57 protein-coding genes and 1 tRNA gene (2 of these 58 only partly in view) are annotated in these 54,722 nt (G+C 70.2%); 27 read left to right on the top strand and 31 right to left on the bottom strand.

All coding sequences use genetic code 11. The features are described 5' to 3' along the window. Positions 1 to 388, bottom strand: partial view of a MaoC family dehydratase gene (locus AB0K28_RS12155; RefSeq protein WP_345393655.1) — the 5' portion only. It extends 71 nt beyond the left edge of the window; the window shows 388 of its 459 coding nt (coding positions 1–388); its start codon is at positions 386 to 388; its stop codon lies beyond the left edge, outside the window. Positions 389 to 678: 290 nt separating this feature from the next. Here AB0K28_RS12155 and AB0K28_RS12150 point away from each other — a divergent pair, with 290 nt between their 5' ends. Further along, positions 679 to 1,860 (top strand): ATP-binding protein, encoded by a 1,182-nt coding sequence (locus AB0K28_RS12150; RefSeq protein ID WP_355416186.1) that lies wholly within the window; start codon positions 679 to 681, stop codon positions 1,858 to 1,860. 103 nt (positions 1,861 to 1,963) lie between these two features. Here the strand turns inward: AB0K28_RS12150 and AB0K28_RS12145 are convergent, their stop codons facing one another. Together AB0K28_RS12145 and AB0K28_RS12140 are read right to left on the bottom strand one after the other, a co-directional pair. Continuing rightward, positions 1,964 to 2,755 (bottom strand): MauE/DoxX family redox-associated membrane protein, encoded by a 792-nt coding sequence (locus AB0K28_RS12145; protein WP_364368373.1) that lies wholly within the window; start codon positions 2,753 to 2,755, stop codon positions 1,964 to 1,966. Positions 2,756 to 2,760: 5 nt separating this feature from the next. Beyond that, on the bottom strand, positions 2,761 to 3,708 hold the full coding sequence (locus AB0K28_RS12140; protein WP_364368370.1) for a hypothetical protein: 948 nt from the start codon (positions 3,706 to 3,708) through the stop codon (positions 2,761 to 2,763). Between the two features lie 218 nt (positions 3,709 to 3,926). Here AB0K28_RS12140 and AB0K28_RS12135 point away from each other — a divergent pair, with 218 nt between their 5' ends. After that, on the top strand, positions 3,927 to 4,415 hold the full coding sequence (locus AB0K28_RS12135; protein ID WP_364368368.1) for a SigE family RNA polymerase sigma factor: 489 nt from the start codon (positions 3,927 to 3,929) through the stop codon (positions 4,413 to 4,415). Here AB0K28_RS12135 and AB0K28_RS12130 read toward each other — a convergent pair. Continuing rightward, a complete protein-coding gene (locus AB0K28_RS12130; protein ID WP_364368365.1) occupies positions 4,393 to 4,902 on the bottom strand; it encodes a MarR family transcriptional regulator in 510 nt (169 codons plus the stop codon). The two genes, AB0K28_RS12135 and AB0K28_RS12130, sit on opposite strands and share 23 nt — an antisense overlap. Before the next feature lie 107 nt (positions 4,903 to 5,009). Between AB0K28_RS12130 and AB0K28_RS12125 the strand changes: the two genes are divergently transcribed. Further along, positions 5,010 to 5,573 (top strand): YceI family protein, encoded by a 564-nt coding sequence (locus AB0K28_RS12125; RefSeq protein WP_345393670.1) that lies wholly within the window; start codon positions 5,010 to 5,012, stop codon positions 5,571 to 5,573. A gap of 228 nt (positions 5,574 to 5,801) precedes the next feature. Continuing rightward, positions 5,802 to 5,891: transfer RNA gene (locus AB0K28_RS12120), tRNA-Ser, on the top strand. A 582-nt stretch (positions 5,892 to 6,473) separates the two neighbouring features. Here AB0K28_RS12120 and AB0K28_RS12115 read toward each other — a convergent pair. Together AB0K28_RS12115 and AB0K28_RS12110 are read right to left on the bottom strand one after the other, a co-directional pair. Further along, on the bottom strand, positions 6,474 to 6,935 hold the full coding sequence (locus AB0K28_RS12115; RefSeq protein ID WP_345393673.1) for a hypothetical protein: 462 nt from the start codon (positions 6,933 to 6,935) through the stop codon (positions 6,474 to 6,476). A gap of 228 nt (positions 6,936 to 7,163) precedes the next feature. Next, positions 7,164 to 7,559, bottom strand: a complete 396-nt coding sequence (locus AB0K28_RS12110) for a cupin domain-containing protein (RefSeq protein WP_364368361.1) — start codon at positions 7,557 to 7,559, stop codon at positions 7,164 to 7,166. Positions 7,560 to 7,611: 52 nt separating this feature from the next. Here AB0K28_RS12110 and AB0K28_RS12105 point away from each other — a divergent pair, with 52 nt between their 5' ends. The 3 genes from AB0K28_RS12105 (at position 7,612) to AB0K28_RS12095 (ending at position 9,579) form a co-directional block, all read left to right on the top strand. Then, positions 7,612 to 8,649 (top strand): helix-turn-helix domain-containing protein, encoded by a 1,038-nt coding sequence (locus tag AB0K28_RS12105; RefSeq protein WP_364368358.1) that lies wholly within the window; start codon positions 7,612 to 7,614, stop codon positions 8,647 to 8,649. Positions 8,650 to 8,791: 142 nt separating this feature from the next. Beyond that, the gene (locus tag AB0K28_RS12100; protein WP_345393682.1) at positions 8,792 to 9,070 is read left to right on the top strand and encodes a hypothetical protein; all 279 of its coding nucleotides are present in this window, start codon (positions 8,792 to 8,794) and stop codon (positions 9,068 to 9,070) included. A gap of 116 nt (positions 9,071 to 9,186) precedes the next feature. Then, positions 9,187 to 9,579, top strand: coding sequence for a hypothetical protein (locus AB0K28_RS12095; RefSeq protein WP_364368355.1), 393 nt, complete (start codon positions 9,187 to 9,189; stop codon positions 9,577 to 9,579). On the opposite strand, the gene AB0K28_RS12090 is transcribed toward AB0K28_RS12095, so the two are convergent. Next, positions 9,576 to 9,968 (bottom strand): helix-turn-helix domain-containing protein, encoded by a 393-nt coding sequence (locus AB0K28_RS12090; protein WP_364368352.1) that lies wholly within the window; start codon positions 9,966 to 9,968, stop codon positions 9,576 to 9,578. The two genes, AB0K28_RS12095 and AB0K28_RS12090, sit on opposite strands and share 4 nt — an antisense overlap. Before the next feature lie 45 nt (positions 9,969 to 10,013). Here AB0K28_RS12090 and AB0K28_RS12085 point away from each other — a divergent pair, with 45 nt between their 5' ends. Beyond that, entirely contained in the window at positions 10,014 to 10,403 is a 390-nt protein-coding gene (locus AB0K28_RS12085; RefSeq protein WP_364368349.1) for a DUF4440 domain-containing protein, read from the top strand. 1 nt (position 10,404) lies between these two features. Here AB0K28_RS12085 and AB0K28_RS12080 read toward each other — a convergent pair whose 3' ends face one another. From AB0K28_RS12080 to AB0K28_RS12065, 4 genes are read right to left on the bottom strand one after another with little or no spacing between them, the layout of a single operon-like run. Beyond that, positions 10,405 to 10,968 carry a dihydrofolate reductase family protein gene (locus AB0K28_RS12080; RefSeq protein WP_364368346.1) on the bottom strand — a complete coding sequence of 188 codons (564 nt, stop codon included), beginning with the start codon at positions 10,966 to 10,968 and terminating at the stop codon, positions 10,405 to 10,407. Between the two features lie 54 nt (positions 10,969 to 11,022). Further along, positions 11,023 to 11,670 (bottom strand): class I SAM-dependent methyltransferase family protein, encoded by a 648-nt coding sequence (locus AB0K28_RS12075; protein WP_364368343.1) that lies wholly within the window; start codon positions 11,668 to 11,670, stop codon positions 11,023 to 11,025. Between the two features lie 9 nt (positions 11,671 to 11,679). After that, a complete protein-coding gene (locus AB0K28_RS12070; protein ID WP_364368340.1) occupies positions 11,680 to 12,060 on the bottom strand; it encodes a VOC family protein in 381 nt (126 codons plus the stop codon). 22 nt (positions 12,061 to 12,082) lie between these two features. After that, positions 12,083 to 13,396: a hypothetical protein gene (locus tag AB0K28_RS12065; protein ID WP_364368337.1), complete on the bottom strand. Its 1,314-nt coding sequence runs from the start codon at positions 13,394 to 13,396 to the stop codon at positions 12,083 to 12,085. A 128-nt stretch (positions 13,397 to 13,524) separates the two neighbouring features. Here AB0K28_RS12065 and AB0K28_RS12060 point away from each other — a divergent pair, with 128 nt between their 5' ends. Both AB0K28_RS12060 and AB0K28_RS12055 read left to right on the top strand, forming a co-directional pair. Next, the gene (locus AB0K28_RS12060; protein WP_364368334.1) at positions 13,525 to 14,565 is read left to right on the top strand and encodes an ATP-binding protein; all 1,041 of its coding nucleotides are present in this window, start codon (positions 13,525 to 13,527) and stop codon (positions 14,563 to 14,565) included. After that, positions 14,562 to 15,218, top strand: a complete 657-nt coding sequence (locus AB0K28_RS12055) for a response regulator transcription factor (RefSeq protein ID WP_345393709.1) — start codon at positions 14,562 to 14,564, stop codon at positions 15,216 to 15,218. Before AB0K28_RS12060 ends, AB0K28_RS12055 begins: the two co-directional genes overlap by 4 nt. A 56-nt stretch (positions 15,219 to 15,274) precedes the next feature. On the opposite strand, the gene AB0K28_RS12050 is transcribed toward AB0K28_RS12055, so the two are convergent. After that, on the bottom strand, positions 15,275 to 16,402 hold the full coding sequence (locus tag AB0K28_RS12050; protein ID WP_364368331.1) for a S1 family peptidase: 1,128 nt from the start codon (positions 16,400 to 16,402) through the stop codon (positions 15,275 to 15,277). A 183-nt stretch (positions 16,403 to 16,585) separates the two neighbouring features. Between AB0K28_RS12050 and AB0K28_RS12045 the strand changes: the two genes are divergently transcribed. Next, positions 16,586 to 17,023, top strand: a complete 438-nt coding sequence (locus AB0K28_RS12045) for a hypothetical protein (RefSeq protein ID WP_364368328.1) — start codon at positions 16,586 to 16,588, stop codon at positions 17,021 to 17,023. Here AB0K28_RS12045 and AB0K28_RS12040 read toward each other — a convergent pair. From AB0K28_RS12040 to AB0K28_RS12030, 3 genes are all read right to left on the bottom strand, one after another. Beyond that, positions 17,017 to 18,150 (bottom strand): MFS transporter, encoded by a 1,134-nt coding sequence (locus AB0K28_RS12040; protein WP_364368325.1) that lies wholly within the window; start codon positions 18,148 to 18,150, stop codon positions 17,017 to 17,019. The two genes, AB0K28_RS12045 and AB0K28_RS12040, sit on opposite strands and share 7 nt — an antisense overlap. Positions 18,151 to 18,249: 99 nt before the next feature. Then, the gene (locus AB0K28_RS12035) at positions 18,250 to 18,708 is read right to left on the bottom strand and encodes a MarR family transcriptional regulator (protein WP_345393724.1); all 459 of its coding nucleotides are present in this window, start codon (positions 18,706 to 18,708) and stop codon (positions 18,250 to 18,252) included. A gap of 26 nt (positions 18,709 to 18,734) precedes the next feature. Continuing rightward, positions 18,735 to 19,073 carry a helix-turn-helix domain-containing protein gene (locus AB0K28_RS12030; protein ID WP_364368322.1) on the bottom strand — a complete coding sequence of 113 codons (339 nt, stop codon included), beginning with the start codon at positions 19,071 to 19,073 and terminating at the stop codon, positions 18,735 to 18,737. Between the two features lie 82 nt (positions 19,074 to 19,155). Here AB0K28_RS12030 and AB0K28_RS12025 point away from each other — a divergent pair, with 82 nt between their 5' ends. After that, positions 19,156 to 19,737, top strand: a complete 582-nt coding sequence (locus tag AB0K28_RS12025; RefSeq protein WP_364368319.1) for an NAD(P)H-dependent oxidoreductase — start codon at positions 19,156 to 19,158, stop codon at positions 19,735 to 19,737. Positions 19,738 to 19,805: 68 nt separating this feature from the next. Here the strand turns inward: AB0K28_RS12025 and AB0K28_RS12020 are convergent, their stop codons facing one another. Together AB0K28_RS12020 and AB0K28_RS12015 are read right to left on the bottom strand one after the other, a co-directional pair. Continuing rightward, complete coding sequence (locus tag AB0K28_RS12020; RefSeq protein ID WP_364368316.1) at positions 19,806 to 20,069, bottom strand: hypothetical protein; 264 nt, start codon at positions 20,067 to 20,069, stop codon at positions 19,806 to 19,808. Positions 20,070 to 20,114: 45 nt separating this feature from the next. Then, on the bottom strand, positions 20,115 to 20,624 hold the full coding sequence (locus tag AB0K28_RS12015; RefSeq protein ID WP_345393736.1) for a VOC family protein: 510 nt from the start codon (positions 20,622 to 20,624) through the stop codon (positions 20,115 to 20,117). A 63-nt stretch (positions 20,625 to 20,687) separates the two neighbouring features. On the opposite strand from AB0K28_RS12015, the gene AB0K28_RS12010 reads away from it, so the two are divergent. The 7 genes from AB0K28_RS12010 to AB0K28_RS11980 all read left to right on the top strand — a co-directional run bounded on the left by AB0K28_RS12010 (position 20,688) and on the right by AB0K28_RS11980 (position 28,047). Next, complete coding sequence (locus AB0K28_RS12010) at positions 20,688 to 21,137, top strand: MarR family transcriptional regulator (protein WP_345393739.1); 450 nt, start codon at positions 20,688 to 20,690, stop codon at positions 21,135 to 21,137. Between the two features lie 59 nt (positions 21,138 to 21,196). Then, on the top strand, positions 21,197 to 21,385 hold the full coding sequence (locus tag AB0K28_RS12005) for a hypothetical protein (RefSeq protein ID WP_138690643.1): 189 nt from the start codon (positions 21,197 to 21,199) through the stop codon (positions 21,383 to 21,385). Between the two features lie 129 nt (positions 21,386 to 21,514). Further along, complete coding sequence (xylA, locus tag AB0K28_RS12000; RefSeq protein ID WP_364368311.1) at positions 21,515 to 22,660, top strand: xylose isomerase; 1,146 nt, start codon at positions 21,515 to 21,517, stop codon at positions 22,658 to 22,660. Beyond that, entirely contained in the window at positions 22,657 to 24,072 is a 1,416-nt protein-coding gene (locus AB0K28_RS11995; RefSeq protein ID WP_364368308.1) for an FGGY family carbohydrate kinase, read from the top strand. Before xylA ends, AB0K28_RS11995 begins: the two co-directional genes overlap by 4 nt. Before the next feature lie 614 nt (positions 24,073 to 24,686). After that, complete coding sequence (locus AB0K28_RS11990; protein WP_364368305.1) at positions 24,687 to 25,367, top strand: DUF998 domain-containing protein; 681 nt, start codon at positions 24,687 to 24,689, stop codon at positions 25,365 to 25,367. Between the two features lie 56 nt (positions 25,368 to 25,423). Continuing rightward, positions 25,424 to 27,676 (top strand): nitrate- and nitrite sensing domain-containing protein, encoded by a 2,253-nt coding sequence (locus AB0K28_RS11985; protein ID WP_364368302.1) that lies wholly within the window; start codon positions 25,424 to 25,426, stop codon positions 27,674 to 27,676. Continuing rightward, positions 27,673 to 28,047, top strand: coding sequence for a DUF742 domain-containing protein (locus AB0K28_RS11980; RefSeq protein ID WP_345393755.1), 375 nt, complete (start codon positions 27,673 to 27,675; stop codon positions 28,045 to 28,047). Before AB0K28_RS11985 ends, AB0K28_RS11980 begins: the two co-directional genes overlap by 4 nt. Before the next feature lie 18 nt (positions 28,048 to 28,065). On the opposite strand, the gene AB0K28_RS11975 is transcribed toward AB0K28_RS11980, so the two are convergent. From AB0K28_RS11975 to AB0K28_RS11950, 6 genes are all read right to left on the bottom strand, one after another. Next, positions 28,066 to 28,638, bottom strand: a complete 573-nt coding sequence (locus tag AB0K28_RS11975; protein WP_345393758.1) for an ATP/GTP-binding protein — start codon at positions 28,636 to 28,638, stop codon at positions 28,066 to 28,068. Continuing rightward, positions 28,619 to 28,993: a DUF742 domain-containing protein gene (locus tag AB0K28_RS11970; protein WP_345393761.1), complete on the bottom strand. Its 375-nt coding sequence runs from the start codon at positions 28,991 to 28,993 to the stop codon at positions 28,619 to 28,621. The genes AB0K28_RS11975 and AB0K28_RS11970 overlap by 20 nt, the downstream gene beginning before the upstream one ends. Next, complete coding sequence (locus AB0K28_RS11965; protein WP_345393764.1) at positions 28,990 to 29,397, bottom strand: roadblock/LC7 domain-containing protein; 408 nt, start codon at positions 29,395 to 29,397, stop codon at positions 28,990 to 28,992. Before AB0K28_RS11965 ends, AB0K28_RS11970 begins: the two co-directional genes overlap by 4 nt. Continuing rightward, entirely contained in the window at positions 29,394 to 31,505 is a 2,112-nt protein-coding gene (locus AB0K28_RS11960) for a nitrate- and nitrite sensing domain-containing protein (protein WP_364368297.1), read from the bottom strand. The genes AB0K28_RS11965 and AB0K28_RS11960 overlap by 4 nt, the downstream gene beginning before the upstream one ends. Before the next feature lie 164 nt (positions 31,506 to 31,669). After that, entirely contained in the window at positions 31,670 to 32,530 is an 861-nt protein-coding gene (locus AB0K28_RS11955) for a PrsW family glutamic-type intramembrane protease (RefSeq protein WP_345393770.1), read from the bottom strand. Next, positions 32,527 to 34,062: a hypothetical protein gene (locus AB0K28_RS11950; RefSeq protein WP_364368293.1), complete on the bottom strand. Its 1,536-nt coding sequence runs from the start codon at positions 34,060 to 34,062 to the stop codon at positions 32,527 to 32,529. The genes AB0K28_RS11955 and AB0K28_RS11950 overlap by 4 nt, the downstream gene beginning before the upstream one ends. A 247-nt stretch (positions 34,063 to 34,309) precedes the next feature. Between AB0K28_RS11950 and AB0K28_RS11945 the strand changes: the two genes are divergently transcribed. Beyond that, positions 34,310 to 34,987 (top strand): hypothetical protein, encoded by a 678-nt coding sequence (locus AB0K28_RS11945; protein ID WP_364368290.1) that lies wholly within the window; start codon positions 34,310 to 34,312, stop codon positions 34,985 to 34,987. Positions 34,988 to 35,026: 39 nt separating this feature from the next. Here AB0K28_RS11945 and AB0K28_RS11940 read toward each other — a convergent pair whose 3' ends face one another. Both AB0K28_RS11940 and wecB read right to left on the bottom strand, forming a co-directional pair. Beyond that, positions 35,027 to 37,063 carry a glycosyltransferase gene (locus AB0K28_RS11940; RefSeq protein ID WP_364368288.1) on the bottom strand — a complete coding sequence of 679 codons (2,037 nt, stop codon included), beginning with the start codon at positions 37,061 to 37,063 and terminating at the stop codon, positions 35,027 to 35,029. A gap of 54 nt (positions 37,064 to 37,117) precedes the next feature. Beyond that, positions 37,118 to 38,248, bottom strand: a complete 1,131-nt coding sequence (gene wecB / locus AB0K28_RS11935; RefSeq protein ID WP_364368285.1) for a UDP-N-acetylglucosamine 2-epimerase (non-hydrolyzing) — start codon at positions 38,246 to 38,248, stop codon at positions 37,118 to 37,120. Between the two features lie 182 nt (positions 38,249 to 38,430). On the opposite strand from wecB, the gene AB0K28_RS11930 reads away from it, so the two are divergent. From AB0K28_RS11930 to hisC, 6 genes are all read left to right on the top strand, one after another. Then, positions 38,431 to 39,990: a glycosyltransferase family 4 protein gene (locus AB0K28_RS11930; protein WP_364368282.1), complete on the top strand. Its 1,560-nt coding sequence runs from the start codon at positions 38,431 to 38,433 to the stop codon at positions 39,988 to 39,990. Positions 39,991 to 40,114: 124 nt separating this feature from the next. Further along, a complete protein-coding gene (locus AB0K28_RS11925; RefSeq protein WP_345409472.1) occupies positions 40,115 to 41,368 on the top strand; it encodes a nucleotide sugar dehydrogenase in 1,254 nt (417 codons plus the stop codon). 19 nt (positions 41,369 to 41,387) lie between these two features. Further along, positions 41,388 to 42,476, top strand: coding sequence for a glycosyltransferase (locus tag AB0K28_RS11920; RefSeq protein WP_345393787.1), 1,089 nt, complete (start codon positions 41,388 to 41,390; stop codon positions 42,474 to 42,476). Positions 42,477 to 42,516: 40 nt separating this feature from the next. Further along, the gene (locus tag AB0K28_RS11915; RefSeq protein ID WP_364368279.1) at positions 42,517 to 44,310 is read left to right on the top strand and encodes a DUF4434 domain-containing protein; all 1,794 of its coding nucleotides are present in this window, start codon (positions 42,517 to 42,519) and stop codon (positions 44,308 to 44,310) included. Between the two features lie 59 nt (positions 44,311 to 44,369). Continuing rightward, a complete protein-coding gene (locus AB0K28_RS11910) occupies positions 44,370 to 45,035 on the top strand; it encodes an NUDIX domain-containing protein (RefSeq protein ID WP_345393799.1) in 666 nt (221 codons plus the stop codon). Between the two features lie 60 nt (positions 45,036 to 45,095). Then, complete coding sequence (gene hisC, locus AB0K28_RS11905) at positions 45,096 to 46,154, top strand: histidinol-phosphate transaminase (RefSeq protein ID WP_364368276.1); 1,059 nt, start codon at positions 45,096 to 45,098, stop codon at positions 46,152 to 46,154. Here hisC and AB0K28_RS11900 read toward each other — a convergent pair whose 3' ends face one another. The 5 genes from AB0K28_RS11900 to purD all read right to left on the bottom strand — a co-directional run bounded on the left by AB0K28_RS11900 (position 46,155) and on the right by purD (position 52,658). Then, a complete protein-coding gene (locus AB0K28_RS11900) occupies positions 46,155 to 47,111 on the bottom strand; it encodes an EamA family transporter (RefSeq protein WP_364368273.1) in 957 nt (318 codons plus the stop codon). It abuts the gene before it with no gap. A 475-nt stretch (positions 47,112 to 47,586) separates the two neighbouring features. Continuing rightward, positions 47,587 to 48,876, bottom strand: a complete 1,290-nt coding sequence (locus tag AB0K28_RS11895; RefSeq protein WP_345393805.1) for a GTP cyclohydrolase IIa — start codon at positions 48,874 to 48,876, stop codon at positions 47,587 to 47,589. Positions 48,877 to 49,077: 201 nt separating this feature from the next. After that, a complete protein-coding gene (murA, locus tag AB0K28_RS11890; RefSeq protein ID WP_364368270.1) occupies positions 49,078 to 50,343 on the bottom strand; it encodes a UDP-N-acetylglucosamine 1-carboxyvinyltransferase in 1,266 nt (421 codons plus the stop codon). Between the two features lie 78 nt (positions 50,344 to 50,421). Continuing rightward, a complete protein-coding gene (locus AB0K28_RS11885) occupies positions 50,422 to 51,258 on the bottom strand; it encodes a phosphoribosylaminoimidazolesuccinocarboxamide synthase (RefSeq protein WP_364368268.1) in 837 nt (278 codons plus the stop codon). A gap of 179 nt (positions 51,259 to 51,437) precedes the next feature. After that, positions 51,438 to 52,658 carry a phosphoribosylamine--glycine ligase gene (gene purD, locus AB0K28_RS11880; protein WP_364368265.1) on the bottom strand — a complete coding sequence of 407 codons (1,221 nt, stop codon included), beginning with the start codon at positions 52,656 to 52,658 and terminating at the stop codon, positions 51,438 to 51,440. A gap of 465 nt (positions 52,659 to 53,123) precedes the next feature. Here purD and corA point away from each other — a divergent pair, with 465 nt between their 5' ends. Next, positions 53,124 to 54,167 carry a magnesium/cobalt transporter CorA gene (gene corA / locus AB0K28_RS11875; RefSeq protein ID WP_364368262.1) on the top strand — a complete coding sequence of 348 codons (1,044 nt, stop codon included), beginning with the start codon at positions 53,124 to 53,126 and terminating at the stop codon, positions 54,165 to 54,167. Here the strand turns inward: corA and AB0K28_RS11870 are convergent, their stop codons facing one another. Next, positions 54,168 to 54,722: the 3' portion of a glycerophosphodiester phosphodiesterase family protein gene (locus AB0K28_RS11870; RefSeq protein WP_364368259.1), read on the bottom strand. Its footprint extends 351 nt past the window's final position; the window shows 555 of its 906 coding nt (coding positions 352–906); its start codon lies beyond the right edge, outside the window; it ends in the stop codon at positions 54,168 to 54,170. It abuts the gene before it with no gap.

The following is a 54,722-nucleotide window of genomic DNA, read 5'->3' as shown; positions in this document are numbered from 1 at the left end:
TCGTCATCTTCAGGTTGGACAGGTGGCCGGCCGGGGTGCCCTTGACGTCGGTCAGCTCGGCGACCGCGCGCACCCGCGCGCCCACCGGCACCGGCCTGGGGAAGCGCACCTTGTTGAGCCCGAAGTTGACACCCATGGCGATGCCCTCGACCTTGACCAGCGAGAACATGAACGACGGCAGCAGCGACAGCGTCAGGTAGCCGTGGGCGATCGTGCCGCCGAACGGCCCCTCCTTGGCCCGCTCCACGTCGACGTGGATCCACTGGTGGTCGTCGGTGGCGTCGGCGAAGGTGTTGACCTGCTCCTGGGTGATGGTGCGCCACTCGGTGGGGCCGAACGTCTCGCCGACGGCCGCCTTGAGTTCCTGTACGTTCGCGAAGGTCCGCATGGCCACGAACGCTATTGCCAGGGCGGGACGGCTGCCAACTTCTCGCGGGCGCGCGACGCGCCGAGGACGACCGGGGGCTCCTGGTGTTCCCAAGATCTTTACTCGAAACCATCGCATAGGTGTTCGAGTCCGCGCTACAGTTCTAGGTACCGCAATCGAACAGAGGTTCGGCCTGGTGAGAGGGGGTGTGTCCGATGACGGTGCTCGCGCCGGCCCCTGCTCGGACACGCCGTAGCACTTTCTTCCCAAATCTAAGACGGCCGCTATATCCGGCAATAAAGTCCGAGAGCGTGGACCCTGTGCGAAACCCCTATGCTCCCGGCGCCGGGCAGCGCCCGCCGGAGCTCGCCGGGCGCGATCGTGAGCTCCAGCAGTTCGAGGTCGTGCTGGAGCGGGTGGCCCGCGGCCGTCCCGAGCGCAGCATGGTCGTGACCGGCCTGCGGGGAGTGGGCAAGACCGTCCTGCTCAACACGTTCAAGTCCATGGCCATGCAGCGGCTGTGGGGCACGGGCAAGATCGAGGCCCGGCCCGACCAGTCGATCAGGCGGCCGGTGGCCGCCGCCCTCCACATGGCCATCCGCGAGCTGGCTCCGCGTCACCGCGCGCCCGAGCGCATCGAGGAGTTCCTCGGCGTGCTCAAGGCGTTCGCGATGCGCGACCCGTCCGCGGCCAAGGGCACCTCCCACTGGTCGCCCGGCATCGAGGTGCCCGCCAGCCGCGGGCGCGCCGACTCCGGCGACCTGGAGATCGACCTCACCGAGCTTTTCGTCGACGCGGCGAGCGTGGCCACCGACCTGGGGGTGGGCATCGCGCTGTTCATCGATGAGATGCAGGACGTGCAGCCCGCCGACGTCTCCGCGCTCTGCGCGGCCTGCCACGAGCTGTCACAGTCGGGCGGGCCGCTGATCGTGGTGGGCGCCGGGCTGCCGCACCTGCCCAGCGTGCTGTCGGCTAGCAAGAGCTATTCAGAGCGGCTCTTCCGCTACGCGCGCATCGACAAGCTCGACCGCGAGGCGGCCGACCTGGCGCTGATCCTGCCGGCCCGCGAGGAGGAGGTGGAGTTCACCCAGGAGGCGCTCGACGCCCTCTACGAGGCCGCCGACGGTTATCCCTACTTCGTGCAGGCCTACGGCAAGGTCGCCTGGGACCTCGCGCCGCGCAGCCCCATCACCCTCGAAGACGTGAAGGTCTCCGCGCCCGAGGCCGAGGAAGAGCTCGCGGTCGGCTTCTTCGGCAGCCGCTACGAGCGCGCCACCCCGGCCGAGCGCGACTACATGCACGCCATGGCGCAGATCGGCGACGAGCCAGTGGCCACCGCCGAGGTGGCCGACGCGCTCGGGCGCAAGCCGTCCAGCCTCTCGCCGGCCCGCGACAGCCTCATCAAGAAAGGGCTCATCTACAGCGCCGAGCGCGGCCAGATCGCGTTCACGGTGCCGCACTTCGGCAAGTTCCTGCGTGCTCAGCCCATCTGAGCGACGCCCCTAGACCTCTATTGGGCTGTCTAGTGGGGAAGCTAGACAGCCCAATAGAGCTATATCGCCATGCCTGTCGAGCGAAATCTAGTGCTGTCTAGCGTCAGGCCGATACTGGCGTATATTCCGCGAGAGGCTCGCTGTCCTGCGCGCTGACCACGGCCATCCGCACCGCCGGGCGCCGCCCGCTGAGATAGACCGCGAAGACCACGTCGTCGCCGTCGTTGTTGCGGAAGGCGAAGAAGCGCCAGCACAGCTCCCGCCAGCTGTCGTACGGCTGCGCCGACACCAGCTCCGCCCGGCTCGCCCGCCAGACGCCACTCGACCTGAGCCGCGACAGGGTGACCGACTCTGCCGGGCCGCGGCGCTGCTCGCAGGGGGCGCGGAAGCGTACGCGGTCGATCAGCTCCTCCACCTCGGGCGACAGCAGCACGAGCAGGGCCACGCCGGCGGCGGCGTACCACGACAGATGGAACACCGACACCCAGCCGGGCACCGGCGCCCACACCGACAGCACCGCCATGCCGGTCAGCACCACCGTGCGGCCGATCGAGCGCAGCCCGACCGGGGCCGAGCTCACCTCGCCGAAGCAGCCGCAGCCCGCGTCGGGCCGCCGCCTGCGCAGCTCCAGCAGCACGTACGTGGACAGCGCGAAGAACGCCACCGTGCCCCACCGGAACAGCGGATGCGTCGTCACCAGCAGCCCCGTGGCCAGCGCCAGCTCGGCCGCCGCGCACACCAGCAGCGCGGGAGCCTGCATGCGCCCCGGCACCAGCACCGCGGGCCCGAGCCTCGACAGCGAACCCGGCTCACCCCCGGAGGTCACCGTGCCCACCTTCGCCACCGTGCCGAGGGCGAGCATGACGATCAGGAGCGGGAGCTGTGATTCAAGCACGAACGTCACCCCAATCCGATCTGCGCATTGAAGCACCCTTTGATGAGCTCGCCGCCGAGTTCGACGTACGAGGAGGGTGAGAGCTCCGCGATCCGCCCGCGCGGGGAGGTGTCGCACTCGACGCACCGGTCGCAGAACCGCCCCGCCACGCACCCGCACGCCACCACGGGCACGTTGGCCGAGCGGCTCGTGCACACGTTGCGCACCTGCAGCAGCGAGCCGAGCGCGAGGTACGGCAGGCCCGCGCACGACACCCCCGCCTGCGGGCAGCCGGTGTCGGCGCGCTCCAACATGGGGTACGCCGCGCCGCGCTCTTCCTCGTCGAACGTGTCGGACCAGGTGGCCGTGCCCGCGATGCGGGACTGGGCGCCCGCGTACGCCGGCGGCGGAGGCGGCACCGTCCGCGCCGGGTAGGGCGGCTGCGAGGTGGCGGGCAGCAGCGCGAGACCGGCGCCGTCCTGCCGGATGCCGATCGCGTCGAACAGGTAGCCGGGTTCGAACAGCGGATGGCGCACCTGGAGGCGGCCTGAGGCGCGGTAGGGGATGACGACCGTACGATGGCCGCGGTGCGGGCCGCAGTCGAGCTCGACGGTCAGGTCACGGCGGCCCTGAATGGACAGGATCGTTCCGGTGATGCGGGTGGTGTCGGCCCAGATGCGATCGACCACCCGGCCCTCGCGCATGGCCCGCATGAGCACCATGCAGCCCACGGGCAGGTCGGCGGGCGCCACCTCGGAGCCGTGCCACGCGGTGGCCCAGGGCGCGATCACGAGGCGCTCCTCGGCGCCGCCCGGGGTCTCGATGGTGATCAGGTGCGGGCTGACGTCGAGCACCTCGCCGGCCACGGCCCGCAGCGGCTCGCCGGTGCCCGCGTCGGGGCCGGGAACGCCCCCCTCGCGGCCGAGCGCCGCCGCGGCGAGCACCCTGCGACGCTCAACGCTCGGATAGCCCATCCGCCCTCCCTCGCCTCGGGTACTAGGGTCACACGACTCAGAGGCTGATCACGCCGTGGCAGCGGGGATGAGAGCAAAATCCGCATCCCTGGGGAAGTGCCTTCACCTACGGCGTCGTACAAACCGCCACCAACCTTGACCTACCTTTGTCTGCGGTGGGCCGAAACCTGAATTGCGGTTCGGGCACAAATGGGCATCAGGCTGCGATTCTGGCCACGATGCAGACCACCGGCTGGGAAGACGAGTTCCGCGAGTACGTCAGGGCGCGCGGTCCCGCGCTGCTGCGCCAGGCGCATCAGCTCACCGGGCACCCGCTCGACGCGGAGGACCTGTTGCAGAGCGCGCTCACCAAGACGTACCTGGCCTGGCACCGCATCGAGGACCGCGGGGCGCTGGACGGATACGTACGGCGGGCCATGGTCAACATCAACATCTCGCAGTGGCGGCGGCGCAAGGTGGAGGAGTACCCGTCCGACGACCTGCCGGAGGTCGTGCACGACCACCACGAGCCGGTCGGCGAGGTGCACGAGGCGCTCGAACAGGCGCTGCGCGAGCTGCCCGAACGCATGCGCGCCGCGATCGTGCTGCGCTACTACGAGGACATGACCGAGCCCGAGATCGCCAAGACGCTCGGGATCAGCGTGGGAACGGTCAAAAGCACGGTCTCGCGGGCGATGGCCAAGCTCAGGAACGCGCTGGCAGGCTAGGGTCGGCGGCGCCGCCGTCGGCGGCCCCGGCGGCCCCGGCGGTGGCGCAGGGGCGGACCACCTGCCGGATCTTGCGCAGGCTCGCCAGGAACGCCTCCAGCTCGTCCTTTTCGAGCTGGCCGGTGAACAGGTCTTCGATGTCCTGTACGTGCTTGGGCAGCACGAGCTCCAGCCGGTCGTGGCCCTCGACGGTGAGGGCGGCGTAGGAGGCCCTGCGGTCGGCGGAGCAGGCCTCCCTGCGGACCAGGCCCTCGCGTTCGAGCCGGTCGACGACCCTGGTCACCCCGCTGGTGGACAATCCCGTCTGGGCGGCCAGGTCGCTCATGCGCAGGCGACGGCTAGGGGAACGTGCCAAGCGGATGAGCGCCTCGAAATCGACGTCCGACAACCCCGCGGCGTTGAGTGCCGGCGCGAAGCGGTCCATCAAGCCCGCGTGCACCTCGTGCAGGAGTCCGATCGCCGTCACCCGGGGGTCGTCCACGTTCATCACATTCATACCTTAGCCGACGATAGTTGACGGAAGGAATATTCCTCGGGTAGAAAGTTGTTGCCGCAGACATCCACGTAACAACCGTCCTTCCAAGGAGAACCCCGATGTCCACCCGTACCTGGGAGTCCCTGACCATCCCCGCCGCCGGGGCGTACACCATTGACGCAGCGCACACGAACGTCGGCTTCGTCGTCAAGCACATGATGGTCAGCAAGGTCCGCGGCCACTTCGGCACGTTCAGCGGCTCGGTCACGATCGCCGAGAACCCGCTCGAGTCGTCCGCCGAGCTCACCATCGAGACCGCCAGCATCGACACGGGCATGCCCGACCGTGACGGCCACCTGCGCAGCGACGACTTCCTGTCGGCGGAGAAGTTCCCGGCCATCACGTTCAAGAGCACCCGCGTGACCGGCCACTCGGGCGACGAGTTCACCGTCGTCGGCGACCTCACCATCCGCGACGTCACGCGCGAGGTCGAGCTCACGGTCGAGTACGGCGGCGCCGGCACCAACCCGTGGGGTCAGGCCGTGTGGGGCTTCTCGATCACCACGGAGTTCGACCGCGAGGACTTCGGCCTGACCTGGAACCAGGCGCTGGAGACCGGTGGCGTGCTGGTGGGCAAGAAGGTCAAGATCGAGATCGAGGGCGAGGCCAACCCGGCCGCCTGACCCGTCGTTTTGTGGGCCCTGGCATGACCGACAGATCCGGAACGCCTGGGACCTCCTGTGGAAACTCAGTTATCCACAGCCCCTGAAGCCCGCCCCAACTCTGGGCGGGCTTCATCCACAGGCAGTTACCCACAGCCTGTTGATAACTCGCCGAGGCGGCCCACGAACCAATCGCTTTGCCGCCTCGCCAGAAGGCCGGTACGCTGTGCTGAGCCGCACTGGCTCCCAGGAGGATTCGCCTAGTCAGGTCTATGGCGCCGCACTGCTAATGCGGTTTGGTCTTACCGGCCATCCGGGGTTCAAATCCCCGATCCTCCGCAGGTGAGAGGCCCTTCCCCGAGTGATCGGGGAAGGGCCTTTTTGATCTCTGCGGGCATCAGGGTTGCAGTTTGGATCGCGGCGGTGTGCCGGGCGTCGTGGACCCGGACGTTCCTGGCGCCGGCCTGCTTGAGGATGGCCTGCCCGACCTTCCAGTCCTCAGTCCGCGCGATGGGAGGCGAGCCGGTTCAGCCCGTGGCGAGCCAGGAGCGGCACGATCCGAGCTGAACCCCTGGGCAGGTCCGGTGGAAGTCTCAGCGTGGCATTGCCCGAGCGTGCTGCGCCGAAAGGGCCGCCCATCGCTCGACATCGCCTGGCCGACCCCCTGGCGGGCATGCGGATTGCTCGCTCACCTGTACATCCCCGTATGAGGAGGCCGGCGACTCCGTTGGAGGGGTTCCAGAGGACTTGTTCGCCGACCTTGAAATATCGACTCATGTCTTCCTCGTTCCATCACGGTCCGGCTCCCGACGGGGTCCGCGGGTTCTCCCACAGCGACCGCTCTCCTGCGTTCGCCCTCAGATGGCGCGCCACAGCCAATCTAGTGGTTTGTGATTGTCTCAAGGGCGATCCCCAGAGCGTTCAGGTCCAGAATTGGATCTTGTAGAGCTCGATGCGAGCGATTGCGTCAGGGAAGTCGGGCTCGTGTTCGGTCCGAAGGACCTTGGTGGCTACCCGTGTGGACCAGGTGGTATCGCCTTGCCCAAGGTCGAACTCCATATCGTGCGAAGATTCAGCCGCCCAAGCTTCGGCGCCGATCAGTCCGGATGTCAGTGTGAGCCGGCCGGTCCAAAGCTCTTCCCAGTCATCCACAGGGGGCGGCCCATCCCACCGCTCGAACCGGTTGTGGACCATCTCCCAGTAGGGACGGTATGCCGTTCGGATGATGAGCCCGTCGTGCCCGGCTGCGATCCTGCCGGCCGGTGGTTCCCTTTCTCCTTCGACCGCCGAGCCCACTGTTTGGCCGTCGAGGACGCCGGCGACGACGAAGACTCTGAAGTCGGGCGTCACCTCGCCCGTGAGCGCGCTGAGAAGACTGCTCATCGTCACTCCCGTTTTCAGTGCAGGCCGCCGGAGCCAAGCCGATCTCACGGCGAGGAGTCGAGAACTCGGACACAGCATGATCGTATGGTCCTGACCGCCGCCTCGTGGGCTCCCTTTCGATCGCTGTGGGTTCGCCGCAGCCCGTTGAGGGAGTCCCTCATCCTCCGCACGTGAAAGGCCCTCTCCCGTACTTGGAGAAGAGGGCCTTTGTGATCTTGAGGGGCGTCCTCAGGAGTCGAGTGCGTGTCCTGTCGTCGCGTCGATGTGGTCGGGGATCTCGGCGTGGCGGTCGCCGACCGTCGGTGTCCCAGTGGGCTCGAACATGAGGATCGCGGCTCCGGCGGGCGCGGACGGCTTGTGCTCCGTACCACGGGGGACGGTGAAGACCGCGCCCGTGGGGAGCCGGACCGTGCGCTCCCCACCTGGCTCGCGCAAGGAGATGTGCAGTTCTCCATCGAGAACCAGGAAGAACTCGTCAGTGTCGTCATGGACGTGCCAGATGTGCTCGCCCTCGACCTTGGCGACGCGGACGTCGTAGTCGTTGACGCGCGTGACGATGCGCGGGCTCCACAGGGCGTCGAAGGAGGCGAGGGCCTCACTGAGGGCGATGGGTTCGATGCTCACGCATCCATGCTGGTCCAGCGAGCGCGCTCTGCGTGAGTGCTAGGAATAGCACATGACGCAAGGATCCTCGCACGTTGACCATGCCGCCGGGTTGCACCGGGTCGTCGTGATCGTGGACGAGAACTCCAACCCGTTCGAGCTGGGCTGCGCGACCGAGGTCTTCGGCCTGCGCAGGCCCGAGCTCGGACGCGATCTCTACGACTTTCGCCTGTGCTCCCCCGAGCCGCGCACCCTGATGAGGGACGGGTTCTTCACGCTCACGGGCGTCGCCGGCCTGGAGGCGGCCGAATCGGCGGATACGTTGATCGTCCCGAACCGTCCCGACGTCGAGGTGCCCCGCAGAGCCGCCGTGCTCGATGCCATCCGGCGGGCGCATGCCCGCGGCGTTCGCCTGGTCGGCTTCTGCAGCGGTGCTTTCACCCTGGCCGAGGCAGGGGTCCTCGACGGGCGCCAGGCCACCGCACACTGGCAGTGGGCGGACTCCTTCCGGGCCCGCTTCCCTTCCGTCCGGCTCGAAACAGACGTGTTGTTCGTGGACGACGGCGACATCCTCACGGCCGCGGGCAGCGCAGCCGCGCTCGACCTCGGCCTGCACATCGTCCGCCGCGATCACGGCGCGGAAGTCGCCAACTCCGTGAGCCGGCGGCTCGTCTTCGCCGCCCACCGCGACGGCGGGCAACGGCAGTTCGTGGAGCGGCCCGTGCCCAAGGTGCCGGACGAGTCCCTGGCGCCCATCCTCGCCTGGGCCCAGGAGCGTCTGGACGCCCCGCTCACGGTGTCCGACCTCGCGGCGCGCGCCTCGGTCAGTCCGGCCACCCTGCACCGCCGCTTCCACGTACAGATGGGCACCACACCGCTGGCGTGGCTGACCGGCGAGCGACTCGCCCTGGCCTGCCGGTTGATCGAGCGGGGCGAGCCACGCTTCGAGACGGTCGCGCGGCAGAGCGGGCTGGGCACCGCCGCCAATCTGCGTGCGCTGATGCGTCGCAAGATCGGGCTCACTCCGTTGGAGTACCGGCGTCGATTCGGGCCGGGGATCGACCGTGCCAAGATCGGCCAGGAAAAGATGCGCCCGCCAACAGGGGGATGAGAACTGATGGGGTTCTTCGGTGCCTACCTCTACGACGGGGTGCGGTGGGTGGAGTGCGAGCCTCGGCGAGGTCGGTGGGGAGTACGCATTCGTCGCGAGAACCGGGTGATTCTGCCTGTGAGGGCGTGCAAGCATGCGGGCCATGGTGGCGTTACCGACGCGCGCGGAGGTCGAAGCCCATTTCGAAGGGCTGCTCCGGGGCGACATGACTCGGGAGGAAGTGGATCGGTGGGCGGCGCAGTTCGTGGCCGCCGACATGGTCGAGGGGCACGATGAGCCGGTGTGGGAGGCGTTGATGCATCTCTGCGGCGTCGACTTGCGTTCCGGCCCAGATGAGGATTACTTCCACGACGACGAACAGATTGCCGGGTGGCTCGATGAGTTTCGTAGGCGGGCCCGGGTTGAACGCCGCCGCGATTGAACGCTGTGCCTGACCCCGCAAATCTTCTCTTGAGGGCCGCACGGCTGTGTTCCGCCGACGTACGGACTGAGTTCGGCGCTGACGTCGTCGGTTACGTGGCGCACGATGAGTGGGAGATGGCGCTCGTCCTTCTCCAGGAGCTGGGTGATGTGCAGCCGTGCCCGCCTGCGTTCTGGACGCTGCTGGCGGATGTCGCCCGCCTGCTGTGGCTCGAATCTGATGTGGTCTGGTACGAGTGGCGGCGGAGCGAGGCGTCCGCGGGTGCCTTCCTTGCTGAGCTTTCCTTGCACGATGGAGGGCGTGCAAGGAAAGCCATCGCCGGTCTTTGGGTGGAGGGGCGTGTTGCGCTGGAGCCGGGAAGATGTGCGCGGGTGCGGTTGGTCCCGTTGACTCCTGAGTATTGGGGACATCTCGTGCCGGGGGATGTGGTCACGATGCATGAGACGAGGGTGGCCGCTGGGAGTGCGCGCATCGTCCAGGTCGTGCCGCCCGTGCCGATGGCTTCCTAGCCGTCCTCGGGGTGCCTCGTCGGAGCGGTTGAGCCCCAGTCCCAGAGGGCTTGCAGGACGGGGCCGAGGCTGCGGCCGTGGGGGGTGAGGGTGTAGTGGACGCGGGGTGGCCAGCCTGGCTCGCGGTGGCGGGTGAGGATGCCGGCGTTCGTCAGGTGTGCCAAGCGGTCAGAGAGCACCTTGTCCGACAGATCCGGAAGGGCTTCGCGGAGTTCTGAGAAGGTGTGGTCGCCTTTCAGGAATTCCCGGATCACCAGGGTCGTCCAGCGGCCGTGCAGGGCCGCGAGGGTGATCTCCACGGGGCAGGACGGGGTGGGGGCCGGGACGTTGGCCCGCGGGTCGTCGGGCAGGCCCGGCCGGGCCGGGTGACTGACTGTTTGGTGAGTCACGAGGGCGCCTCCTAGCGTTGCCGCGTCTACGGAAAGGACATGGTGATGCTTGCCGAACGTCCCGAGGACGTGCCTCTCGTTTTCGCCGAGTTGTTCAACAGCGGGGATCCGGAGAGGGTGGCTCAAATCTACGAGAGCGGGGCGGTGTTCGTGCCGGAGCCGGGGGCGCCGCTGACCGGGCGGGAGGCGTACGACGCCAACGCCCGGTTCCAGGGGCTCGGGGTGCCGATCACGGTTCGGCCGCGGCACGTCTACGCCACGGGCGACGTCGCGTTGCTGATCGTCGACTGGGTCATCGACGGCACCGACCGTGACGGCCGCCCCGTGCACATCGAGGGGACCGCCACGGACGTCGCCAGGAGGGGGCCCGACGGGAGGTGGCGTTACGTCGTCGACAACCCCTTCGGAGCAGCCCCTGAATCAGTGGCCTCCTGAGTCAGCGGGGGCGGCGGTACCGCAGCTCGACGATCCCGCTGCTGGACGGGGCGCTGGAGATCAGCTCCAGCTCGTACGACTTCGGGACGCCGTCGAAGAGGCGGGTGCCCTCACCGGCGACATACGGGAACATGCTCACGCGCAGCTCGTCGAGCAGGTCCCGCTGCATGAGGGAGTGCCAGAGGCGGACGCCGCCCCAGACGATGATGTAGCCGTCGCCGCCCTGCCGCAGCCTGTCGATCTCCTCTGTGGTGTCGCCGGCGGCGATGGTCGTGTTGGCCCACTCGGCCGTCCGCATCGTCCGGGAGAAGACGACCTTGCGGCCGCTGGTCAGGAGCTCGGAGAAGGGGTGGCCGGGGGAGGACATCATGGCCTCGGACGTGCCCTCGTACGTGGTGCGGCCCATGACGTGGGCGTAGGCGCCGCGCAGGAACTCGAGGTGGGCCGGGTCGTCGGGCCGGCTGTTCTCCGGCAGGCCGAAGCAGAACTTCCAGAAGTCGGTGTCCTGGTCGGCGAGCAGGCCGTCGAGGGAGTAGTTGAAGACCGTCGCTATCAGTTTCCGCATGATCGGGACTCCCGGGGGTCGCGGTTGTCGAGCGACCTTCGTGTCGCTCAGCGCTTAAGACGGCGTTTCCGTCCGGAAGTCATCGGTGAACGTGAACATGCGCCGCCCCGGCACGAGGGGACGGGGGCCGGCTTCGAAGCGGTGGACGCCGACGCCGAAGCCGGCCTCCGGGGGTGACACCCACTCGCGTTCGAAGCCGCGTTCCTCGAACCAGCGGCAGATCAGCGGCACCCGGTCGGGAGCCTGGCGGTGGCGGGTCCAGATGACCACGCCGTCGGTGGTGCACAGCTGGGGGCAGGTGTCGATGGTGCGTTCTATGTCCTCGTCCGTGATGTTGCCGAACACGCCGCAGACGAGGACGATCTCGGCGGGCGTCAGGTCCTGGTAGTGGTCGGTGAGTGCGGCGTCGGCCGTCAGCACCTCGACCTGGTCGAGTCCGTGCGACGCGATCGCCTCCGAGGCGATCGCGGTGTTGTGCGGGTCCAGTTCGACCAGGCGGGCGCGGACGTCGTCGCGGCGCGGGTGCTCGGCGAGCACCTCCAGCACGTCGCGGCCCTGGCCCGAGCAGAGGCTGATGAGCCGCAGCGGGCCGGGCGGGGAGGCGTCGAGTGCGAGGCGGATGCGTTCTTGGACGACGTGTAAGCGCTGCGCCAGGTAGGAGCCGGGGACGTCGTACTGGTCGTGCCAGGTCAGCCAATCCATGGTCGAAGCCTACGAGGACGCCTGGCGGTGTTCCTCGCTCAGTTCGATGATCTGCACGTAGTTGCCGTCCGGGTCGATGGCGGTGGCGAAGAGGCTTCCGTCGCGGTCCTCCAGGTCGGCGAGCCACTGGGTGCCGGCCTGCTCCATGCGGGCGGCGACCGCGCGGGCGTCGGGGACGTCGAAGTTCAGGATGACCCGCCCTGGCTCCGGGTTCTTGTCGGCGATGTCCTGACGGGTGTCGATAAATAGATAAAAATCGCCGAATTTCAGCACCCGGTAACCGTTGACCTCGGTGCTGTCCGACGGGTCGAGGGCGGTGGCGTACCAGGTGCGGAGACGTTCCGGGTCGGTGCTGGACAGGAGGAGACTGCCGAGTACGGGTCGTTGCATGGCGGGAGGTCCTTTCTCTCGGTCATGCAGACCTGTCGGGAGACCGAAACTCATCGCGCCTCAGCATGACGATCAGTGCGTACGCCCCCAGGACGGCCATCCCGGCCCAGCCCGGCAGCGGGTGGTAACCCGTCGAGGGCGCGTAGTGGGCCGTCACCTGCGGATACTCGACCAGCGTCTGCTTGATGGCGAATCCGGCGGCCGGCGTGACCCGCAGCAGCCACTCGGCGACCGGGTCAGGAAGCAGCGGGAACGCCGTCAGGATGGCGGGGAGCGCGATCAGGGCCACCCCTAGGAGCAGACGGAAGCGGCCCAGCCCATGGGCGATGACCGTGCAGAGCGCGAGCGCCAGAGAGCAGCCCACGATCACGCGAAAGGCGGTGAGCAGCGAATCCGGTGATTGCGCCAGGATGACGGTGCCGATCGCCAGCAGGCCGGTGACGAACGTGGCGGTCGCGACGGTCTTCGCGGAGCGGGCGCTCAGCACAACCAGGATGAGGAGGGCGAGGGGCAGCCCCACCAGGGAGCTCTCGATGGCACGGGTGCCCTCCTCGGGCAGCGGCCCGATGTCACCGGTGCCGCTGATCTTGATGGTGCCGTCTTTCGACACGACCCCGGACGCGTTGTGGTGCTTCTCCCAGTCGGTCTCGTTCATGGAACCGACGGAATCGCTGCCCCAGCCGCCGGCGGAGCCTTCGACGGTGACGTGGTCGAAGACGCCGACGGCCTGCGTGAAGCGGACCTCCTCGATCGTCCCGCCGAGCCCGGTCTCGCGCAGGGTGAGATCGCCGGGCGAGGCGGCGAACAGCCCCACCCGTACGGTCTCCGGCAGCCCTTTGAGGGTGGCCGAGGCGGCGCGGTCCCAGCGGGCGCCGTCGGCGGAGGTGTAGCCGGTGATCACGTCGCCGGACCGGGTCAGGCGCAGCCAGCGCGCGGTGCCTGGGACGGCGGCGTCGTGCAGGTAGTCGTGCTGGAACCGGAGGCCGTGCCGCCCGGTCATCATGAGCGCGGCGTACGAGGAGCCCTGGCGCAGCCCGTCCTTGACGATGATCCCGGTCTTGGCCCACGGCACCAGCCCGGACACGATCCGGTCGTGGCGCGGCGGCGGGTAGGTGATCGTCCCGGTCATCGCGGCGAGCCGGACGGTGATGGCGCCCTCGCGGCCCAGCTCCCGGTGGAAGAACCAGAAGCGGTCGCTGACGGCGGTGCCGTCCGCGGCGACGATCGGGTCGGGGCAGAAGCCGGAGCAGGACGCGGGCGACAGGCCGGGCACGATGATGGCGGCGGCCGCGAGGGCCAGGGCGATCAGGCGTCCAGGACGGAGGAGAGGGATCATGGGGTTGGTTCTACGAAGCGGCGCGTAACGCGAGCAGAACCGGTGCTGTCACGCTGCTGTTAGGTTCCGCAGGGCATGCTGGCAGGATGATCGGGCCGCGCAGTGGGACCGTCGGCGCACGGTTCACGATGTTGTACGCCACCGTGTTCCTCCTGTCCGGCGTCGCGCTGCTGACCCTGTCCTTCTTCCTGTCCGGCGGCGTGGAAGTCAGCGTCCCGGCGGGAGGCGTGCCAGGGCAGAGCGCGGACCAGCGCATCAGGGAGTTGGAGGAGCGGCTGGCGGCGGCGTACGACGAGCAGGCGCAGCGGCTGCTGATCGGCTCGATGCTGGCCATGGCGGTGATGGCGGTCGTCTCGGTGCTGGTGGGCCGGATGCTGGCCAAAAGGGTGCTGCGCCCGTTGCGCGACATCACGGCCGCCACCCGCCGCATCTCCTCCGACACCCTGGACCGGCGGCTGGCCGTCACGGGCCCGGCCGACGAGGTCAAGGATCTGGCCGACACCATCGACGGCCTGCTCGAACGGCTGGAGGCGGCGTTCACCGCGCAGCGGCGCTTCGTCGCCAACGCCTCCCACGAGTTGCGCACACCGCTCGCGACCATGCGGGCCTCGCTCGACGTCGCGGTGGCCAAGCCCGACCCCGGCCCCTCGACGGTGGCGCTCGCCGCCCGCCTCAGAAGGCAGCTCGACCGCGTCGATCACCTGGTGAACGGCTTCCTGGCGCTGGCCAGGGCCCAGCACGGGGCGCTGGCGAAGGCCGAGAGCATCGACCTCGCGGACCTCGTACGGGCCGCGCTCGCGGAAAGGGACGTGAAAGACCTGACGGTGACGACCGACGTGCGGACGACAACGACGGGCGACCCCGAGCTGCTGGCCCGGCTGGTGGACAACCTGGTGGACAACGCGGTACGCCACAACGAGGACGGCGGCTTCATCGAGATCACCGGCACCGGGCGAACGCTGGTCGTCGAGACCGGCGGCCCCGTCCTCGACCAGCGGGAGGTGGACAGATTGGCGCGCCCCTTCGAACGCCTCGGCAGGGAACGCACCGGCTCGTCGGGCCTGGGCCTGTCGATCGTGGCCGCCGTCGCCGAGGCCCACGGAGGCCGGCTCGACCTGCTCGCCCGCCCCTCGGGCGGCCTGCGCGCGACGGTGACGCTGCCGGCATGAGGGTCCTGGTGGTCGAGGACGACGACGCGCTCGCCGAGGTCGTCGCAGAAGGGCTGCGCGACCAGGGGATGGCGGTGGACGTCGCGTACGACGGGCTCGCCGCGGCCGCCAAGCTGGACGTCAACGCGTACCACGTCGTGGTCCTCGACCGGGACCTGCCGGGACTGCACGGCGACGTCCTGTGCCAGATGGTCACCGAGCGGTCGGAACGGCCGATGGTGCTGATGCTGACCGCGGCCGGCGAGCCCGACGAGCGGGTCAGCGGCCTCGCGCTGGGCGCGGACGACTACCTCGCCAAGCCCTTCCACTTCCCCGAGCTGATCCTGCGCATCCAGGCGCTGGCCCGCCGCCGCCCGGACGCGCGCCCCCGCACACTGCGGGTGGCGGGCATCGCGCTCGACCCGGTACGCAGGACCGCCGTGCGGGACGGGCGGCGGCTGGAGCTGTCGGTGAAGGAGTTCGCCGTGCTGGAGGCGCTGCTGCGGGCCAGCCCCGGCTTCCTGAGCGCCGAGCTGCTGCTCGAACAGGTATGGGACGAGAACGCCGACAGCTTCACCAACACCGTGATCGTCACCGTGGGCCGGCTGCGCCGCAAGCTCGGCGACCCGCCGATCATCGAGACCGTCCGCGGGGTCGGCTACCGCGTCGCGTGAACGCCGAAGCGGCGCGCCCCGGGAGGGGCACGCCGCGCGGGTCCTGCAAGGAGGGGTCAGCCGGTGCGGAGCGTGAGGCCGTACACGCTCAGCGCCTCGTTGACCGGCTGGTGGTACGTCGTGCCGCCGATGCTGCAGTTGCCCGACCCGCCGGAGGTCATGCCCTGCGCCTGGCTGCCCGAGATGAACGAGCCGCCGGAGTCACCGGGCTGGGCGCACGCGCTGGTCCTGGTCAGGCCGCTGACGGTGCCCTGCGAGTAGCGGACGCTGGCGTTGTGCTGCTGGATGGTGCCGCAGCGCCAGCCGGTGGTGGAGCCGGAGCGGCAGATGGACGAGCCCACGGCCGCCTGGGTAGAGCCGCGCACGGTCACGTTGGCGCCGCCGGAGCCGCGCACGTACGGGGTGACGGTGTTGTTCGGGGCGGCGACCCACGCGTAGTCGTTGCCCGGGAACGACGAGCCCTGGAAGGTGCCGGTGGGCTGCGTCGTGCGGGAGCCGGCCCGGCCGCAGTGGCCCGCGGTGACGAAGCCCGGTGTGCTGCCGCGGGTGACGGCGAAGCCGACGCTGCAGCGGCTGGAGCCGATGTAGTAGGCGGCGCCGCCGATGATGTTGATGTACGGCTTGGGCTGCTCGGCCGTCGCGGACACGGTGACGGCGTTGCGGTCGACGCCCGCGGCGTCGGCGAGTGCCTCGGCGGCCTCGACGGTCGGCGCCTGGACGGAGACGGTGTTGGTCTTGACGTCGACGTACCAGAGTGCCGCGCCGGCCTTGGCCTTCTCCGGGGCCTGGTCGAGCTGCTGCATGATGCCGTTGAGCTGCGCGAGCGAGCGCTTGACCATGACCGGCTGCGCGCCCTGCGCCTCGATGGCGGGGGCGGCGGCGGGGTCGGTGGTGGCGACGTTCAGCTTGCTCGCGTCGTCGTTCAGCCAGGCGCCGCCGAACGTGCCGCCCAGGTCGCTGGACAGGTTCTTCTCGGTGACGGCGGCTCGCTCCTCGTTCTTGAGGCGGGTGACGACCTGTGCTTCCGACAGGCCGAGGTCGCGCTCCAGAGCGTCGATCATCTCGGGGGGTGCGGAGGGGGAGGCGGATTGAGGTGCTGGGTCAGCTAATGCTGGGCTGATGGGGGTGGCCAGGCAGACGGCGAGGATGATGCCGCCCGTCAGCGCGCAGCGCTTACTCAACATGTGCACTCCTCGGGTGGGGGTGCTGTCAAGTTAACGGCTGCGGCGGCCCATGCTCAGATACCAAACGGACACTATTTCGGTGTTATGACGCCTTTTCGGTCATAGGTGGCAAGGGTGAGATTTCTGCCTTAAAGGTGAAGGACCTGCTGGCTGGATAGGGTGCCGTGGCTGGAGGTGTTCTCTGTGCGTAATGGTGTTCGTCACGTGCTCGGCGCCGGCGCAGGACTGCCGGCCACGCCGCTGATCGCGGCGGGCTTTCTCTACTCCGCGAGTCAAGATACTGACTGGCTCGCCACGGGCGCGCTCGTCGCCGCCATGGTGCTGGTGGGCGCGCTCTGCGGGTCGCGGATCTCGCCGCTCGCCTCGCTGGTGCCCGGCCTGGCGTTCGCCGGTACGGCGATCTTCGCCCGTACGCCGTGGGCCGGGCAGGTGCGGGCCGACTACGCGCAGGCGTACCTCGACCTCATCGACCCCTGGTCGCTGCCCGCGGGGGCGGTGCTGCTGGCCGCGTCGATCTTCCCCGCGCGCTGGCGGGGCTCGGAGCGGCCGGAACCGGTCCTCGTCGAGGAGCCGGCTCCGGCGCCGCCGCCGCTGCCCAAGCGCATCCCGTCACGCTACTGACGGGCGCGGGCGGTGAGCAGGGCGATCAGCACGTACGGCAGGGCCAGCAGCGCGAACGTCGTCCCGTTGAGCGCGTACGGCGACAGGGCGCCGTACACGCCATAGAGCCCCAGCGTCACCACGCTCGTGCCGAGCCCGGCGACCGAGGTCACCGTGGCCCGCGCGGGCCCGGTGATGCGCTGCTGCAGCCGCACGTCGGCGAGCACCCCGGCGAGCTGGAACGCCCCGAACGCCAGCGCGATCAGCACGAACCCCGCCACGTGCCGGCTGAGCGCCCCCGCCGCCAGGGCGAGCGCGGCGAGGCCCAGCAGCAGCCCGTACGCCCGGGGCGGCAGCCGCTCGGCCGGCCCGGCCAGCAGGCCGCCCGCGGTGATGCCCAGCGTGACGAGCAGCACCAGCAGCGGCACCGCCGCCTCGGGCACCCCTGTTTCGAGCGCGAGGTAGGGGATGTACTCCTCCAGGCCGCCCCAGAGCGCCGCCACGAAGGCGACCAGCAGCACCGCGTGCGTGACCCGCCGGTCGGCCCTGGTCTGGGCGATGCCCTCGCGCAGCACGGCGAGGTAGGACGGCGCGACCCGGCGTACGCGGTGCTCGGGCAGCGTCAGGGCCGTGGCCGAGCACAGGAGGCAGGTCAGCACGCTGGCCACCGCCACGGCGGGATGCCCGCCCGCCGCGAACACGGGCACCGCCACCGCCATGGCGGCAGCAGTGGCGATCATGCTCGCCGCGGTGGCCCGGCCGATGACGGTGGCGTAGCGGCCGGCCTGGCCACGCCGTTCGAGCTCCTCGTACGCGAGGGCCTCGTAGGAGCCGGAGATCAGCGTCTCGCCCGCGCCCCAGAGCACGAAGCCCACCGCGAACGCCCAATAGGACGGGAACCCCACCCACAGGGCGAAGCCGGCCCCCGTCAGCAGCGGGCCGAGGACGAGCAGCAGGCGGCGCGAGACGGCGTCGGCCCAGGCGCCGGACGGGATCTCCAGCACCAGGCCCGTCAGGGACCAGATGGCGAACAGGCTGGAGACCTGGGCCACGGAGAGACCGGTATCGGTGAACAGCAGCGCGTATACCGGATAAAGCAGGATGAATTCGCTGAGGAACGCGTACGCGTACAACGATGCGACGAGCATGAGACCTTCCACGGGATCGAACGGACACTCCGAGCGCTCGTCGCCTCGGAGGACCGCGCGCCCCGCGCGGGTCTCGGGTTATGCATCAATGTCGCCAGGTCATGTGAACGATTCTAGGTCACCGATCCGCTCGCGGAAGGGCCTGCGTTCGAGAGCCTTCAACGTGGCCGCCATGACCTGGGCGAGCGGGGCCGGCAGCTCGGCGTCGAGTTCGGCCATGGCGCGCGTGGTCGCCGCCCACTCGGCCTCGATCAGCGGCAGCGCGGCGCGGGCCTTCTCGGTCAGGTGGACGATGCGGTGGCGGGCGTCGGAGCCCTTCTCCAGCGTGACGAACCCGGCCCGCCGCATCTGCACCACGGTCTGGCTGGCCGCCGAGTGGCTGACGCCGATCGCCTTCGACAGCGCGCCGATGGTCATCGGGCCGTCGGCGACCAGCGTGCGGACGACGGGGGAGAAGCGCGGGCGGTAGTCGGGCAGGCCGTGGCCGGCGTAGATCTCCGCGATGGCGCCGTCCATCAGCTCGTGCACGTGCCGCATCAGGGTGCCCAATCCGCTCACGGTCGGCAAGGTAACAGGATCTCGCCTCAGGCGGACGCGGCCTCGTCCTCGGGCAGCGGGATCCACTTGTGCGCCCACGTGATCAGCTCGTCCACGACCGGGCGCAGCTCCTTGCCCCTTTCGGTCAGGTGGTATTCGACGCGTACGGGGGAGGTGGGCAGCACCCGGCGCTCGATCAGCCCGGCGGACTCCAGCTCGCGCAGCCGCCTGGCCAGCATCGTGTCGTTGATGCCGGGGATGGCCGCCTTGAGGTCGGCGTACCGGTGGGCGCCCTTGAAGATCATGTGAATCACCGCGCCCGACCAGCGGGCGCCGATCAACTCCAGGGCGATGTGAAAGCGCGTGCACACCGACGAGGGACTCATGGGTCCAGTGTACCGTTTGCTAAGAAATATGTAGCTGCTCAATAATGTTGAGCAGTCATCCTCCGCCTCACCAGGAGTCATCATGGAAGTCAACCCCGTCCTTCAGGTCATCGTCGGCAGCACCCGCCCAGGTCGGGCCGGTCGTCCCGTGGCCGACTGGTTCCGCGACACGGCCGCCGGCTCGGGCCTGTTCGACGTGGAGCTGGTCGATCTGGCGGAGGTCGGGCTGCCGTTCATGGACGAGCCCCACCACCCCCGCCTGCGCCAATACGTCAACGCCCACACCAAGGAGTGGAGCGCCACCGTGGAGCGGGCCGACGCGTACGTCTTCGTGACCCCCGAGTACAACCACAGCTTCCCCGCCACGATCAAGAACGCCCTCGACTACCTCCACCACGAGTGGCAGCACAAGCCGGCCGGCTTCGTCAGCTACGGCGGCGTCTCCGGCGGCACCCGCGCCGTCACCGGCCTGCGCCACGTCGTCAGCACGATGAAGATGGTGCCGGTGCTGGAAGGCGTGATCATCCCGTTCGTGCCGCAGCACCTCACCGAGGACGGCACGCTGCGGCCCAGCGCCGAGATGGAGGCGGGGGCCGACGCCATGCTGGCCGAGCTGGCCAAGCTCAGCGGCCCGCTGCGGGCGATGCGGCAGGCCCACGCCTGAGCCACGCTGCCGGACGTGGCGCTGGCAGTCTGTGCGGTGGTCCGACTGTAGGTGGTCCGATATCGGGGTCAGTCGTCGCGGTGGTCGGGGCCAGGGAGGCGATCGGCCTGTTCCTCCAGGGACGTCAGCACGCGCTCGAAGGCGTCGCCGAGCGGGCGCAGCGCGGTGGTGAAGGCGTTGACGAGCGGCCCGAAGATCTCGCCCACCTCGGTCATGAGGTCGGGGCTCTTGCTCTCGGGCGGCGCCCAGCGCATCGCGTCGGCGCTCAGCGTCTCCCACTCCTCGACGACGCCGTCGATGGCGTCGACCACATGGTCAGGATCGCTTGGCATGGCCGGTTCTCCGTGGGACCAGAGGGCTTATACCTCCACGGTACGTCAGGCGGGGATCGACACGCCCACGCCGCCCCTGGTCTGAGCGCCGTACCGCTGCTTGTCGGCGTCCAGGTCGAGGGGGCGGACCCGGGTGCGCCCGGCCAGCGTCTCCTCGGTGAGCAGCGCGGCGGGCACCAGCCACGACACCTCGAACTCGAGCCCGTCGGGGTCGCGCGCGTAGAGGGCCTTGGTGGTGCTGTGGTCGGACGCGCCGACCAGCGCGCCCAGCTCCGCCAGCTTGGCCCTGACGCGTTCGAGCTCCTCCAGCGTGTCGACCTCCCAGGCCAGGTGGTAGAGGCCGACGGAGGTGCGCCCGGCGGGTGAGGGTGCGGCGTCCGCGCCGATCTGGAACAGGCCCAGGTCGTGGTCGTTGGACGAGCCGGGCGCCTGGAGGAACGCGGCGCCGCGCATGCTCATGACGACGTCGAAACCGAGCGCCTCGCGGTAGAAGGCGACGCTCTCCTCCACGTCGCGCACGTAGAGGACGGCGTGGTTGAGCCGCTGGACCGGCATGGTTCGCCCCTTTCGACGGAGTCCCGATCATCAAGTATATGAGAGTTCAACTAAATTGGGAGCGTGACCCGATGGCTGGATGAGGACGAGCAACGCGCCTGGCGCAACTTCCTGGCCGCGACCCAGCTCGTCAACGAGGCGCTCGACCGGCAGCTCCAGCGCGACGCGGGCATGCCGCACGCCTACTACGTGATCCTCGTGGCGCTCTCCGAGGCGCCCGGGCGGGCGATGCGCATGAGCGAGCTGGCGGCCAGGGCCCAGAGCTCGCAGAGCCGCCTGTCGCACGCCGTACGGCGGCTGGAGGAGCGCGGGTGGGTGCGCCGCGAGCCGTGCCCGTCCGACCGCCGCAGCAGCTTCGCCGTGCTCACCGACGAGGGGTACGCCGTGCTGGCCGCCGCCGCCCCTGGCCACGTCGAGGAGGTGCGCCGCAGCCTGTTCGACGCGCTGACGCCCGAGCAGGTGCGCCGGCTGGACGAGATTTGCGCCACGGTCCGGAACACGCTGGAGTCTTAGGGCGCGAAGTGTCGGACGGAGGCCGTAGCGTTGCCGGGTACCCGACCGAGGAGAGGCCGATGCACGACACCGAAGAGGCGCTGTTCAGGGCGGTTCATGGGATCGCCGGCCGGTTCGCCGGCCAGCCTGTCCCCGTGGTGATGGACGCTTTGCTGCGCCACCTGCCCAAGGCTCCCGGCCTCGAGGTGACGGAGATCCGCAAGATCGCCGAGGAGATCAGCGTGGGGCGCGATCCCTCCGGTCTCTGAGGGTCCCTGAGGGTCTCTGAAGGGCTCTGAGGGTCTCAGGGGCGGCGGGGCGTCCGGTGGCGGGCCCGAGATCGTGCGATTGTGCCCGGCATGGTTGTGCACAACTGATCACCGGGGGAGCATCGAACCATGTACGAGCCAACCCCTGACGATCGATTCACGTTCGGTCTGTGGACGGTCGGCTGGCAGGCGCGCGATCCGTTCGGGGACGCCGTACGGGCGCCCCTCGATCCCGTCGAGAGCGTGCATCGCCTGGCCGAGCTGGGGGCCTACGGCGTCACCTTCCACGACGACGACCTGCTCGCCGTCGATCCCGATCGCGAACGGGCGATCGCGGCCTTCCGGAAAGCGCTTGCCGAAACCGGCATGAAAGTGCCCATGGCCACCACCAACCTGTTCACCCACCCCGTCTTCCGCGACGGCGCCTTCACCAGCAACGACCGCGACGTACGGCGTTACGCCCTGCGCAAGGTCACCAGGAACATCGACCTGGCCGCCTCGCTCGGCGCCACCACGTACGTGTGCTGGGGCGGGCGCGAAGGCGCCGAGTCCGACGCCACGAAAGACGTGCGCGCGGCGCTCGGGCGCTACAAGGAGGCCCTCGACCTGCTGTGCGGCTACGTCCGCGAGCGCGGCTACGACCTGCGCTTCGCGATCGAGCCCAAGCCCAACGAGCCCAGGGGCGACATCCTCCTCCCGACCATCGGGCACGCGCTGGGGTTCATCTCCCAGCTGGAGCACCCGGAGATGGTGGGGCTCAACCCGGAGGTGGGCCACGAGCAGATGGCCGGCCTCAACTTCGTCCACGGCGTCGCCCAGGCGCTGTGGCAGGGCAAGCTGTTCCACATCGACCTCAACGGGCAGCACGGGCCCCGCTTCGACCAGGACCTGGTCTTCGGGCACGGCGCCGTGATGAGCGCGTTCTTCCTGGTCGACCTGCTCGAACACGGCGGCTACGACGGTCCGCGGCACTTCGACTACAAGCCGCTGCGTACGGAGGACCACGCTGACGTCTGGGCCTCGGCCGCCGCTAATATGCGGACATACCTCATACTTCGGGAGAAAGCACGGAACTTCAGGGCTGATCCGGAGGTGCGGGAGGCGATGCGCGCATCTCGTGTCGACGAGCTCGGCCTGCCCACGCTCAACCGCGGCGAGACGCTGGCCGATCTCGCGGACGACGACTTCGATCCCGAGGCGGCCGCCGCCCGCGGATACCATTTCACGCATCTCAACCAGCTTGCGCTGGAGCACTTGTTAGGAGTTCGTGGGTGACGCTGGTCGCAGGGGTCGATTCCTCCACGCAGAGTTGCAAGGTCGTCATTCGAGACGCGGAGACCGGTGAGCTGGTGCGGCAGGGCCGCGCACCCCACCCCACCGGCACGGAAGTACACCCGTCCCACTGGTGGACGGCGCTGTTGCAGGCCATCGAGGAGGCCGGCGGGCTGGACGGCGTGGCCGCCATCAGCGTGGGCGGTCAACAGCACGGCATGGTCTGCCTCGACGAGTCCGGCGAGGTCGTACGCGAGGCCCTGCTGTGGAACGACACCCGCTCCGCGCAGGCCGCCACCGACCTGATCACCGAGCAGGGCGGGCCGCAGGCGTGGGCCGACGCCGTCGGATCCGTGCCGGTGGCCTCGTTCACCGTCACCAAGCTGCGCTGGCTCGCCGAGAACGAGCCCGCCAACGTGGCCCGCACCGCCGCTGTGTGCCTGCCGCACGACTGGCTCACCTGGCGGCTGCTCGGGGCGCTCGAAAGCGGGCCGTTCTCCGTCGCGGCCTGGGCCGACGCGCCCACCCCTCCGCTCGACCGGCTCGTCACCGACCGGGGTGACGCCTCCGGCACCGGCTACTGGTCGCCCGCGTCCGGCTCCTACCGTACGGACCTGCTCAAGGCGGCGCTCGGCACCGTGCCGCTGCTGCCGCGCGTGCTCGGGCCCGTCGAGCCCGCCAACGACGGGCCCATCCTGGTCGGGCCCGGCACCGGCGACAACATGGCGGCGGCGCTCGGCGTCGGCGCCCGGTCCGGTGACGTCGTCGTCTCGCTCGGCACCTCCGGCACCGTGTTCGCGGTCGCCGAGACGCCCAGCGCCGACCCCGCGGGGCTCGTCGCCGGGTTCGCCGACGCCACCGGGCGGTTCCTGCCGCTCGTCTGCACGCTCAACGCCGCCCGCGTCATGGACGCCGCCGCCCGCATCGCCGGCGTCGGGCTCGACGAGCTCAGCGCGCTCGCCCTCCAGGCGCCTCCCGGGGCCGACGGGCTGACGCTGGTGCCGTATCTGGAGGGTGAGCGGACGCCCAACCGGCCCACCGCCACCGGGTCCGTCCACGGGCTCACGCTCGCCACCTCCACTCCCGCCCACCTCGCGCGGGCCGCCATCGAGGGCATGCTGTGCGGGCTCGCCGACGCGCTCGACGCGCTGTCGATGCAGGCCGAACGGGTGCTGCTCATCGGCGGCGCGGCCCGCTCAGAAGCCGTCCGCCGCATCGCCCCCACCGTCTTCGGGCTCCCGATCAGCGTCCCGCCGCCCGCCGAGTACGTCGCCGACGGCGCCGCGTACCAGGCGGCCACGCTGGTCACCACGTCGCCGGACTGGCGCTCGGGGGACGCGGAGACGTACACGGGGGACCCGCTCCCCTCCCTCCGCGCCCGCTACCACCGCGCCACCACCCACATCCTCGACTAGGGGACTCACCCCCAGCACCCCCGGCCTCGGCCCTTCCCCACCGCCGGGGGTGCCGTCCTTTCTGCGGGAGGGGCGAGGCACCCTTCCCCGGCATCACCTTTCCCGCCGCCGGGGGTGCCGTCCGTTCGAAGGAAGAGCTCGGCCGCGGCACAAGCCCCCAGCACCCCTCACAAGAACAGCACCCCGGGCGGAGGGCAAGGGCGCCGAAGACGAGCCTCCTGCCCTCCCCTCTCAGGACGGCACTCCGGGCGGCGAGCAAGGGTGGCGAAGACGGGCCCCCGGCCCTTTCCCTCAAGGGACTCCGGGCGGCGGGCAAGGGTGGCGAGGACGGGCCGCCTGCCTGTCCCCTCAAAGGACGGCACCCCCAACGGCGGGGAGGTTTGCGTGGGCGGGGTTGGGTCCCCTAGGGGGATTGTGGGGTGGAGTGACCTGGTTGCCCCCCCCGGGGGAGGTCGGGTGTTCCTGCCCTCTGAGGGTGTCTTCGCAGCATGGAGGGTCGGGGCCCTACCGACGTCGGACGAAGGCGGTAGGGGCGGGGTCTCGGGGTCGGGTCAGGGGTGGGTCGGGGGTGTAGCCGGATGTGGGTCCGCACCCCGTCGCGGGAGAGTTCTGGCATGACCGCAGCAGTGAAGAGGCTGGCGCCCTGGATCGCCTGTGCATCGATCCTGTTCTCGGTGGTGGCCGTGGTGGTGGGGCAGCTCGTCCCCGATCCGCAGCTCGACCCCTTGAACGTCACCATCAGCGAGTACGCCGTGTCCGACCGCGGGGGCGTCACGGAGGTCGCGATGGCGGTGCTGGGCATCGGGTCGCTGGCGCTGCTGCTGGGCCTGCGGGCGTCGGGGGCGCCCGTGCGGGGGTGGCCCGAGCGGTTGCTGATGGTGTGGTCGGGAGCCCTGATGGTGGCCGCGGTCATCCCGACCACACCCATCGGCCAGGACCTCGACCTGGCGGCGCAGATCCACCGCTACGTGTCCGTGGCGGCCTTCGTGAGCCTCCCGGCGGCGGGCGCGCTGCTGGTGCCCAGGCTGGGCCAGGACGCCGCCTGGAAGCCCGTGGCGCGGGCCGTGGAGTGGGTGTCGCTGGCCGGGGGCTTCGGGCTGCTGGCGATCACGTACGTGGCGCTGCCGGGCGAGCGGGTGATGATCGGTCTGGTGGAGCGGCTGCTGCTGGGCGCGGAGGTGGCGCTGCTCGCGGTGCTGGCGGGCTGGCTGGTGCGGCTGGCGTGGCAGCGCGGCCCCAGCCGCAAGGCCATAAATTTCCCGACATATCACAGATTTATCGCTAGTCGATCTTAAAACCATCTGTTTCGATGCTATTCTCTCCCGCGATCTTCTATCCGGGAGCAGGTGTCATGGCATCGGGCAGATCCATCAGATTCAAGATCTCGACGCTGCTCGTCATCCCTTTGGTCTCCCTGGTCGCGCTCTGGGGCTTCGCCGCGAGCACCACGTCGGGAGAGGCGCTCAACCTGCTCAAGGTCGAGACGATCTGGACGGGTGTGATCAACAACGCCGACCGGCTGGTCTCCGAGCTCCAGACGGAACGGCTCGCCTCTGCCGAGCGCCTCGCCGGCACGGGCGGCGACGAGGACACCATCGCCCAGGCCCGCGCCAAGGTGGACGAGGCCGGCAAGCTTCTGCGCCAGGCGGCCATGTCGGAGGACACGCAGTCGGCGCTGACGCAGGACATGAAGACCCAGCTCGGCACCGTCTTCGAGACGATCGACCGGCTGCCGGAGATCCGCCGCAAGCTGGACGAGCGCCGGCTCACCTCGAGCACCCTGGTCACCGAGTACGCCAGGATCTCCGACGAGATCCACCTGCTGTACTCCCGCCTCACGGTCAGCACCGACCTGCAGCTCGCCCTGCAGGCCCAGGGCCTGATCGCCGCCGACCAGGCCCGCGAGCTGCTGTCCAGGGAGAACGCCCTGGTCATCGCCTCGAAGGGCAAGGCGAGCATGATGGACGTGCACATCCTGGCGGGCATCGACGGGGCCAGGACGTACGAGTTCCCGAAGGCCCTGGCCAACCTCGACACCGAGCTGCGCGCCCCGTTCGAGAAGCTGTACTACAGCTCCCGCTACGTCACCATGGAGAACCTCCTGGAGGCGTACATCAACGGCCAGCCCATGGACCTCGACCTGTGGCGCGGCATCTCCGAGCAGGTGCAGAGGGAATACCGCGAGGCGATCTCGCGCACCGGCGACAAGCTGCTGTCCAGGATGGAGCCGGCCGGCGTCGCGGTCGTGACCAGGGCCGCGGTCGCGGGCGCGCTGGGCCTGATCGCGGTGGTGTTCTCGATCGTCATCTCGGTGAAGGTCGGCCGCCGGCTCACCCGGGAGCTGGGCGCGCTGCGGCGTACGGCGCTGGACCTTGCGGAGATCAGGCTGCCTGACGTGGTCACCAAGCTCCGCAAGGGCGACCAGGTGGACATCGCGACCGAGGCGCCGCCGATCACGGTCAGCGAGAAGGCGACCAGCGAGGTCAGGGACCTCGCGGCGGCGTTCGACAGCGTGCAGAGCACCGCGGTGGACGCCGCGGTCGAGCAGGCCAGGATGCGCGAGGGCGTCGCCGAGGCGCTGCGCAACCTCGCCCGGCGCAGCCAGTCGCTGCTGCAGCGCCAGCTCAGGCTGCTGGACGACATGCAGCGCCAGACGGAGGAGCCGGAGGCGCTGGAGCGGCTGTTCAGGCTCGACCACCTCACCACCCGCATGCGTCGCCACGCCGAGGGCCTGGTGCTGCTGTCGGGCGGCGCGGCGGGCCGCAGGTGGCGCGGCGTCATCCCGATGGAGGACGTGCTCAGCGGCGCCGCCGCCCAGGTCGAGGAGTACACGCGGGTCCGCGTCTACCCGATGCCCGAGTGCGGCCTGTCGGGCGCGGCGGTGGCGGACCTGATGCACCTGTTCGCCGAGCTGATCGAGAACGCCACCACGTTCTCCTCGCCGAACAACGAGGTCTCGGTGCACGGCGAGATGGTCGGCAGGGGCTTCGCCGTCGAGATCGAGGACCGCGGGCTCGGCATGGACGAGGCCACCCGCAGGGCCATCAACGCCCGCCTGGCCAGCCCGCCGGAGTTCGACCCCGCGCAGACCGAGCGGCTCGGCTTCGCGGTGGTCGGCATGCTGGCCGCCAGGCACGGGGTGAAGGTGACGCTCAAGCAGTCACCGTACGGGGGCACCACGGCCATCGTGCTCGTGCCGGCCACGCTGGTCGAGCCGATGACGCAGCCGCAGCATCCCGAGTTCGAGCCGGTCGCGGTGTCGGTGGTCAGGACGGACACCACGGGGCCTGGCGAGCTGCCGCGCAGGGTCCGTACGAGCAAGCGCAACGGCGGCGCGATGCTGCCGAAGCAGGCGCCGCCTCAGGACGACCCGCCGCCGCGGCAGCTGCCGCGCCGTGAGCGGGCCACGGCGCGGCCGCAGCGGCTGCGCCAGGCTCCTGAGCCCGGCACCACCCAGGGACAGGCGCTGGGACCGGCTCAGGGCCCGGCGCCGGCCGTCGAGGAGCGCTCGCCGGAGGAGGCGAGGGCGCTGCTCTCCTCGCTCCAGTCGGGCTGGCAGCGCGGCCGGCAGGAAAGCGAGCAGGATGGGGGATCTCGATCGTGAGCCGCGAGCACGAGTGGGTTGACGAGGAGGCGGGGCCCGTCGTGCGGCCGTACGCGGTCGCGCGCGGACGCACCAGGCCCGCCTCCGCCGAGGTCGACTTGCTGGCGACCGTCGTGCTGACGGGGATGCCCGCCCCGGCCAAGGCCGAGCTGAGCGCTCAGCACCGCCGGCTGCTGAACGTCGTGTCAGGGCACAACAAGCCGGTCGCCGAGGTCGCGTCGGATCTCGGGCTGCCCGTCGGCGTCGTCCGGGTGCTGCTCGGCGACCTGCTGGAGCACAACCTGGTGACCGTGCGCCCGCCGCGCGACAAGGCCGCCACCCCGTCGGAGAGCCTGCTCCGCGAGGTGATCAACGGCTTGCGGGCCCTTTAGGGGAAGGGCCCAGGGCGGCTAGTTCGCCGAGGTGAGCGTCCGCAGGGAGTGCTCGACCAGCGTGATCATGACCTCCTTGGCCGAGGTCCGCCGTCGCACGTCGCAGAGCATGACGGGGACGTCGTCGTCGAGGTCGAGCGCGATGCGCACGTCGTCCACGGTGTGCTGCTCGGCGCCGTCGAAGCAGTTGACGGCCACCACGAAGGGCGTGCCGCGCTGCTCGAAGTAGTCGACGGACGGGAAGCAGTCGGTCAGCCGCCTGGTGTCGGCGATCACGACCGCGCCCAGCGCGCCGTAGGACAGCTCGTCCCACATGAACCAGAACCGCTCCTGCCCCGGCGTGCCGAACAGGTAGACGACCAGTCCTTCGCGGATCGTGATGCGGCCGAAGTCCATCGCGACGGTGGTGGTGTTCTTGCCCTCGACGCCGTCGAGGTCGTCGATGCCGATCCCGCGGTCGGAGAGCACCTCTTCCGTGCGCAGCGGCTTGATCTCGCTGATCGACCCGACCAGGGTGGTCTTGCCGACGCCGAACCCGCCCGCGACCAGGATCTTGAGCGCGACGGGGTCCTCAGAGAGCACGGAGTCCATTGATCACTTCCTTGAGAATGCGCTCATTCGACCGCGACCCTCCTGCGGAGGGCGACGTCACCGAGATGAGGCCGTGGTCACGCATGTCACCCAGCAGGACCCGGATGACACCGACGGGCAGGTCGAGCTCGACGGCCAGGTCGGCCACCGAGATCGGGTTGCGCGCCGCCCGCAGGATCTGCTGCTGTTCGGGGCCGAGGTCGTCGCCGGGCTCCCCTTCGGGATCGGCGACGGCACGCACGATGGCCACGAGGTCGAACGCGTCGCCCGACGACCGCGTCCTGCCGCGAATCAGAGCATAGGGGCGGACGACAGGGCCCGCCTCCTCATCGAACCACTGCGGGCTGTCGCTCATGACGCTCCAGCGCGCGGGTTGGTGGTGATGTGCTGGCCCACCCGCTTGACCAGCATCGCCATCTCGTAGGCGATCTGGCCGACGTCCACGTTCGCCTCGGCGATGACGGCCAGGCAGGTGCCCTGGCCGGCCGCGGTGACGAACAGGAACGCCGACTCCATCTCCACGATGGTCTGGCGCACGTCGCCGCCGCCGAAGTGCCGGCCGGTGCCCCTGGCCAGGCTCTGGAACCCGGCGGCCACGGCCGACAGGTGCTCGGCGTCCTCGCGCTTCAGGCCCTTGGAATAGCCCACGGCCAGGCCGTCGGTCGACAGGATCACCGCCTGGCGTACCGCGGCGACCCTGGTGGCCAGGTCGTCGAGCAGCCAGTTGAGCTCACCGGTGTTGGTGGTCGGCGCAGTCATGCATCCCCCTTGGTCATGGGCCCCTCCTCAGGAGCTTCTTCTCGGGCGCGTTGGGTCCCCCGCTGGAAGGCGGAGAACAGGTCGCGTACCTCGTCGGGAGAGCGTTCTTCCTGCCGCTCCTGCTCCGGCGGTGGTTCCTTGAGTTGCGGGGCCAGGTTGGCCTGGCGCACCCGTCGTGGCAGCCCGGCGTGGGTGCCGGAGGTCACGACGGCCAGCGCCTTCTTCCTCGTACGGCTGGGCAGCTCGGCCTTGCCGTCGCCGCCCGCCGCCTCCTGCGCGGTCTGCTCGGTGACGACCGACCGCGGCACCAGCACGATCGCGGTGGTGCCGCCGAAGGGCGAGCGGCGCAGCAGCACGTTGATCCCGTGCCGCTCGGCCAGCCTGGCCACCACGAACAGGCCGAGCCTGTCGCTGTCGGCCAGGTCGAACTCGGGCGGCCTGGACAGCAGCGCGTTGATGCGCTCGTACTCGGTGGCCGTCAGGCCCAGGCCGCGGTCCTCGACCTCGATGGCGTAGCCGTTGCTGACGAGGTCGCCGCGCACCTGGACGGTGGTGTCGGGCGGCGAGTAGATGGTGGCGTTCTCGACCAGCTCGGCGACGAGGTGGGTGAGGTCGGCGGCGACGGTGCCCTCGACGGCGCCCGCGGGCATGGTCTCGACGGAGACGCGGGTGTAGTCCTCGACCTCGGCGACCGCGGCCCTGACGATGTCGATGACCGGCACCGGCTTGCGCCAGGCCCGTCCCGGCGCGGCGCCGGAGAGCACGATGAGGCTCTCGGCGTGCCGGCGCATGCGGGTGGTCAGGTGGTCGAGGCGGAACAGCTCTTCGAGCCTGTCGGGGTCGTGCGTACGCCGCTGCATGCCGTCGAGCAGCGCGAGCTGGCGGTGCAGCAGGCCCTGCTTGCGGCGGGCGAGGTTGAGGAAGACCTGGCCGACCCCGCGCCGCAGCGCGGCCTGGCCGACCGCCGCCGTGACGGCGGTGCGCTGCACGGAACCGAAGGCCCTGGCCACGTCGGTGATCTCAGCGGAACCGCTCACCTTGATCGCCTTGGCCTCCTTCCGCACGTCGACGTCCTCACCCTTGCGCAGCCGCGCCACGATGGCGGGCAGCCGCTGCTGTGCCAGCTCGACCGCGGCGGCGCGCAGCCCGGCCAGCTCTCCTGCGAGGCGACGACCGAAGCGTACAGAGATGATGATCGACGCGAGCACGGCGATCAACCCGAGGCCGCCGGCGAGGGAGATCCTGACGACCGTGGAGGCGGCCGCGTCGGAGGCGCGGGTGGTGAGGGTGGCGGTGGAGGCGGTGTTGAGGTCGTCGAGGCGGGAAGCCAGTTTGTCGACGGTCTCGTGCCAGGCGGAGGGGTCGGTGGGTGGCGCGCCGGTCTTGATCACGCGGTCTTCGAGCGTGGCGAAGCTGAGGTAGGGCTCGGTGGCGAAGATCTGCTCGTACGGCCGGCGCAGCGCCACGTCGAGCCCGGCGAGGCCGCGGGCGTGCATGAACTTCCTGGAGGCGGCGTACTCGGTGAAGGCGGTGGTCTCGTCCTCGGTGAGCCGCTGCCCGCCGAGCGCGCCGACGATGAGCGCGTGCTCCCTGGCGATGTACTCCCTGGCCATGCCCATGGCCTGCAGCGACGCCGCCTGCTGGTAGAGCGGCAGGTCGGGGACGGCGATCAGGTGGTCGTAGACGGCGAAGAGCGCGTCGAGCATGCGGTTGTAGGCGTTGAGCCCGGACAGCGGCGAGGCGCTGCCGTTGTCGATGTTCGCCCTGATGGCGCCGAGGTTGCCGAGCGACCTGTCGAGGGTGTCGAGCGGCCGGCGGAGCGCGCCGTCGGCCGCGCCGCCCGCGTCGGCGACGGCCTGTCTGAACTCGGCGACGGACCGGTCGGTGCGGGCGCGCTGGGCGCCGAGCACCTCGCCGAGCTGACGCGTTGTAACCGTCTCGGCGGAGCGCACGCGCTCGGCCTGCAGCTGTGTTCCCAGGTCGGTGGATGCGACGCCGATGGTGTCGTAAAGGGTGTTCGCGCGGAGCAGTAACTGGGCGTCGCCCATGGTGAGGTTGAGGACGAAACCCCAGAGCGCGCTCAGAGACAGGAGGGGTAGCAGCAGCAATAAGAAGATCTTGAACCGAATTGACCGGTTTCGCGAGCCCATGTCCCAACCTCGAGTCGGGGGCATTTCCACACCTTGTGTAAATACACCTCCGGAAGATCGCACAGGAGACTAGCACCGATTATGCTTCCGGCGCAGTGGGGGGAAGACGTTCATTACCGTGATTATTGGGACAAGATCTCCCTCTCGCGGCGTCCTGCGGACACCACACCCCACAACCACCCGAGCGCCACCAGCGAGATCACGATGAGTCCCACCCAGTTGAGCAGCGTGTACACGTGCACCTGCCACGCCGACACGTGCGGCACCCGGCCGATGCGGAGCAGCTCGAACTGCCAGGGACGGCCCGTCAGCACGAGCGTGATCGCGATGGCGATCGCGCTCATCGAGTCCCACAGCGCGTGCAGCAGCGAGACCCCGAGGTAGGTCAGCACGACAGGCGCCGACAGCCGGCCCCGCGCGGCGAACAGCACGCCGCCCGCGATCGCCGTCCACAGGCCGTGGCCGACCGGGGTGAGGATGCCGCGCAGCACCTCGGTCTCGACGAGCTGGCTCAGCGACAGGCCCTCGGAGGTGAACAGCGCGTTGAAGGCGTAGCCGGCGCTCTCGAACGCGGCGAAGCCGAAGCCCACGGTCGCGCCCAGCACCACGCCGTCCTTGATCGAGCGCCTGGCGACGCGCCGGGTGACGAACACCAGCGCCGCCAGCTTGACGCCCTCCTCGATGAGGCCGACCAGGACGTACATGAGCAGCGAAGGCCGGATGAGCCAGCTCTCCAGCAGCGAGGCGCCGAGCACGCCCAGCACGCCGCCGATCACGAACGCCTGGAACAGCAGCTCCACGGTGACGGCCGGCGAGCGCCCCCGCCCGTACGCCCACACCACGAACGTCACCGGCACCAGGAAGCTGCCGAACAGCACCACCGTCGGCACCAGGTTCGAGTTGCCCGTCCAGCCGGTGACCACCACGGTCGCCAGCCACAGCACGAGCCCGGTCAGGAAGATCCGCAGCCACAGCCTCTTCATCGGGACAACTCCTCGACGGCCAGGACGGCGGCTCCGTCGCCCGCGTCGGATCCCGCGATCGCGATCCGGCCGAAGCGCCCGCGCGCCGCGTCCGCCGGTGACGGGCCGTCCGGATGGAACGGGTGCCAGGGCCGGCAGTACTGCGGCGCCAGCGCGTGTCCCCAGCGGTGCACGGTGATCGCCGCGACGCCGCGTCCCGGGTCGAAGCCGGCCGGCCCGAGCAGCCGGGCGAGCTGGTCGCGTACGGTGTGCTCCAGCACCTCGTACGGCGTCCTGAACAACTCGCGCCGCCCGGCCGCCGAGCCCGCGTCCGGCCCCAGCTCCGACCGGCACGGCGTGGCCAGCAGCCGCACCAGGTCGGGAGCCGCGAACTCGGCGGCGCACCAGTACGCGCCGGTCCACCGCACCCGGCGCACGCCGAGCCGCCGCCACGCCGCCGGGTCGCTCAGCCGCACCTCGGCCCGCAGCAGCGGCACGCGTACGGCCCGGCTCAGCGCCCGCCGCCGCTCCTCGGGCAGATCGGGCACGAGGTAGGGCACGGCCGCGCTCCAGCAGGCCAGGACGACGGCCCCGGCCTCGACCGTGCGCACCCGGTGCCCGTCGAAGTAGCCGACGGTCGCCGCACCGGCCCCGTCGCGCACGGACACGACCGGGCTCGACCACCGCACGTGCCCCGCCGCGGGCGGGGCGGGCTCGGGGGCGGGGCCGTGCCACTCCGCGCGTACGGTCGCCGAGTTGTACCGGGACGGCCGCGACCGGTCGAGCCCCAGCCCGGCGAAGCCCGGGTAGCCGGTCCCCCAGGCGTCGATGGCGCCGAACGCCCGGGTGTCGTAGCCCCACTCGGGCGCGGACATGGTCCGCAGGAACCGTTCGGCGTCGGGGTGCGCCCGGCACACCTCGCGCAGGAACGCCGAGTACGTCAGCCCCGCCAGCCGCTCCTCCTTGGCCTCCGGCGACAGTCCCGGCAACCAGTCGGGCGGGGCGTCGTACAGGGTGCGCAGGTCCGCGCGCGCCTGCTCGGCGACGGGCAGCCGGTCGATCCAGCCGGGGGAGGCGAGCGTGACGAGCGTGTCGGCGCCGAAGCTCTCCTTGTCGCACATCACGGCGTCGAACGCGGCGCCCCTGCGCAGCCGCTCCCGCCCTGCCCCGCCCTGGGGGTGGTTGTCGAGGACGAGCACGCGGTCGTGCGGCCGCCGCCGCGACCACTCGGCGGCGGCGCTCAGCCCGCTGCGTCCGGCCCCGACGACGACCAGCCCGTAGTGCTCCCCCGTCGGCGCCGGGGCGCCCGCGTGCTCCCAGAACCGTCCGTCCCGCAGCGCGTGCGGCACGCTGAGCGCCTCACCGGTGTCTCCGAGCACAGTGAGGGCGGCGGGCGCCGTCGCGGGCTCTGCGGCGGTTCTGACGGGCCCGGCAATGGGCCCGGTGGTTGAAGCGGCGGAGGCGCCGGCCACGCAGGAGACGGCGATCCCGTCGAAGAAGTCGCGGCGGGAAATGGGCACATCCATACCGAGATCGCGCGGGGTCAGGCTCATGCCGCGATCATCAGCAGGCCGGAGAAAAGCCGCACAGAGACGCGCAGCACATCGGCGAACATTTTGCCCAGACCAATACGGCTGATGTCGTTTTGCGGCACATAAGCCGAGGTAGAGCCCGCTGGGCCGGGCGAACGGTAAATCGCTCCCGAAGCCGCCATAACCGCGAATAGCGACGTTGTACGGCCCCTCAGCCGTCGCTTCCTCTAACGTTTCCACAATGCCGCTGGAGTGAAATGGAGAACCCATGCGTCAAGCAGTTTCCGGCATATTTCTGGGCACTCTCGTCCTGGCCGGATGTTCCGCCACCGAGGACAAGCCGGCGGCCCCGGCCGCCTCGGCGCCGTCCGCGCCGTCGGCGGCCGAGACCGACAGGTTGCGCGCTGCGCTGCTGCCCGTACCCAAGGGCATGAGCGTCGCGTACGGCCCTGAGACCGGCGCGTTCGGCTCGCTCAAGTCCACCCAGCAGGGCCTGGAGGCGGTCCGCCAGGCCAAGCTGCAGCACCCCGAGTGCGCGGGCGCGGCCCAGCTCGACGCGGCCAAGACCGACGTCGCCACGTCGCCCGCCGCGGTGATCGCCTTCTCCGCCGAGCGCGGCTCGATCAGCCAGGCCGTGGTGTCGCTGCCGAAGCCCGACTTCCCCGCCGCGCTGCCCGAGAAGTGCGCCTCCTACACGGCCGACGTCGGGGGCACGCCGGTCACGTACAAGACGCGCACGCTCGACATGCCCGCCAAGGGCGACCAGTCGCGGGCCTACCTGACGACGGCGGCGGGCGGCAAGCAGAACGCGCAGATCGGCTCGGTGATGATCAGGCGCGGCACCACGATCATGTCGATGCTCGTGGTCGGCCAGCAGGTCAAGCCCAAAGGCCTGTACGAGCTCGCGAACCTCGCCGACCAGAACCTCGCGAGGGCGAGCCGCTGAGAACACACCTGTGGATCTCCCGGCGCGCGCCGGGAGACCTCAGATGAGCACGTGGTCGTCGGGGCGGCCGACGAAGGAGAACTGCGCGTTCCTGGTCAGCTTGATGTGGTCGGCCTGCCAGGTGTGCATCTTCGTGTCGGCGCTGCGCCAGTAGACGAAGTTGAACCGGTCGGCCGAGTAGATCTTGACGCCGTCCTCCTTGAGGCGGCGTACCAGATGGGTGTCCTCGCCCCTGGTGATGTCCGCGAACGGATACGAGCGGAACAGGCCGGCCTTGCCGAGGAACGAGCCGCCCTGCACCAGCCACGAATAGCGGTGCTCAAGGCCGGGCAGCCGCAGCATGGTCGTGTTGGAGCCCTCGAAGTACGCGTAGTGCGCGCCCTTGCCCGCCAGCTCGGCGTCGGAGTAGTCGAAGGCCCTGACCAGGTCCGACAGGTAGTGCTCGCCGTACAGGTTGTCGTCGTCCATCTTGGCGATCAGCTCGCCCTCGGCGGCGGCGATGCCCATGTTGAGGCAGGCGCCGAGGGTCAGCGAGGCGTCGGCGGGCAGCACGACGACGTCGGTGACGCCGGCCATCCGCGCCTTGTCGGCCACCACGACGGGGTCGATGTCCAGGCCGTGCAGCACCATGACGAGCTGGAGCGGCCGGTGCCGCTGCTTGGCCACCGAGGAGATGGCGTGCTCGATCTGCGCGGCCCGGTTGGTGGGCAGCACGACGGTGATCGAGCGCGAGCGCGGCGTCACCTGGTGGCCGAGGTTCTGCAGGATCTGGTCCACGCGGTGGGAGAACAGGTGCTTGTCGAACACCTCGCGCATCGCGAGGTGCCCCATCCTGGCCCGCAGTTCGGGGCTGTTGATCAGGTGCAGCACCTGGTTGTACGACTCCACCGGCTCCCGCGCGATGGGGATCAGGTCGCCGAACGTCTCCTCGATGGCCCGTGACCATCCGGAGACGACGGGCGTGGCGCAGGCCGACAGCTCGAAGACCCGCCGCGCGCACATGGTGGGCGAGTCGAGCACGGAGTTGACGTTGAGGAAGACCTTGTACATCCGGTACGCGGCCAGCATCTGGTCGTAGGGCAGCTCGCCCACGATGTGCGGCCGGTACTTCTCCGGCCAGGCGTACTTCTCGTCCACCTCGCCGTTGCGGGCGAAGATGTGCAGGCCGAGCTCCCTGACCGGGTCGAGCACGGTCTCCATCTGCTCGCGGCGCTCGGGGTGCTTGTCGCGGAAGTACATCCCGGCGAAGACCACGTCGTGCAGGCGGCCCTTGTTCTGCTGGATCGGGTTGTGCACGCGCGGCTGGGCGGCGAACTGCAGCACGTCGACCCGGTCGTGGCCCAGGACCTCGCGGTACTTCGGCAGCATGTCGCCGTCGCAGGTGAACACGTAGTCGAAGAGCTTGGCCGTGTCGATGAAGAAGTCGAAGTTCGGCGGGTCCTCCTTGTTCCAGAAGACCGTCGGGATGCCCTCCTGCCTGCACCAGGCGACCAGGTCGCGCAGCGGCTCCTTGGGGGCGTTCGTGCCGGTCATCTGGTAGCGCCAGCGGCCCTGGTTGCCGTGCCAGGCCGACTCGCAGAACAGCAGGTCGGGCCGCTTCTCGGCGAAGATCTCCGGCCAGTCCTTGAGCCCGAACTCGATCTGGTCCCACTCGTAGCGGAAGGCCATCCTGGAGAAGTCGTCGAGGATCACCGCGACCTTCAGGTCGGGCCGGTTGACCGGGCCCTTCGGCCACTTCGCCGGCGGCACCTCGACCGTGGGCGGCCGGTTGTCGGCCAGCTCGATGGCCTCGGTCACCGGCATCGGCGGCTTGGGGGCGCGCTCCTTCGACCGCACGGCCTCGACGATCTTCGCCGGCTTCTTCGACCCCAGGGCCTCACCCAGCTTGAACGTGCGCTTGGCCTGGGTCGCCTCCAGCTTCCACGACGCGTACGCGGCCTTCGCCTCGGCGATCTCCAGCCGCCTGCGCAGCTCCTTGACCTCTGCCTCGTAGCGCTCGATGAGCTTGCGCTCCTCGGGCAGCCAGTTGACGGGCCCGAGCCGTTGGAAAGCGGGCTGTTCGGGGGTTTCGGCCATGGTGGTACGCCTATCGCTCAGCGGAGGTGATTCATACTACGGGGGGTATGGCCGCTATTCGGGGCGTTTGCCCTGAGATGCGGGAGCCAGGTTGTCCCCCTTCAGCCACGCCGCGATCACCGTCGCGATGCGCGGCCCCGCCTTGCCGTCCCACAGCACCGGCAGCTCACCGGCCGGCGTGGCGGCGCCGTCGGCCAGCGCCTTCTCCGCGGCGACCGGCAGCAGCGCGGGCGTGACCAGGCGGTTCGTGCCGTGCGTGACCGTGATCGGCCGCTCGGTGTTGGGCCGGACCGTCAGGCACGGGACGCCCAGCATGGTCGTCTCCTCCTGCACGCCGCCCGAGTCGGTGACGACGAGCGCGGCGCCGCGGACGAGTGAGAGGAAGTCCACATACCCAAGAGGGTCGATGACCTTGACGGACCCGCCGTCCACGAGGCCCGCGTCGGCCAGCCGCGCCTTGCCGCGCGGGTGCACCGGCACCACGACGGGGACCTGCCGCGACACCTCCAGCACCGCGTTCACCAGCTCCTTGGCCGCCTCGGCGGTGTCCACGTTGGCCGGGCGGTGCAGGGTGGCCACCGCGTAACGCTCGGGCAGGCCCAGCCTGGCCGCGATCGGGGCCGGGTCGAGCGACGGCAGCGCCGAGAACAGGCTGTCGATCATCGGGTTGCCGACCAGGTGCACCTTGTCGGCCGGGATCCCCTCGGACGCGAGGTACGCCAGCGCCTCGGGCGAGGTCGCGAACAGCAGGTCGGCCAGCGCGTCGGTGACGACCCTGTTGACCTCTTCAGGCATGCCCCTGTCGTAGGAGCGCAGCCCCGCCTCGACGTGCGCGGTCCGTACGCCCAGCTTGGCGCAGACCAGGATGGCGGCCAGCGTCGAGTTCACGTCGCCGTAGACCACGACCAGGTCGGGATCGTGCTCCTGCACGACCTCCTCCAGGCCCACGAGCAGCGCGGCCGTCTGCTTGGCGTGGCTGCCGGAGCCGACGCCGAGATTGGCCACCGGCTCGGGCAGCCCGAGGTCGGCGAAGAAGACGTCGGACATCAGCGCGTCGTAGTGCTGACCAGTGTGGATGATGCCCTGCCGCACGCCGAGCTCGCCGAGTGCCCGCACCACCGGGGCCGCTTTCACGAAATTGGGACGAGCACCCAATACGTGCAGGACCAGGGGGTTCTCCCTCATTGACCTCGCCTTTCATAGCGGAAGGGAAAAAACGCTGCCTATGGTACGGTCCCACCGTGGCATCCGACGCCAGTCGTCAAGACTCCTCCCGTACATCCGACCGGGTCTCCGCGAAGTCCGCCCGTGCCGGCGTCGGTGGGCTTCTCAAGGGTTTCGTCAACCACCCGGTCATCGTTTCCCGCGTGGTGTGGACGAAGGTCAAGTCCGACCCGGTCCGCGTGGCCCAGGCCGCCGCCGACACGCTCCCGCCCCGGCTGCGCCCCGTCGTGGGCAGCGTCGCCTGGCCGGCCGCCCGCCGGGCCCGCCGCATGGTGCGCAAGTTCGGCATGCGCGTGGTCAAGGGCCCGTGGAACGAGGCCAAGACCCATTGGGACGCAGGGCGGGTCAGCGAGGCCGCCGCCGTCCTGGAGGCCCACACCAAATACCCGTTCGTCAAGCGCAGGGCCGCCTATTACCGGGGCGAGCTGGCCGCGATCAGCCCCGACCCCATCCCGCCCGCGCCCAAGGTGGCCATCCTGGAGCGGGTCCAGAACCGGGTCCTGCACGTCGTCACGAACGCGCTGCCGTACACGCAGGCCGGCTACACCGTGCGCACCCACCGCATCGTCAGCGCCCAGAAGGCCGCGGGCATCGACCCGCACGTGGTCACGAGCTGGGGCTGGCCGATGCTGCAGGGGCACGCCGACGCGGCGCCGTACGACGAGATCGACGGCATCCCCTACCACCGGCTGCTGCCCGAGCCGCACGGCGAGATGCCGTTCGAGACGCAGGGCCGCATCATCAGGGGCGCCGACCGCGTCACCAAGCTCGTCACCGAGCTGCGCCCGCAGCTCCTGCACGCCGCCACCGACCACCGCAACGGCTCGATCGCCCACGCTGTGCGCGACCGCACGGGCACGCCGTTCGTCTACGAGGTCCGCGGCTTCCTGGAGGAGACGTGGGCCTCCCGCGACCCGATCAGGATCGGCAGCCAGCGGCACGTGCTCCAGCGCGAGCGTGAGGCGTTCCTCATGCGCGCGGCCGACGCGGTCGTCACGCTGGCCGAGACGATGGCCGCGGAGATCGTCGAGCGGGGCGTGCCGAGGGACAAGATCCACCTCGCGCCCAACGCCGTGGACGACTCGCTGCTGACCGCCCACTACGACGGGGCCGCGTTCCGTCGCGCGTACGGCATCGAGGAAGGCGAGATCGTCGTCGGCTCGGTGTCGAGCATCGTGGCTTATGAGGGATTTGCCACACTCCTCAAGGCGGCGGCGCTGCTGCGCGACGGCGGCTCTCCCGTCCGCGTGCTCATCGTCGGCGACGGCACCGAGCGCGAGAACCTGCTCGCGCTGGTCGAGGAGCTGGGCCTCAAGGACGCGATCCTGCCCGGCCGGGTGGGCCCCGACGAGGCGCTGCAGGCCCAGGACGCGATCGACATCTTCGCCTGCCCGCGTGAGGACCTGCGGGTGTGCCGACTTGTTACGCCATTGAAACCCGTCGAGGCGATGGCGCTCGGCAAGCCGGTCGTGCTGAGCGACCTTCCCGCGCTGTCGGAGCTGGTGGGCTCCGACGGGGCCGGGATGCTCGTGCCGGCAGGCGATCCGGAAGCGCTGGCCAAGGCGATCGGCGGGCTCAGGGACGATCCCGCCAAGCGCGCCGAGATGGGCGAGGCGGGCCGGGCGGAGGTCGCGGCGAAGCGGACTTGGAGCCGTGTTGCCGAGACTTATCAAGCTCTATACCGTTCGCTTGCCGAGCGATGACCGTCCCTTTGGCCGTCTCTTGTGACTGGTTCGCTCGCATTAGGCGTGAGCTAGGTGGACTTGAGATAACCTTTGCCACCATGAAGTGTTGTTTCCGGCTCTCTAAGGCACAGCTGTGACAGAAATAGACTTGGCTGTCATCGGCCTGGGCTACGTCGGCATGCCGCTCGCCAAGGAGGCGGTGGCCGCCGGTCTGCGAGTCGTCGGCCTGGACGTCGACCCCGCCAAGGTCGACGCGCTCAACGCCGGGCGCTCCTACATCGACGACCTGACCGACGCCGACCTCGAGCACATGCTGTCCCAAGGGTTCAGCGCCACGCTCGACGAGACCGTGCTGGCCAGAAGCAACACGATCGTCATCTGCGTGCCCACCCCGCTCGACGAGGACCACCGGCCCGACCTGTCGGCCGTGGAGGGCGCCACCAAGGCCGTCGCCCGCAACCTCACCAAGGGCACGCTCGTCGTGCTGGAGTCCACCACCTGGCCCGGCACCACCGACGAGGTGGCCAGGCCGCTGCTCGAAGCCTCGGGGCTGATCGCGGGCGAGGACTTCCACCTCGCCTTCTCACCCGAGCGCATCGACCCGGGCAACGCCAAGTTCGGCCTGCGCAACACGCCCAAGGTCGTCGGCGGCTTCACGCCGACCTGCCGCGACCGGGCCACCGCGTTCTACGGCCGGTTCATCGAGCGGATCGTGCCGGTCAGCGGCACCCGCGAGGCCGAGATGGCCAAGCTGCTCGAGAACACCTACCGGCACGTCAACATCGCCCTCGTCAACGAGATGGCGATCTTCTGCGACGAGCTGGGCATCGACCTGTGGGAGGCCATCGAGGCCGCCGGCACCAAGCCGTTCGGCTTCCACAAGTTCCTGCCGGGGCCCGGCGTGGGCGGCCACTGCATCCCGGTCGACCCGTCCTACCTGTCGTACACCGTGCGCAAGCTGGGCTACCCCTTCAGGTTCGTCGAGCTCGCACAGGAGATCAACGAGCGGATGCCCTCGTACGTGGTCGCCCGCGTACAGCGGCTGCTGAACCGGCACAAGAAGGCCGTGAACGGCGCCAAGGTCGTCCTGCTCGGCGTCACCTACAAACCGGACATCGCCGACGAACGCGAGACCCCGGCCCTCCCCGTGGCGCGTGCGCTGCTGGAACTGGGCGCCGACCTCTCGTTCGCGGACCCCTACGTCAAGGAGTGGTCGGTAGACGGCACCGCGGTGCCGCGCGAGGAGGACCTGGCGGAGGCCGTGACCAACGCGGACGTGACGCTGCTGCTGCAGCAGCACGCCGCATTCGACCTCGACATGGTCGAGGCGAAGGCCAAGCTCGTGCTGGACACCCGAGGCGTGCTCGCCGAGGGTGAACGCGTCGAGCGGCTGTAGCGACGGAGGGCTGCGCGCAGTGCACGTGCTCGTCATGACGGTGGTGCATAACCCCGAGGACGCGAGAATTCTGCATCGGCAGATCCGTGCCCTTGTGGATGCCGGTCATGAGGTCACGTACGCCGCCTCGTACACCGCGCACGGAGTCGTTCCGCGACCCTGGGTGAACGGCGTCGACCTGCCGAGGGCCGCCCAGCGCAAGCGGGTGGCGGCCGTGCTGGCCGCGCGCCGGCTGTTCAAGAAGATGCGCGACAAGGTCGACCTCGTCCTCATCCACGACCCCGAGCTGCTGTTCGCCGTCTGGGGCATCCGCAACAGGCCGCCGATCGTGTGGGACGTCCACGAGGACACCCCGGCCACGCTCTCGCTGAAGCCGTGGCTGCCCGCGCCGCTGCGCCCGCCCGTGCGCTTCCTCGCCCGCATGCTGGAGGGCACCGCCGAGCGGCACATGCACCTGCTGCTGGCCGAGACCGCGTACGCGGGCCGCTTCAAGCACGCCCACCTCATCGTGCCCAACGAGACCTGGGTGCCCGACTCGGTGACGCCGCCAGGCGACGACCGGGTGGTCTACCTCGGGTGGCTGTCGCGGGCCCGCGGCGTGCTGGAAGCGATCGAGGTGGCCAAGCTGCTGCAGCCGTACCGGGTGGTGGTGGAGCTCATCGGCTACGCGGACCCGCAGAGCCGCCCGCTGCTCAACCAGGCCGTCACCGACGGCCTGCTGGAGTGGCGCGACTTCATGCCCAACGACGAGGCGCTCAAGCGGCTCGACGGCGCGCTGGCCGGCCTGTCGCTGCTGCACGACGAGCCCAACTACCGGCACTCGATGCCGACGAAGATCATCGAGTACATGGCGCACGGCATCCCCGTCATCACCACGCCGTCGCCGCGCGCGGTCGAGCTGGTCGAGCGGTACGACAGCGGCGTCGTGGTGCCGTGGGAGGACCCGAAGGCGGTCGCGCAGGCCGTGGTCACGCTGCGGGACGACGTACGCGAGCGGCGGGCGCAGGGAGCGCGCGGCTACGCGGCGGCCCGCGCCAACCACCACTGGCCCAACTCCGCCAAGCGGTTCGTGTCACAGCTTGAGTCCTGGGCCGGGGTCAAGCCGTAACTCACAGCTGTCATAGACAAGGGCGGGTAGGTTCCTGAACGTGCGCTGGCTCTTACTGGTCGTGGGCGTAGCCGTCCTGGCCGTGATCGCCGCCGTCGTCGTCGTGCTGCGTCCGGGCGACTCCGAGCCGACGGCCGCGACGTCACCGGCGCCCAAGCCGTCGGCCACGCTGCCGACGCCGAAGGTCAGCGAGTTCACCGACCCGTGTGGAACGTTCGACACCGGCGAGATCGCCCCCTACGCGGTGACCGGCTACTGGATCACCCCCAAGTCGAACCCCTGCACCTGGCGCAAGCAGCTCCAGGAGATCCACCGCGTCGGCGGCGACACGATCATCAGGATCGGCTACGGCCTGCAGTTCCGCACGGTCACCGCATCAGGCCAGGTGCGCGCCAAGGACGGCACGATCGACTCGCTCTACAAGCCGTGCGTCGAAGACGGCCTGAGCTGCCACGACGCCGCCGAGCGCGACCTGAAGCAGGCCAACCCCGGCAACCGCATCGGTCGCATGTACGTCTACCGCACCGACGAGGCGTTCGGCTCGGGCCTCTACCGCTGCCCCGAGATGGAGCACGCCATCGAGGTCGGCAAGCGGGTCTACTACCGGCTCATCACCCAGGCCGACGGCTCCGACGACGCGACCTGCGACTTCAGCAGCAAGGCGCAGTCGTACGACATGATCCTGGTGGCCGGCTCGCCCAGCGACAGCCTGAAGGAGCTGCTCGACCTGGGCGACCAGTTCGGCATGCGGGTCTTCCCCGCGCTGCCGCTGGCCCCGCGCGACCACAAGACGCCGATCAGGGCGGAGAGGCGGCACCTCGGCACGCTCACCACGCTGACCAGGCGCATCGTGCAGGACTACGGCGCCCGGTTCGCCGGCAGGGAGTCGCTCGGCGGCGTCTACCAGCCGTTCGAGGTGCAGATGTCGGCCACGCTGGCCGACAACCCGACGCTGGAGGTCTACTCCGACCAGCACCGCATCGTGCAGCAGGAGCTGTCGGGCAAGCCGATCCTCATCAGCCCCTACCTCGACGCGCGCAAGCGGGTCGCGTTCGGGCAGACGCCGCAGCAGGTGGCCGAGGGCTTCAAGGCGCTGGTGCGCACGGGGGTCGGCATCATCGCGCCGCAGGACAGCCGGGGCACCGGCAAGGTCGGCCTGTTCTGGCCCGACGAGCGCGACGACGAGGTGGACGAGCGGCTGCGGCCCGTGGTGGGCGAGTCGACGTACGAGACGGCCTACCACGGCTCCACCCGCGACTACTACCGCGCCATGTCGGAGGCCCGCGAGGAGATGATGGACTCCGGCTACCACGTGCAGCTCTGGGCCAACGTGGAGGTCTTCGAGCCGTCGGGCGACAAGCCCTGCGCCCCCACGGGCACCCGTGGCAAGACCGACAAGGAGCGCCTCGACCAGGCGGTCACGATGGCCGGCCGGTACGTCCAGAAGATCGTCTCCTACATGTGGAGCGACTTCATGACGTGCGGCAGCCCGTCGGTCGAGGAGGAGATCGTCAAGGACTGGCAGCGCCCGATCGCCGTGGACGCCATCAGGCGGCCCCGCGACGCCCAGGACGGCGTGGAGGTCCGCGGCTACCACCTCGACCTCGGCACCGTCACCGTCCAGTGGTCGGGCGGCACCGAGGAGATGGACATCGCGAGCGTCGGCTGGCTCGACAGCGACCCGATCGAGGAGGAGCTGCCGGAGGGCATGCAGGCGGCGTGGGTGCCGTTCGACTGGACCAGGGTGCCCGCCGGCGAATGGGTGCGTATCGGGGTGAAGCTCCCCTCGGGGCAGAGCACGACCGAGCCGCTGCACGTCCGCATCGTCACCTAGCATCGTCAGCAGGGCCGCACGGTTCGCCGCCTCCACAGGACGCGTGTAACGTGCCGGGCATGGTCCCGAGCATCCCGGTCAGCGTCGACCTGGTCGTGCTCACCGTGCGCAACCAGGCTCTCAGCGCGCTCGTCTGGCGGCGCGACAACCCGCCGTTCCTGCGCCGCTGGTCGCTGCCCGGCGGCTTCATCCAGCTCGACGAGGACCTGCCGGCCGCCGCCGCCCGCATCCTCGCCGAGCGGGCCGGTCTGCCGGGCGCGCCCGTCCACCTGGAGCAGCTCCAGACCTACGGCTACCCCGACCGCGACCCGCGCCAGCGCGTGCTCAGCGTCGCCTACCTCGGTCTCGCCCCCGACCTGCCGGCCTCGGAGAAGGCCCACATGAGCTGGCAGCCGGTCAGCTCGCTCGCCGTGATGGCCTTCGACCACCGGCGCATCATGCTCGACGGCGTCGAGCGGGCGCGCGGCAAGCTGGAGTACACCTCGCTGGGCGCGGCGTTCTGCCCGCCCGAGTTCACGGTCGCCGACCTGCGGCGGGTCTACGAGATCGTCTGGGGCCGCGGCCTCGACCCGCGCAACTTCCACCGCAAGGTCACCAAGGCCGAGGGCTTCCTGGTCGAGACCGGCGCCACCACGACCCGCGACGGCGGGCGGCCCGCCAAGCTCTACCGCCGCGGGCCCGCCGAGCTGCTCCACCCGCCCATGCTGCGCAGCCTCAAGGAATAAGGCCCCTGCAAAGGACAGGCGGGTGATGTCCCACCCGGCCGCTGCTCTTAAGGTGATGCCATGCCTCGATTCCGCCAGATTCTCGACACCATGGCCCCCTACACGCCGGGCAAGGCGGTCGCCGCGCCCGATGGGCGGTCGTACAAGCTGTCGTCCAACGAGTCCCCGTACGACCCGCTGCCCTCCGTGGTCGAGGCCATCGCCGAGGGGGCCAGGAACATCCATCGCTACCCCGACGCGGGCGCGGTCAAGCTGACCGAGGCCGTCGCGGAGCGCTTCGGCGTGCCGGAGGCCCACGTCGCGCTGGGGGCGGGGTCCGTGACCGTGGCGCAGCAGCTGTTCGAGACGGTGAGCGAGCCGGGCGCCGAGGTGGTCTACGCGTGGCGGTCGTTCGAGGCGTACCCGCTGCTCGCCGACCTCGCCGGGGTGACGTCCGTACGCGTGCCGCTGGCGGGCGAAGATCACGACCTCGACGCCATGGCCGAGGCGATCACGGACCGTACCCGCATGGTGTTCGTGTGCAACCCGAACAACCCGACGGGCACCGCCATCCGCAGGGCCGCCCTTGAGTCGTTCCTCGACAGGGTGCCGGAGACCGTGCTGGTCGTGCTGGACGAGGCCTACCGCGAGTACGTCCGCGACGAGGACGTGCCCGACGGCCTGACCCTCTACCGCGACCGGCCGAACGTGGTCGTGCTGCGCACGTTCTCCAAGGCGTACGGGCTGGCCGGGCTGCGCGTCGGCTACATGATCGCGCAGGAGCCCGTGGCCACGGCCGTGCGCAAGACGATCATCCCGTTCGCCGTCAACAGCCTTGCCCAGGTGGCCGCGATCGCCTCGCTGGCCGCCGAGGACGAGCTGCTCGACCGGGTCGAGCGGGTGGTCAAGGAGCGCACCCGCGTCCGCGAGACGCTCATCGGGCAGGGCTGGACGGTGCCGCACTCCGAGGCCAACTTCGTCTGGCTGCGGCTCGGCGAGCGCACGCTCGACTTCGCCGCCGAGTGCGCGAAGGACGGGGTGGCGGTGCGGCCGTTCCAGCCCGAGGGCGTGCGGGTGTCGATCGGCTCGCCCGAGGCGAACGACGCCTTCCTCGCCGCCGCCGCGCGCTTCCGCGCCTGATCAGGCGTTCTGCGGCGCCGTGACCTCGTCGGCCGGCGCCGGCGCCGGCCTCCTCTTCGCGCGTCGCTCTGTCGAGACCACCAGGGCGACGCCGATGAGGATCACCACGCCGCCGAGCACGATCTGCACGGTCACGTGCTCGTTGACCACCAGCACGCCCAGGATGACCGCGACGACCGGGTTGACGTAGGCGTACGTCGAGACGAGCGAGATGGGCGCGTTGCCGAGCAGCCACGTGTACGCGGTGAACCCGACGAGCGAGCCCACCAGCACCAGGTAGGCCAGCGCCGCCCACGAGCGCCCGGAGATCGCGGCGAGGTCGACGTGCTCGCCGATCGAGGTGCTGACGATCGCCAGCCCGGCGCCGCCGGCCAGCATCTCGACCGCGCTGGCCGTCCACACGTTGGGCGGCATGGGGATGCGGGCGGACAGGAACGAGCCGATCGACCACGACAGCGAGGCGAGCAGGATCACCACGATGCCGGTGGTGCCGGCCGCCTCGCCGCCGCCGTTGAGCGACAGCGCGGCCACGCCCCCGAACCCGACGAGCACGCCCCCGATCGTCAGCAGCGCGGGCCGGTCGCGGGCCATGATTCTGAATACGACCAGCCACAGCGGCACCGAGGCCACCAGCAGCGCGGCCAGGCCGCTGGAGATGTGCTGCTCGGCGACGGCCACCATGCCGTTGCCGCCGGTCAGCAGCAGCAGCCCGACGAGCGCGGCGCCGCCGAACTGGCGCGGCGTCATCCTGAACGCGGCCCTACCTTTCTTGATCAGCAGGAACGCGGCCAGAAGGAGCGAGGCGGTGACGAACCGGGAGGCGCCGTGCAGCAGCGGCGGCATCGTCTCGATGGCGATCCTGATGCCGAGGTACGTCGAGCCCCACACGACGTAGACGATCGCCAGAGCGCCCCAGATGAGGAGAGGGGAGCGGCTGTCAGGAGCGTTGGCAGTCATGGCTCATGACTGTACAGCGCAAGACCGACAGAACACCCACGAATATCAGTCCTTGGACTCGGCGCGCGGACGCGCTGACAGGGCCGGTGCCGCGGGTCATGGGGAAGGAGGCCGCCCTGGGGGTGATAGGCGCTCACAGCGCTGCACAGCCCCGCCTGACACCGTTCGTGCGGGCGGACACACCAGCCCATTCCCTAACCAAGACCGAAAAGGCGCACGAGGGCCGTCGAACCTCACGCTACGCAGGGGGATCGTCACCACGGACGGCCGGCGCCGAAAGGATTTGGTGCCCCCGTCCGAATCCCGTCGATCGGGGGCGACGGAGAACATACCCGCATCTACACGCGTCAACCAATGAGTTCACAAGAGTGCGCCCGCAATGTTCCCGAAGCCGACACGCTTCGGTCAACGAGCGAGCCGGCCCGCCGCGAAACGTGCGGCGGGCCGGCCCTGTGCACGCCGGGGCCACCCCAGCTCAGCGGGGCCCGAGCTTCTCCACGATCAGCCGGTAGAGCTGGCGCGGACGCCCCGGCTGCGGCGTGCGGTTGGGCGGAAGCGGCCACGCGAGTCCCTCGTCAACCAACGTGCGCAGCAACCGCCGTGCCGTACGCGGCGTGACCCCGAGCATCTTGCCCGCTCCTTCGGCGTCGACCACCGTGTCGCCGCCTTCGAGCTTGGCCGCCAGCCGGGCCAGTACTTCCACTCCTTTCGGTTTCAGTGCGGTGGCCCCGGTCGGTGGCATCCGCGGAGCCGGGATCAGCGCCCGCCCCTCGCGGTCCACCGCGAAGCCCTGTGCCTGCTTGCCCGCCTGCGTCCGCGCCAACGCGGCGCGTGCATGCGACTCGGCGTCGTGCGTCGTGCGACCCATGCCCACACCGACCTCGACCGCCAGCCCCAGCTCCTCCCTGATCCTGGCGGCGAAGGGCAACACCCTGAACCCGTCCGTCGCCGCCGCGATCGAGCCCCTGGTGGCGGTCACCAGGTAGCTGTGATCGTCGATGGGCCAGACGGTGGCGTTGATCCTGTTCGCCTCCTGGACCAGCAGCCGGTGCAGCGACAGCCGCAGCTCGTCGCGCCAGTAGCGGGGGGCCGCGCGCCGCACGGGCTCGCGCAGCGTCGGCACCTCCACCAGCACGACGGTCAGCTGTGACTCCTCCAGCCGGTGATGCGCCCCGAGCAGCGCCGCAGTGTGCAGCGCCGTACGGACCGCCGCCGAGGTCGGCCTGATCCTGATGACCGGTACGCCTGCCGTGTGCAGTCGTTCGGCCACCGCGGGCAGGCATGTGAGCGCTCCCGTGGTAGCGCCCTGCCGGGCCAGGCGTTCGTGATAGGCCGCGATCGTGCCGGTGGCTCCCGGCTCGTCACGGCTGTGCACGTCCGCCGCGGGGATGCCGAGGTCGGTGTACGCCTCCTCGACATCGGCCCTGCTGACCACGTCGATGCTGACCCTTTTCGGGTCGACGCGGGTGTCGAGCGCGGCCTTGGCCAGCGCCGCCACCAGTGCCGCTCCGCCGAGTTGCACGTACGTCGCGGGCATCGTCAGCACGCCTGAACGCCTGGCCAGGTCATAGGGGACCGGGCTGGCGAACAGGCACGCGTCGACACCGGGACCGAGCCGCGTCACCTTGTCGGGCGCCTCCTGCTCGTCGCGGTAGGCCGCGGCGACCAGGCGACACGGCAGCGGCGCCGCGGCGTGACCCATCAGCATGACTCGCTCGACCAGGTCGTGGGGTCCGACCACGCCGATGGTGAGGTCCGGTGTCATAGCGCCCGGGCGTGACACTCGGGGAGTTTCTTCGGCCCTCTCGACCAATGTTCGTCCCATCCTGCCGTCCGTTGCAGTGCTCTCTTTTGGAACGATCGCTCGCGGGGGCCGTAATGTCACGCCCGACTTTTCCGGAAAGCCGTTCTGGTTGACCGCCCGACTACGTGTTTATGCAGCTCATCGCCACTTTTCTGGCGATTTTTAGCGTTCAGAAATCTCTCGTGTAATGTCCGCTCCGAGAGCCCGCATTCGCGCCGCGAGATGCGCGTGGCCGCGGTCGATGAGGTAACCCGAGTCGATCACCGTCTCGCCTTCGGCGGCCAGACCGGCGAGCACGAGCGCGATGCCCGAGCGCAGATCGTGGGCGGTCACCTGCGTGCCGGTGAGCGGCGTGCGGCCACGGACGACGGCCCTGCTGCCCTTCACCTCGACGTTGGCGCCCATCTTGTTCAGCTCGCCGGCCAGCGCGAACCGGCCGTCGAAGATCCGCTCATGGATGTAGCTGGTGCCGTCGGCGAGGGCCGCGACGGTCATCATCGGCGACTGCAGGTCGGTGGCGAAGCCGGGGTAGGTGTCGGTGATGATGTTGATCGGCCGCAGCGGGCCGTCGCAGCTCACGTGGAGCACGGCGCCCTGCCGGTGGAACTCGACGCCCATCTGCTCCAGCTTGTAGCGCACGACGCCGAGGTCGAGGCCGGTGCCGACGAGGCTGACCTCGCCCTGGGTGAGCGCCGCCGCCATGGCGAAGACGCCGGCGTCGAGCCGGTCGGGCATCACGGTGTGCTCGACGGCGTGCAGCTCGTCGACGCCCTCGACGGTGATGAACCCGGTGCCGCCGCCGCTGATGCGGGCGCCCATCTTGCTCAGCATGTCGATGACGTCGAGCACCTCGGGCTCAAGGGCGGCGTTCTCGATGACCGTGGTGCCCTTGGCCAGGCACGCGGCCATGATGAGGTTTTCTGTGCCGGTGTGGGAGGGCGTGTCGAGATAGAGGGTGGCGCCGGTCAGCCCGGCCGCCTTGACGTGGATGACGGTCTCGCCCTCGTCGACGATCGCGCCCAGGCGCTTGTAGCCGAGGTAGTGGAAGTCGAGGTTGCGGCTGCCGAGGTTGCAGCCGCCCACGCCCTCGACCACGGCCTCGCCGAGGCGGTGCAGCAGGGCGGGGGTGAACAGGACCGACCCGCGAAAGCGCCTGGCGATCTCGGCGGGCAGGACGGGGCTGCTGACCTTGGAGGCGTCGATGACCAGCGTGCGCTCCGACTCGTGCAGCTCGACGTACGCGCCGATCGCCTCGGCCAGTTCGACCGCGCGGCGGACGTCCTCGATGATCGGCACGTTGCGCAGGACGGTGCGGCCCTTGGCGGCCAGCAGAGCCGCACCGATCATGGGGAGCACGGCGTTCTTCGCGCCCTGGATGAACGCGGTTCCACGCAGTGCGTTGCCACCGCGCACGCGGTAACGGACCATTCGTGCGGCTCCTTGAATTCTGGCGGTGAGGCTTGATCGGGCCAACAGTAGTCGCTCACACCACATGACCCAGCCGAATCATCCGCTAAAGGAAGCCCCCGTGATGCGCTCATACGCTTCTAGGTATCGCTGCCGGGTGCGCTCGACGATGTGATCGGGAAGGCGCGGTGGGGGGTTACCGGTGGATTTGTCCCATCCGGATTCGGGCGATAGCAGCCAATCCCGTACGAATTGCTTATCAAAAGACGGCTGGCTGCGGCCCGGCTGCCATTCGTCGGCCGGCCAGAAGCGCGAGGAGTCGGGCGTCAGCACCTCGTCGCCCAGCGTCAGCACGCCGTCGGAGTCCCAGCCCAGCTCGATCTTCGTGTCGGCGACGATGATGCCCCGCTCGGCCGCGATCTCCGCGCCGCGCGCGTAGACGGCCAGCGTGACGCGGCGCAGCTCCTCCGCGGTCTCAGCACCGACTTCTTCCACGACCTGCTCGTACGAGATCGGCTCGTCGTGCCGGCCCTGCGGCGCCTTGGTGGACGGCGTGAAGATCGGCTCGGGCAGCCGCGAGCCGTCCTGCAGCCCGGCGGGCAGCGGCACTCCGGACACCGTGCCGCCCGCGCGGTATTCGGCCAGGCCGCCACCCGTCAGATAGCCCCTGGCCACGCACTCGACCTGCACCATGCGCAGCGGCCTGCACACCACGCTGCGCGCGTCGTCGCCGCGCTTGACGACGTGGTTGGGCACGACGTCCTTGAGCTGGTCGAACCACCACAGCGACATCTGCGTGAGAATGGCCCCCTTGTCGGGGATGTCGGGCTCAAGGACGTGGTCGAAGGCCGAGATCCGGTCGGAGGCGACCATCACCAGCAGGCCGTCGGCTGTCTCATAGAGATCGCGGACCTTGCCAGAGTGCACGTGTTTCACGGGGTCAAGTGTGCCACCGGGCGGCCGGCCACCGGGTGAGGGGTCGCGTGCGCCTTCCGGCGGGGGCGGAGCGCCCCCGCCCTCCCGCCGGAGCGGCCGCCCCGTGTCGTCGTCGTGTCGTCGTCCTGCGGTCAGCCGTCGTGTCGTCGTTGTGGCGTCGTCGTGTCGTGGTCCTGCGGTCAGCGGACGGGCGCGATGTCCGTGCGGTGGTGGGAGCCGCGCAGCTCGATGCGGTCGGCCAGCTCGTACGCCGCCCGCCGCGCGCTCTCCTGGTCGGGCCCGTGACCGACGACGCCGAGCACCCGCCCACCGGCCGACACCACGGCGCCGTCCTTCCTGGCCGTGCCGGCGTGCAGCACGTAGGCCCGATCGGTGGACTGGAGCCCGGTGATCGGGTCGCCCTTGACCGGCGACTCGGGATAGCCCTCGGAGGCGATCACCACGCACACGGCCGAGCCGTCCTTGAAGACGGGGTCGAGCCCCAGCTCACCGGTGGCGGCCGCCATGAGCAGCCCGCCGAGCGGCGTCTCCAGCCGGTCGAGCAGCACCTGCGTCTCGGGGTCGCCGAACCGGGCGTTGAACTCGACCACCTTCGGCCCCTTCGCGGTGAGCGCGAGCCCGACGTAGAGCACGCCCTGGTAGGGCAGCCCGCGCCGGGTCAGCTCGGCGATCGTCGGGTGCACGACCTCGCGCATGACCTGCTCGGTCAGCCCGTCGGGGGCCCACGGCAGCGGCGTGTAGGCGCCCATGCCGCCGGTGTTGGGGCCCTCGTCGCCGTCGTAGGCGCGCTTGAAGTCCTGGGCGAGCTGCAGCGGCACCGCCGTGCTGCCGTCGCACAGCGCGAACAGCGACACCTCGGGCCCGTCGAGGTATTCCTCGATGACGACCCGCTCGCAGGCCAGCGCGTGGGCGAGCGCCGCGGCGCGGTCGTCGGTGACGACGACGCCCTTGCCCGCCGCGAGCCCGTCGTCCTTGACGACGTAGGGGGCGCCGAACTCGTCGAGCGCCGCCGCCGCCTCCGCCTCGGTCGTGCAGGTGCGCGAGCGCGCGGTCGGCACGTCGGCGGCCGTCATGATCTCCTTGGCGAACGCCTTGGAGCCCTCGATCATGGCCGCGTCGCGCGAGGGGCCGAAGCAGGCGAAGCCGGCCTCGCGTACGGCGTCGCTCACCCCGGCCACGAGCGGCGCCTCCGGCCCGATCACCACGAGATCGACCCGCAGCCGCCTGGCCAGCTCGGCCACCTGCTCGGGGTCGAGCGGATCGACGGGATGGACGGTGGCGACCTCCTCGATGCCAGGGTTGCCTGGCGCACAGTGAAGCTCGCTGACCTGCGGATCGAGCTTGAGTGAACGGCACAGGGCGTGCTCACGCCCTCCGGATCCAATGACTAGAACGCGCACGGGCTCCATTGTCGCAGGCCCACCGCCTGACGCGGGTCGCCGGTCGCGATGACACCGGGGACCACAGCGGTGAGGACGGCGCGATGACGCGGAATGCCGGAATAGGCAAGAAACTTTGTGGAGTTCGCCCTAGGCGGGGGCCTGGGGACGAGTATCGTCGAAGAGGTTCTTCCCGCCTGTGGTAGGTTAAGGCGGCTTTGCGGCGTCTCGCGTGATTGGAGGTGGTCCGGGATGAATCCTGGTGATCCCAGCAGTACGTGCTCGCACACGTACGCCGTGCATACCCCCGACCACTCCAATTCGGCAGCCTGATCGTGCCTCCACGCATCTGTGTTTGATTGAGGTGACTTCGTCGCGCGTGGAGCGTGCCTGGTCGGGCGGAAAGGGACTGCCATGCGCTCGTCCACCCTTTTCCGTCGCATCAACCGACACTCCTCCGTACCGTCGCGTGCTCCGCACCAGCACGTGAAGCCCGCCTCCCACGTACGCGTGCCGCCCGGCGACTCCGTCGTCGAGTTCGGCGCCTACGTCCAGGGCAGGAAGGTGCCGGCCACCGGCATCAACGAGGCGCTCGACCTCGTACGCGGGCACAACACCGCCTCCGAGGGCGGCGCCAACGCCTTCGTCTGGGTCGGCCTGCACGAGCCCGCCGCCCCCGAGGTCGAGTGGCTGGCCGGTGTCTTCGGCCTGCACCCCCTCGCCGTCGAGGACGCCGTCAAGGCCCACCAGCGTCCGAAGGTCGAGCGCTACGGCGACTCCTTGTTCATGGTGCTCAAGACCATCGCCTACCTCGACCACGGCGAGCTGACCGACAACAGCGAGATCATCGCCACCGGCGAGATCATGGTGTTCCTCGGCGCGGACTTCGTGGTGACCGTGCGCCACGGCCGGCACTGCCCGCTCAGCTGCGTCCGCGAGCGCCTGGAGGACCGGCCAGAGCTGATGAACCGCGGCCCGGCCGGCGTCCTGCACGCCATCGCCGACCACGTGGTCGACCAGTACCTGCAGGTGGCCGACCTGATGCAGCTGGAGCTCGAGGAGGTCGAGGCCACCGTCTTCGCCGACGTCAGCTCCCGCGACATCAACCGGATCTACCAGCTCAAGCGCGAGATGCTGGAGATGAAGCGGGCGGTCACGCCGCTGCAGGCGCCGCTGTCGGCGCTGCCGCAGCGCCGCGTCGTCCCGTCGGAGATGCGCGAATACTTCCGCGACGTCGGCGACCACCTGTCGCGGGTGTGCGAGCAGGTGGAGTCGTCGAACGAGCTGTGCAGCTCGATCCTGCAGGCCGCGCTGGCACGCTCTAACGCCCTCGCCAACGAGGACATGCGCAAGATCTCGTCCTGGGTGGCGATCCTGGCCGTGCCCACGATGATCGCCGGCATCTACGGCATGAACTTCGACTTCATGCCCGAGACCCACACGGTGTGGGGCTATCCGGCGGTGCTGGCCGTCATGGCGACGGCCTGCGTGCTGCTGCACCGGGGCTTCCGCCGCAACGGCTGGCTCTAGCTAGACGCCCACCGGCTTGAGCGGGCCGACCGGATCGGGCAGCTCAAGGCCCCGCTCCCGCCAAAGGTCCCGCATCCGGTCGGGGTAGTCGGTCACGATGCCGGCCGCGCCCAGATCGAGCATCCTGGCCGCCAGGGCCGGGTCGTTGACGGTCCACACCGCGACGTCGAGCCCGGCGGCCCGCGCCTGGGCCATCAGCGTCTCGTCGACCATGATGTGCTCGGGCGAGAGCGTGGTGGCGCCCGCGTCGCGCGCCGCCGCCGGCACGTCGTCTCCGACGCCCTCGTTCCAGTGGAGGGTGTCGAGCTCGATGAGCGCGAAGCGCCGGGTGCCCGGCGCCAGCTCGGCGGCGTGCCTGATGATCCGCCAGTCGAAGCTGAGCACGGCCGCGTTGTCGAGCCTGCGGTGCCGGTCGAGCTCTTCGAGCACCATCTCGGTGAACAGCTGCGGGTCGGACGTCAGGTGCGGCCGCGTCGGGTCGGACTTCAGCTCGACGTGCACGCGGACGCCGTCGGCCTCGTAGGCGTTGATCAGCCCCAGCACCGCGCCGAGCGT

Source organism: Nonomuraea sp. NPDC049504, from assembly GCF_040676845.1.
In the GTDB taxonomy this organism is placed as follows: Bacteria; Actinomycetota; Actinomycetes; order Streptosporangiales; family Streptosporangiaceae; genus Nonomuraea; species Nonomuraea salmonea.
The sequence above is the reverse complement of the archived record's forward strand: the minus strand, read 5'-3'. Positions and strand labels throughout refer to the sequence as shown.

Coding starts and splice junctions, on each gene's coding strand:
- AB0K28_RS12080 (WP_364368346.1), bottom strand. CDS start 10,968: ATGCGGAAACTGATAGCGACGGTCTTCAACTACTCCCTCGACGGCCTG.
- AB0K28_RS11895 (WP_345393805.1), bottom strand. CDS start 48,876: ATGACACCGGACCTCACCATCGGCGTGGTCGGACCCCACGACCTGGTC.
- xylA (WP_364368311.1), top strand. CDS start 21,515: ATGTACGAGCCAACCCCTGACGATCGATTCACGTTCGGTCTGTGGACG.
- AB0K28_RS12030 (WP_364368322.1), bottom strand. CDS start 19,073: ATGAGTCCCTCGTCGGTGTGCACGCGCTTTCACATCGCCCTGGAGTTG.
- AB0K28_RS12100 (WP_345393682.1), top strand. CDS start 8,792: ATGGTGGCGTTACCGACGCGCGCGGAGGTCGAAGCCCATTTCGAAGGG.
- AB0K28_RS12135 (WP_364368368.1), top strand. CDS start 3,927: ATGCAGACCACCGGCTGGGAAGACGAGTTCCGCGAGTACGTCAGGGCG.
- AB0K28_RS12055 (WP_345393709.1), top strand. CDS start 14,562: ATGAGGGTCCTGGTGGTCGAGGACGACGACGCGCTCGCCGAGGTCGTC.
- AB0K28_RS11950 (WP_364368293.1), bottom strand. CDS start 34,062: ATGAGCCTGACCCCGCGCGATCTCGGTATGGATGTGCCCATTTCCCGC.
- wecB (WP_364368285.1), bottom strand. CDS start 38,248: ATGAGGGAGAACCCCCTGGTCCTGCACGTATTGGGTGCTCGTCCCAAT.
- murA (WP_364368270.1), bottom strand. CDS start 50,343: ATGGTCCGTTACCGCGTGCGCGGTGGCAACGCACTGCGTGGAACCGCG.
- hisC (WP_364368276.1), top strand. CDS start 45,096: ATGCCTCGATTCCGCCAGATTCTCGACACCATGGCCCCCTACACGCCG.
- AB0K28_RS12065 (WP_364368337.1), bottom strand. CDS start 13,396: ATGATCCCTCTCCTCCGTCCTGGACGCCTGATCGCCCTGGCCCTCGCG.
- AB0K28_RS12020 (WP_364368316.1), bottom strand. CDS start 20,069: ATGCCAAGCGATCCTGACCATGTGGTCGACGCCATCGACGGCGTCGTC.
- AB0K28_RS11990 (WP_364368305.1), top strand. CDS start 24,687: ATGACCGCAGCAGTGAAGAGGCTGGCGCCCTGGATCGCCTGTGCATCG.
- AB0K28_RS11985 (WP_364368302.1), top strand. CDS start 25,424: ATGGCATCGGGCAGATCCATCAGATTCAAGATCTCGACGCTGCTCGTC.
- AB0K28_RS11910 (WP_345393799.1), top strand. CDS start 44,370: ATGGTCCCGAGCATCCCGGTCAGCGTCGACCTGGTCGTGCTCACCGTG.
- AB0K28_RS12115 (WP_345393673.1), bottom strand. CDS start 6,935: ATGAGCAGTCTTCTCAGCGCGCTCACGGGCGAGGTGACGCCCGACTTC.
- AB0K28_RS11965 (WP_345393764.1), bottom strand. CDS start 29,397: ATGACTGCGCCGACCACCAACACCGGTGAGCTCAACTGGCTGCTCGAC.
- AB0K28_RS11940 (WP_364368288.1), bottom strand. CDS start 37,063: ATGGCCGAAACCCCCGAACAGCCCGCTTTCCAACGGCTCGGGCCCGTC.
- AB0K28_RS12075 (WP_364368343.1), bottom strand. CDS start 11,670: ATGGATTGGCTGACCTGGCACGACCAGTACGACGTCCCCGGCTCCTAC.
- AB0K28_RS12070 (WP_364368340.1), bottom strand. CDS start 12,060: ATGCAACGACCCGTACTCGGCAGTCTCCTCCTGTCCAGCACCGACCCG.
- AB0K28_RS12140 (WP_364368370.1), bottom strand. CDS start 3,708: ATGGGCTATCCGAGCGTTGAGCGTCGCAGGGTGCTCGCCGCGGCGGCG.
- AB0K28_RS11970 (WP_345393761.1), bottom strand. CDS start 28,993: ATGAGCGACAGCCCGCAGTGGTTCGATGAGGAGGCGGGCCCTGTCGTC.
- AB0K28_RS11900 (WP_364368273.1), bottom strand. CDS start 47,111: ATGACTGCCAACGCTCCTGACAGCCGCTCCCCTCTCCTCATCTGGGGC.
- AB0K28_RS11945 (WP_364368290.1), top strand. CDS start 34,310: ATGCGTCAAGCAGTTTCCGGCATATTTCTGGGCACTCTCGTCCTGGCC.
- AB0K28_RS11975 (WP_345393758.1), bottom strand. CDS start 28,638: ATGGACTCCGTGCTCTCTGAGGACCCCGTCGCGCTCAAGATCCTGGTC.
- AB0K28_RS12085 (WP_364368349.1), top strand. CDS start 10,014: ATGCTTGCCGAACGTCCCGAGGACGTGCCTCTCGTTTTCGCCGAGTTG.
- AB0K28_RS12040 (WP_364368325.1), bottom strand. CDS start 18,150: ATGCTCGTCGCATCGTTGTACGCGTACGCGTTCCTCAGCGAATTCATC.
- AB0K28_RS11955 (WP_345393770.1), bottom strand. CDS start 32,530: ATGAAGAGGCTGTGGCTGCGGATCTTCCTGACCGGGCTCGTGCTGTGG.
- AB0K28_RS12105 (WP_364368358.1), top strand. CDS start 7,612: ATGACGCAAGGATCCTCGCACGTTGACCATGCCGCCGGGTTGCACCGG.
- AB0K28_RS12025 (WP_364368319.1), top strand. CDS start 19,156: ATGGAAGTCAACCCCGTCCTTCAGGTCATCGTCGGCAGCACCCGCCCA.
- AB0K28_RS12005 (WP_138690643.1), top strand. CDS start 21,197: ATGCACGACACCGAAGAGGCGCTGTTCAGGGCGGTTCATGGGATCGCC.
- AB0K28_RS12125 (WP_345393670.1), top strand. CDS start 5,010: ATGTCCACCCGTACCTGGGAGTCCCTGACCATCCCCGCCGCCGGGGCG.
- AB0K28_RS12095 (WP_364368355.1), top strand. CDS start 9,187: ATGGCGCTCGTCCTTCTCCAGGAGCTGGGTGATGTGCAGCCGTGCCCG.
- AB0K28_RS12050 (WP_364368331.1), bottom strand. CDS start 16,402: ATGTTGAGTAAGCGCTGCGCGCTGACGGGCGGCATCATCCTCGCCGTC.
- AB0K28_RS12130 (WP_364368365.1), bottom strand. CDS start 4,902: ATGAACGTGGACGACCCCCGGGTGACGGCGATCGGACTCCTGCACGAG.
- AB0K28_RS12060 (WP_364368334.1), top strand. CDS start 13,525: ATGTTGTACGCCACCGTGTTCCTCCTGTCCGGCGTCGCGCTGCTGACC.
- AB0K28_RS12015 (WP_345393736.1), bottom strand. CDS start 20,624: ATGCCGGTCCAGCGGCTCAACCACGCCGTCCTCTACGTGCGCGACGTG.